The 57,671-nt window shown below is 73.3% G+C and carries 34 protein-coding genes, 1 tRNA gene and 4 pseudogenes (1 of these 39 running past the window's edge); 19 read left to right on the top strand and 20 right to left on the bottom strand.

The features are described 5' to 3' along the window. The 7 genes from ACFWUY_RS28515 to ACFWUY_RS28485 all read right to left on the bottom strand — a co-directional run. On the bottom strand, positions 1–1,549 hold the 5' portion of the coding sequence (locus ACFWUY_RS28515) for an AAA family ATPase (protein ID WP_384115654.1). 1,355 nt of this gene lie to the left of the window's left edge; the window shows 1,549 of its 2,904 coding nt (coding positions 1–1,549); the start codon lies at positions 1,547–1,549; its stop codon lies off the left edge, out of view. A gap of 226 nt (positions 1,550–1,775) precedes the next feature. Beyond that, positions 1,776–3,476, bottom strand: a complete 1,701-nt coding sequence (locus ACFWUY_RS28510) for a S8 family serine peptidase (RefSeq protein ID WP_384115689.1) — start codon at positions 3,474–3,476, stop codon at positions 1,776–1,778. A 704-nt stretch (positions 3,477–4,180) separates the two neighbouring features. Next, positions 4,181–5,047, bottom strand: a complete 867-nt coding sequence (locus tag ACFWUY_RS28505; protein ID WP_384115651.1) for a GNAT family N-acetyltransferase — start codon at positions 5,045–5,047, stop codon at positions 4,181–4,183. Positions 5,048–5,198: 151 nt separating this feature from the next. Next, positions 5,199–6,098, bottom strand: a complete 900-nt coding sequence (locus tag ACFWUY_RS28500; RefSeq protein WP_384115647.1) for a hypothetical protein — start codon at positions 6,096–6,098, stop codon at positions 5,199–5,201. After that, complete coding sequence (locus ACFWUY_RS28495) at positions 6,095–7,102, bottom strand: SPFH domain-containing protein (RefSeq protein WP_384115642.1); 1,008 nt, start codon at positions 7,100–7,102, stop codon at positions 6,095–6,097. The genes ACFWUY_RS28500 and ACFWUY_RS28495 overlap by 4 nt, the downstream gene beginning before the upstream one ends. A 351-nt stretch (positions 7,103–7,453) precedes the next feature. Next, positions 7,454–8,698, bottom strand: a complete 1,245-nt coding sequence (locus ACFWUY_RS28490; RefSeq protein ID WP_384115638.1) for a DMT family transporter — start codon at positions 8,696–8,698, stop codon at positions 7,454–7,456. Continuing rightward, positions 8,695–9,546, bottom strand: a complete 852-nt coding sequence (locus ACFWUY_RS28485; RefSeq protein WP_384115686.1) for a phosphatase PAP2 family protein — start codon at positions 9,544–9,546, stop codon at positions 8,695–8,697. The genes ACFWUY_RS28490 and ACFWUY_RS28485 overlap by 4 nt, the downstream gene beginning before the upstream one ends. A 207-nt stretch (positions 9,547–9,753) precedes the next feature. Here ACFWUY_RS28485 and ACFWUY_RS28480 point away from each other — a divergent pair, with 207 nt between their 5' ends. Both ACFWUY_RS28480 and ACFWUY_RS28475 read left to right on the top strand, forming a co-directional pair. Next, positions 9,754–10,356 (top strand): TetR/AcrR family transcriptional regulator, encoded by a 603-nt coding sequence (locus ACFWUY_RS28480; protein ID WP_384115631.1) that lies wholly within the window; start codon positions 9,754–9,756, stop codon positions 10,354–10,356. 195 nt (positions 10,357–10,551) lie between these two features. Next, positions 10,552–10,926, top strand: a complete 375-nt coding sequence (locus ACFWUY_RS28475) for a DUF488 domain-containing protein (protein ID WP_384115622.1) — start codon at positions 10,552–10,554, stop codon at positions 10,924–10,926. A gap of 11 nt (positions 10,927–10,937) precedes the next feature. On the opposite strand, the gene ACFWUY_RS28470 is transcribed toward ACFWUY_RS28475, so the two are convergent. Next, positions 10,938–11,489 carry a DUF309 domain-containing protein gene (locus ACFWUY_RS28470; RefSeq protein WP_384115613.1) on the bottom strand — a complete coding sequence of 184 codons (552 nt, stop codon included), beginning with the start codon at positions 11,487–11,489 and terminating at the stop codon, positions 10,938–10,940. 161 nt (positions 11,490–11,650) lie between these two features. Between ACFWUY_RS28470 and ACFWUY_RS28465 the strand changes: the two genes are divergently transcribed. Beyond that, positions 11,651–14,389: an ATP-binding protein gene (locus ACFWUY_RS28465; protein ID WP_384115607.1), complete on the top strand. Its 2,739-nt coding sequence runs from the start codon at positions 11,651–11,653 to the stop codon at positions 14,387–14,389. 53 nt (positions 14,390–14,442) lie between these two features. Then, a tRNA-Pro gene (locus ACFWUY_RS28460) sits at positions 14,443–14,516 on the top strand. Positions 14,517–14,722: 206 nt separating this feature from the next. Here the strand turns inward: ACFWUY_RS28460 and ACFWUY_RS28455 are convergent. The 3 genes from ACFWUY_RS28455 to ACFWUY_RS28445 all read right to left on the bottom strand — a co-directional run bounded on the left by ACFWUY_RS28455 (position 14,723) and on the right by ACFWUY_RS28445 (position 15,806). After that, positions 14,723–14,863, bottom strand: coding sequence for a hypothetical protein (locus ACFWUY_RS28455; protein WP_384115604.1), 141 nt, complete (start codon positions 14,861–14,863; stop codon positions 14,723–14,725). Positions 14,864–14,874: 11 nt separating this feature from the next. Next, positions 14,875–15,342, bottom strand: coding sequence for a DUF6003 family protein (locus tag ACFWUY_RS28450; protein ID WP_384115601.1), 468 nt, complete (start codon positions 15,340–15,342; stop codon positions 14,875–14,877). A gap of 77 nt (positions 15,343–15,419) precedes the next feature. Then, on the bottom strand, positions 15,420–15,806 hold the full coding sequence (locus ACFWUY_RS28445) for a thiol-disulfide oxidoreductase DCC family protein (RefSeq protein ID WP_384115598.1): 387 nt from the start codon (positions 15,804–15,806) through the stop codon (positions 15,420–15,422). A 191-nt stretch (positions 15,807–15,997) separates the two neighbouring features. Here ACFWUY_RS28445 and ACFWUY_RS28440 point away from each other — a divergent pair, with 191 nt between their 5' ends. The 3 genes and pseudogenes from ACFWUY_RS28440 to ACFWUY_RS28430 all read left to right on the top strand — a co-directional run. Continuing rightward, on the top strand, positions 15,998–17,440 hold the full coding sequence (locus tag ACFWUY_RS28440; protein ID WP_384115595.1) for a serine/threonine-protein kinase: 1,443 nt from the start codon (positions 15,998–16,000) through the stop codon (positions 17,438–17,440). Between the two features lie 117 nt (positions 17,441–17,557). Further along, complete coding sequence (locus ACFWUY_RS28435) at positions 17,558–17,998, top strand: hypothetical protein (RefSeq protein WP_384115592.1); 441 nt, start codon at positions 17,558–17,560, stop codon at positions 17,996–17,998. A 306-nt stretch (positions 17,999–18,304) separates the two neighbouring features. Further along, positions 18,305–18,388, top strand: a pseudogene (locus ACFWUY_RS28430) (oxidoreductase); the annotation flags it as partial. A gap of 44 nt (positions 18,389–18,432) precedes the next feature. On the opposite strand, the gene ACFWUY_RS28425 reads toward ACFWUY_RS28430, so the two are convergent. The 3 genes and pseudogenes from ACFWUY_RS28425 to ACFWUY_RS28415 all read right to left on the bottom strand — a co-directional run bounded on the left by ACFWUY_RS28425 (position 18,433) and on the right by ACFWUY_RS28415 (position 20,808). Beyond that, positions 18,433–18,861 carry an SMI1/KNR4 family protein gene (locus ACFWUY_RS28425; protein ID WP_384115589.1) on the bottom strand — a complete coding sequence of 143 codons (429 nt, stop codon included), beginning with the start codon at positions 18,859–18,861 and terminating at the stop codon, positions 18,433–18,435. A 203-nt stretch (positions 18,862–19,064) separates the two neighbouring features. Further along, positions 19,065–19,639 (bottom strand): annotated as a pseudogene (locus tag ACFWUY_RS28420) (transposase family protein); the annotation flags it as partial. A gap of 218 nt (positions 19,640–19,857) precedes the next feature. Continuing rightward, positions 19,858–20,808, bottom strand: coding sequence for a glycoside hydrolase family 16 protein (locus ACFWUY_RS28415; RefSeq protein ID WP_384115585.1), 951 nt, complete (start codon positions 20,806–20,808; stop codon positions 19,858–19,860). A gap of 351 nt (positions 20,809–21,159) precedes the next feature. Here ACFWUY_RS28415 and ACFWUY_RS28410 point away from each other — a divergent pair, with 351 nt between their 5' ends. The 3 genes from ACFWUY_RS28410 (at position 21,160) to ACFWUY_RS28400 (ending at position 24,967) form a co-directional block, all read left to right on the top strand. After that, entirely contained in the window at positions 21,160–21,396 is a 237-nt protein-coding gene (locus ACFWUY_RS28410) for a hypothetical protein (protein ID WP_384115582.1), read from the top strand. A gap of 158 nt (positions 21,397–21,554) precedes the next feature. After that, complete coding sequence (locus ACFWUY_RS28405; RefSeq protein ID WP_384115579.1) at positions 21,555–23,705, top strand: bifunctional polysaccharide deacetylase/glycosyltransferase family 2 protein; 2,151 nt, start codon at positions 21,555–21,557, stop codon at positions 23,703–23,705. A 2-nt stretch (positions 23,706–23,707) separates the two neighbouring features. Then, entirely contained in the window at positions 23,708–24,967 is a 1,260-nt protein-coding gene (locus tag ACFWUY_RS28400; protein ID WP_384115576.1) for an acyltransferase, read from the top strand. A 296-nt stretch (positions 24,968–25,263) separates the two neighbouring features. Here ACFWUY_RS28400 and ACFWUY_RS28395 read toward each other — a convergent pair. Beyond that, positions 25,264–25,839: pseudogene (locus ACFWUY_RS28395) on the bottom strand (MFS transporter); the annotation flags it as partial. Between the two features lie 26 nt (positions 25,840–25,865). After that, positions 25,866–26,398, bottom strand: a pseudogene (locus tag ACFWUY_RS28390) (Chromate resistance protein ChrB). A gap of 161 nt (positions 26,399–26,559) precedes the next feature. Between ACFWUY_RS28390 and ACFWUY_RS28385 the strand changes: the two are divergent. Next, positions 26,560–27,927 (top strand): lysine N(6)-hydroxylase/L-ornithine N(5)-oxygenase family protein, encoded by a 1,368-nt coding sequence (locus ACFWUY_RS28385; protein WP_384115573.1) that lies wholly within the window; start codon positions 26,560–26,562, stop codon positions 27,925–27,927. 75 nt (positions 27,928–28,002) lie between these two features. Here ACFWUY_RS28385 and ACFWUY_RS28380 read toward each other — a convergent pair whose 3' ends face one another. Beyond that, positions 28,003–34,986, bottom strand: coding sequence for an amino acid adenylation domain-containing protein (locus ACFWUY_RS28380; protein ID WP_384115570.1), 6,984 nt, complete (start codon positions 34,984–34,986; stop codon positions 28,003–28,005). Continuing rightward, positions 34,983–42,878 carry an amino acid adenylation domain-containing protein gene (locus tag ACFWUY_RS28375; protein ID WP_384115568.1) on the bottom strand — a complete coding sequence of 2,632 codons (7,896 nt, stop codon included), beginning with the start codon at positions 42,876–42,878 and terminating at the stop codon, positions 34,983–34,985. Before ACFWUY_RS28375 ends, ACFWUY_RS28380 begins: the two co-directional genes overlap by 4 nt. Before the next feature lie 125 nt (positions 42,879–43,003). Between ACFWUY_RS28375 and ACFWUY_RS28370 the strand changes: the two genes are divergently transcribed. The 5 genes from ACFWUY_RS28370 to ACFWUY_RS28350 all read left to right on the top strand — a co-directional run bounded on the left by ACFWUY_RS28370 (position 43,004) and on the right by ACFWUY_RS28350 (position 48,590). After that, the gene (locus ACFWUY_RS28370) at positions 43,004–44,377 is read left to right on the top strand and encodes an MFS transporter (protein WP_384115565.1); all 1,374 of its coding nucleotides are present in this window, start codon (positions 43,004–43,006) and stop codon (positions 44,375–44,377) included. 116 nt (positions 44,378–44,493) lie between these two features. After that, positions 44,494–45,480, top strand: a complete 987-nt coding sequence (locus ACFWUY_RS28365; RefSeq protein WP_384115562.1) for a FecCD family ABC transporter permease — start codon at positions 44,494–44,496, stop codon at positions 45,478–45,480. Positions 45,481–45,483: 3 nt separating this feature from the next. Then, complete coding sequence (locus tag ACFWUY_RS28360; protein WP_384115559.1) at positions 45,484–46,575, top strand: FecCD family ABC transporter permease; 1,092 nt, start codon at positions 45,484–45,486, stop codon at positions 46,573–46,575. 2 nt (positions 46,576–46,577) lie between these two features. After that, a complete protein-coding gene (locus tag ACFWUY_RS28355) occupies positions 46,578–47,414 on the top strand; it encodes an ABC transporter ATP-binding protein (protein ID WP_384115556.1) in 837 nt (278 codons plus the stop codon). Positions 47,415–47,531: 117 nt separating this feature from the next. Next, positions 47,532–48,590, top strand: a complete 1,059-nt coding sequence (locus tag ACFWUY_RS28350) for an ABC transporter substrate-binding protein (protein WP_384115553.1) — start codon at positions 47,532–47,534, stop codon at positions 48,588–48,590. Positions 48,591–48,659: 69 nt separating this feature from the next. Here the strand turns inward: ACFWUY_RS28350 and ACFWUY_RS28345 are convergent, their stop codons facing one another. Both ACFWUY_RS28345 and ACFWUY_RS28340 read right to left on the bottom strand, forming a co-directional pair. Next, positions 48,660–48,863, bottom strand: a complete 204-nt coding sequence (locus ACFWUY_RS28345; RefSeq protein ID WP_384115550.1) for an MbtH family protein — start codon at positions 48,861–48,863, stop codon at positions 48,660–48,662. Between the two features lie 61 nt (positions 48,864–48,924). Next, positions 48,925–50,661, bottom strand: coding sequence for a (2,3-dihydroxybenzoyl)adenylate synthase (locus ACFWUY_RS28340; protein WP_384115547.1), 1,737 nt, complete (start codon positions 50,659–50,661; stop codon positions 48,925–48,927). Positions 50,662–50,865: 204 nt separating this feature from the next. Here ACFWUY_RS28340 and ACFWUY_RS28335 point away from each other — a divergent pair, with 204 nt between their 5' ends. From ACFWUY_RS28335 to ACFWUY_RS28325, 3 genes are all read left to right on the top strand, one after another. Next, positions 50,866–54,384, top strand: a complete 3,519-nt coding sequence (locus tag ACFWUY_RS28335) for an amino acid adenylation domain-containing protein (RefSeq protein WP_384115544.1) — start codon at positions 50,866–50,868, stop codon at positions 54,382–54,384. Further along, on the top strand, positions 54,377–56,656 hold the full coding sequence (locus ACFWUY_RS28330) for a salicylate synthase (protein ID WP_384115541.1): 2,280 nt from the start codon (positions 54,377–54,379) through the stop codon (positions 56,654–56,656). The genes ACFWUY_RS28335 and ACFWUY_RS28330 overlap by 8 nt, the downstream gene beginning before the upstream one ends. A 176-nt stretch (positions 56,657–56,832) precedes the next feature. After that, positions 56,833–57,537, top strand: a complete 705-nt coding sequence (locus ACFWUY_RS28325) for a 4'-phosphopantetheinyl transferase family protein (protein WP_384115538.1) — start codon at positions 56,833–56,835, stop codon at positions 57,535–57,537. Positions 57,538–57,671: the final 134 nt, after the last annotated feature.

Here is a 57,671-nt window from a genome sequence, read left to right as displayed (position 1 = left end):
CGCCCTCCGAGTCCTCCATGGCGTGGACGTACATCTCGTCGAGCCCGGTCAGCCCCTGGCCGGCCGTGTCGAGTACGGCGAGCCGCGCCCTGACCCGGTCGGAGGGCGCCGCGTCCCGGGCGAGCAGGTCGGTGGCGGCCCGCATGGCGAGGTCGGCGCGGGCGGCGCGGGCGGCCTCCTCGGCGGCGTCGACGAGCCGAGCGATCCGCCGGTTGCCGTGCCGACCGGGTGTCGACTCGGCCGCGAGCAGGGCGAGTTCGGCCGCGAGCGCGCTGTTGCCGCGCCGCCGGGCGAGCACGGCGGCGGCCGCGACCTCGGCGGCGAGGTCCTCGTCCGGGCTGTCGGTGGCGAGCGCCCGGTGGCGTACCGCCTCCACGGGGTCGTCCACGACCTCCGCGAGCGCCGCGTGCCCCGTGCTGCGCTCGGCCCAGCAGGCGTCGTGCACCAGGGTGGAGGGCAGCAGTCCGGCGGTGAAGGACACCGAGCCGTCCTCGGTGAGCGACACGAGCCCGGCCCGCTCGGCGGCCGCGAGGTCGGCCTCGGCGTTGGGCCGCCCGGCCCGCCGTACCAGCGTCGACGAGGGGCGCAGCGCCAGGGCGGCGAGCAGCAGCGTCTCGCGTACGGCGAGGGGCGCGGCGCCCAGGAGCTGGCGGGCGAGGTCGCGGGCCCGCCCGGAGAGCGTCAGCGCCTCCGCGTGGTGCACGGGGGTCCGCGCGTCCGCGAGCGAGCGGCCCACGGCGAGGGCGAGCCTCGGGTTGCCGCCGCTGGCGCGGTGGATGCGCCCGGCCATCCGGGAGGGCAGCCGGTGGTGGATGAGCAGCTCGGCGATCTCGTCGGCGTGCAGCGGGGGCACGAGCAGCACGTCCGCCTCGGACGGCACCCAGAGGTGGGTGGCGTGCGGGTCCTCGGGGCGGTGGCCCTCCTTGGCCTCGCCGTACGGTTCCGGGGTCTCGACGGCCACCACCCGTAGCGCGGGCGGGGCCAGGTGGAGGGCGAACCGCAACAGGTCCGCGCTGTCCGCGTCGACGTGCTGGACGCCGTCGACGACGAGGAGGACGGGGCCGCGGCCGGCCAGCGTGCGCAGGATCTGGGCGAGGCCGAGCCGGAGCGCGATCGGGTCCCAGCCGCCCGCGTCGAGCGGTGCCTCGCGGCAGAGCATGGCGACGGCGGTGCGCTGGGGGCCGGGCAGTTCGTCGAAGACGCCGGAGGCCTCGGGCCGGGTGGCGCCGAGATCCGGCCAGGCCGCCGAGGCCGCCGCGGCGGCCTCGGCCGCCACCGAGGCGACGAGCGCGGCGGCCGAGGCCCCGGGTATCTCGCGGTCGGACGGCAGGGTCGCCAGCCACAGCACGGTCTCGCCGCGCGCCTCGGCGCGGGACGCCTCGGCCAGCGCGAGTTCGGTCTTGCCGACACCGGCGGGTCCGGTGAGCAGGGCGCGGCCCCGGGTGTGCAGGGCGCGTTCCAGCCGGCCGAGGAGTTCCTCGCGGCCCACCGGCGCCGAGTGTCCTCCCGCGCCCGCAGGGCGCAGGGCGAGGTACGGAGCTGTCGCCACTGTCCACCACCTCCGCCGCTCGGGCCCCCCGGCCCAAGAGCCCCGTGCGCAGAGAATACGGAGCCGGGGGGCGGAGTCCAGGCCCCGTGTCCGGCATACGGACAGCGCACCCGGTGGAGAGGTGCGGACGAGCACCAGGACGCGCCCGTGGTATAGACCACGAGCGCGCCGCTGACCAGCAATGATGCTGTTGTGGGGGGTGGTTCAGAGGTGGAGCGGTGGCACCTTAGAAGGTGAGGCTCCACGAGTTGATGTAGCCGGTGTCACCCGAGGCCACATCGCGGACCCGCAGCTGCCAGGTGCCGTTGGCGACCTCGCTCGACGCGTCGACCGTGTACGTGGTCAGTACGTTGTCGGCGCTGTCCGAGGAGGAGGACGCCTTGAGGTTGCGCACCGTGCCGTCGGGGGCGATCAGGTCGATGACCAGGTCCCCGCGGTAGGTGTGCTTGATGTCCACGCCGACCTTGAGGGCGGCGGGGGCGTTGCCGGTGCGGCCGGTGACGGCGATCGAGGACGACACGGTGGTGTTGTCGGAGATCGTGACGTCGGTCCCGTTGGTGAAGACGGTGCCGGTCGGCGGCGTGGTGGTGCCGAGGACGGCGTCGACCGTCTTCGCCGTGTCGGCGATGCCGGTGCCGCAGCCGCCGGTGCAGGTGCCGGGCAGCGGGCGGGCGTTGGTCTTGATCGCGGACTCGATCTCGGCCGGGGTGAGGGTGCTCTTGGCCGACTTGAGCAGCGCGGCGAGGCCGGCGATGTGCGGCGCGGCCATCGAGGTGCCCTGGTAGGGCTCGTAGTTCTCGGTCGACTGGGTCGTCGCGCCCGAGTTCAGCGTGGAGTAGATGCCGTTCTCGGGGGTGGTGACGGTACCCGGCGTGTCGGTGCCGCGGCGGGTCTCGCCGCCGGGCGCGGCCACGTCCACGATGGTGCCGTAGTTGGAGTAGAACGACCGGTTGCCCTCACGGCTGGTCGACGCCACGGTGATGACGTTCGAGCAGTTCGCGGGCGTGAAGCCGGAGGTGTTGGCGTTGCTGTTGCCCGCGGCGACGACGACGGTGGAACCGCGCTGGACGGCGCCGTTGATCGCGGTCTGGTAGACGCTCGGGCAGGTGGAGCTGGCGCCGCCCAGGCTCAGGTTGATGACCTTCGCCGGGTTCGCGTTGGCCGGGACGCCCGGCACGGTGCCGCCGGAGGCCCAGGTGATGGCGTCGGCGATGTCGGAGGACGAGCCACCGCACTTGCCGAGCACCCGCACGGGCTGGATCTTCGCGTTGTACGCGATGCCCGCGATGCCCTTGGTGTTGTTCGTGACGGCGCCGATGGTGCCGGCCACGTGGGTGCCGTGCCAGGAGGAGTCGGAGGCGCGGGAGCCGGTGCCGCACTCGCCGTCGGTGGCGTTCCAGTCGCCCTGGTCCTTGGCGTCCGCGTCACGGCCGTTGCCGTCGCGGGCGTCGGCCGAGGACGAGATGAAGTCGTAACCCGCGACGACGTTGGTCGCCAGGTCCGAGTGGGCGGCGTAGCCGGTGTCGATGACGGCGACGGTGACGCCGGAGCCGGTCGTCTTGTCCCAGGCCGCGGGAACGTTCATGCCGCCGGTGGGCTCGAAGAGGTCCCACTGCTTGGCGTAGTCGGTGTCGTTCGGCGTGACCGCCATCGCGTAGGCGCGGATGTCGGGCTCGACGGAGGCGACGGACGGGTCGGCGCGGAACGCGTCCATGACCTCCGTCAGGTCCTGCTTGGTGGCGCTGTCGCCCAGGTCGACCAGGGCGCCACCGCCGGCGAGGCGACGCTCGAAGGAGAGCTTCTCGCCCGTCTTCGCGGCCTTCTCGGCCGTGTCGCTCTTCGCGGCGGTGTTGGAACCGGCCTCGGCGGCCTGGCTCTTGTAGGTGACGATGACCTTCTCGACCGGGGCGCTGGGGAGCGTCCGCATCGTCTGCGAAGCCGGCGCGGGCTTCGGGGTGGCAGCGCCCGGGGCGGCGGCGAACGCCCCGGAGGTGGTGGCAGCGGCGCCGAGGATGGCGGCGCTCGCGACCACGGATATGACTCTCCGCCTGGAACCGTTCAAGGTGTGGCCCTTTCAAGTACGACGTAACTGCGGAGCAGTGGCGGCGGCGCGGGACACACGGGGCGAAGTGGGGTCGCTGTCCGTCGGTCCCTGGGCTTGGGGAGCCCGTGCGCCGCCACCGGCGCGACGGCCCGGGTCAAGGCCGCCCCCGGCGGACACCACCCTCCTCATGCACCTGTCAGGGTGCGCTCGGGGGATGATATCTGCCGGTGCGGAGGACAGTAGGGAACGGGAGAGTGAACCCGATACGGGGAAAACCCTTGTCACCCCTCAGGGGGTGGCGGGGGGTCGGTGAGGGGAGGGCCCGGAGGGACCGGGCCGGGCAGGGGCGGACTGGATGGAGCCGGATTGGACCGGACCAGGACGGGGCCTGACCAGGACGGACGGGTCCTGGCCAGGACGGGGCCGGGACCGAGCCGGACGACCGGACCGAGCCGAGCCGGACTGAACGGAGGCGGACCGGACCGAGCCGGACGACCGGACCGAGCCGAGCCGGACCAGGCCGGGCCGGACCAGGCCGGGCCGGACCAGGCCGGGCCGGGTAGGGGGCGGCGGGTCGGGCGGGCTCCTCAGCCGAGTTCCAGCGTCGTGACACCGTAGACGCGCTCGCGCGCCACGGGGCGCACCGGGCCCGTGTACATCCTGGCCGTCTCGAACGTCGGCCGGAGCCCCCGCTCCTCGGCCAGCCGCGCCGCCGCCGGGTTCGACTCCGGCATGTCGACCGCGATCCCGGCCGAGCCGAAGTCCCTTGCCTCGGCGGCGAGGGCGTCGAGCAGGGCCGCCGCGTCGGCCGGGGTGTCCGCGAACAGCGGCCCCACCCGCGCCTCGTCCTGGGCGGGACGAACCACCCCGTACCCGGTCACCCGTCCGTCGGCGATCCGCGCCAGCGCGCGATGGCCGGGCGTCGTCAGCCAGGCGGCGAGGAACCGCGGCCGGTCGGCGTGGTGGCAGGCGCCGTCGTACGCGGCGAGGGCGGCCGGATCGACCCGCGAGGCGGCCACGACACCGGTCACCGGGCCCTCGGGGGCCGGAACCTCACCCACGTAACGTGCCGTGCGGTACGCGGTGGAGAAGCCCGAACGCCGGTAGTTGTCCTGCTGCGCCGGGACCCCGTCGAGGCCCACGGACCGGTCGCCCGCGCGGGTCAGCGCGGCCCGCCAGGTCGCCAGACCGTGACCGAGGCCACGAAACCCGGGACGTACCAGATAGAAGCCGAGGAAGGCGTACGCGTCGTCGTAGGTGACGACGGAGACGGCGGACACCGGCTCCCCGTCGATCCGCCCGAGGAAGAAGCCCCCGGGGTCCTGCGCGAAGAACGCCCGGGCGTCGGAACGCCCGGGATTCCACCCCTCCTCGGCCGCCCAGGAACGTACGAGCTCCCAGTCCCGCGCCGTGGCGGGGGAGACGGACAGCGAGCCGGAGGAGACGGAGTCCATGGGGGTTCCTTCAACGGCCGGGAGCGGGCGGGCGGGTGTCCGGCCGACCGGGGGACCGGACAAAGCGCGCCGAGCATAGCGCCGGCCGGGACCGGTCCCGCCGACGGCCGATCGATTCCGGCCGCGGGATCCCGGACCGCGCCGGCGTCCCTCAGTGGACGAGGCGCAGGCGCGGTCCGGCGAGTGAGAGGCGGACGGTCTGGCCCCAAGTCAGTTCCAGCGCGTCCGATTCGACACCGTCGCCGAACGCCACGAGCCGGTCCGACTCGACGGTGAGGCGCAGGCCCTCGCCCGGGTCGAGGAGGCCCTCGACCCGGGTCGTGCCGGTCGTCGGCGACGGCCAGGCCTCGCGGACGAACCAGGCGAGCCGGGCGTCCGCGGGCGAGGGCAGCGCGAGCGTGCTGGAGCGCTGCTCCCACAGGGACCGCAGCCAGCCCGTGGCCCCCGTGCCGGTGCCGACCAGGACACCCGAGGAGGCCTGCGGCTCGGGCGGCGCCTCCGTCGCGTCCAGGCCCAGGGTGTAACGCGCCGTCTGGTGGCCGCGGGGACCGACGTAGATCTCGTTCAGGGCGAGCAGCCGCTGGGCGTCGTCCGTGACGGCCTCGACCATGGTCAGCTCGTCGACCGCGGCCCCGGCCCCCGCCGCGTACGGCAGCAGCCGCCGTGCCCGGTCCGCGCGGTGGCGGACCAGGACGCCGGCGTTGCGCCCGGGGTCGGCGTCGATCCCGATCACGGGCTGCCCGTTCAGGTACTTCGCCGCGTTGGCGACCAGACCGTCCTGCCCGACCACGACGACCACGTCCTCGGGTCCGAACAGGAACCGGTCCAGGTCGGCGCGCTCCACCCGGGTCTGCCGCCACGTCAGCGGTACCGCGCCCGCCACCTCGGCGAGCGCCCGGTGCGCGCGCTCGTGCCGCTCGCGCACGGCATCGACCGAGCGGCCGCGCGCGGAGAGGAAGAACGCCGCCTGGCCGTGCGTACCGTGCCGGGCGAGCAGCTCCTCGTACTCCGTGGTCCGGTGCACGAGCACCGCGCGCGGCGCGAGGCTCACGACCGCGCACCGCCCTCGCCCAGCTTGGCGAGCAGCCCCGTCAGCACGTCGGGCGAGAGCGTCAGGTGCTCGATCCGGGGCAGGTTCTCGGCGGCCGTGGTCACGGCGAGGGCGTGCAGGGTGGCGGGATCCACCTCCGTGTGCGCCCGCAGCCACGCGGACTGCGCACCGGCGCGCGCCGTGCCGACCTCGCGCGCCGCCTCGGCCTCTGCCCGTGCGAGGCGGACCTTCCGTACGGCCTCGGCCTCGGCCCGTACCGCGTCGGCGGCGGCGTTCTCCTCGGCCTCGCGGCGCGCGTTGGTGCCGCGCTGCTCGACGAGCCGCTCCTCCTGCCTGGCCAGCTCGATCTTGCTGGCGAGCTCGTTCTCCGCGATGGCGCGTTCGCGTTCGACGGCGACGGCGCGGCGCTCGTACGTGGCCCGGTCGGCCTCCTGCTGGATCTGTTCGCGGGCGGGGGTGCGCAGGGCGCGTTCCACCTCGGGCTCGGGCCGGATCGCCACCACCCGGACGGCGACGACCTCGATGCCGGTGGCCGGCAGGCGGGGTTCGGCGGCGAGTCCGGCCGTGACGCGGTCCCGTACCGCCGCCACGCCGTCGACGAGCGCCTCGGCGAGCGCGGTGCGGGCGAGGACGTCGAGGGCGTGCTGCTGGGCGGTCTCGGTGAGGAGGGTGGCGATCTGCTCCAGCGGGGCGCCGCGCCACGCGCCCGTGTCGGGGTCGATGGAGAAGTCGAGCCGGGTGGCGGCGGCCGCCGGGTCCCCGATCCGGTACGTGACGGTGGACTGGACGCTGACGTCCTGGAAGTCGGCGGTACGGGCGTGGAAGGCCATCGCCAGTTCGCGGTCGTTCACCGGAACCTCGGAGAGGGCGGCGGTGCGCGGCCGGAACCAGAAGCTGAGTCCCTCGCCGTCGTGGACGAGCCGGCCGCGGCGCTGGTGACGGATGTGCGCGGTGGGCGCGGAGCGCAGATGGCGCCAGCCGGCCCGCCGGGTGATGTCTGCCATGGTGGCGTACCCCCTTGTCGTCAGGTTGACGATAGGAGGTGCGGCTGGTTGTCGTCAAGGTGACGAATTCAAGATCGCTCGGCGGGCGCGGGCCCGTGGGTGGGGTGGAGGGGGGCGCCGAGCGGTCGGACGGTCGAGCGGGCGGTCGGACGGAAGCGGACCGGGTCGCCGCCGTGTCGACTTCACCGTGCGGGCCGTTGGCCTGCCGTGCCGTGCCGTGCCGTGCCGTGCCGTGCCGTGCCGTGCCGTGCCGTGCCGTGCCGTGGGGGCTGCCGCCGTGCCGGGCCCCGCCCGGGCCGTCGCCGTGCCGGCTTCGCCGTGCGGAACCGTCGCCGCACGGGCCTCCCGTCCTCAGCACCCGACCGGCGCGGGCACCGCCTCGGCCTTCGGCTCGGCCAGGCCGGGGAGGGGCGGGCCGGCGGCGCCCTGATCGGCGGCTACCCGGCCGGTCGGGGCCGGTTCCGCGTGAACCGGGTCGATGGCGCCCGACTCGGCTGCGGTGACGGGGGTGGCTGCGGTGACGGCGACGGCCGTGGCGGCTGCTCGGCCGGAGGCGGGCGCGTCCGTCACGGCGAGCTCCGCGACCGCCACGTCGGTGAGGCGCGGCGACGGGACCGCCCGCGTCTCCCGGGGTTCACGCGCGCGCGTGAACCCCGCCGTCCCCGTCCCCCGCTCCGGTGCCGGGGCGGGTTCGGGGGCGCCCTTCGTCAGCAGGACCACGCCCCGTGCCGCGACCAGCGAGGCGCCGGCCGCGACCAGCCAGCCCCACGCGCCCGCGCGGAACGTCTCTCCGAGCAGCGCCACCCCGATCACGGCGGCGGCCGCGGGGTTGGAGAGGTTGACCACGGCGAGCGGCGCGGCGAGTCCGCCCCGGTAGGCGGCCTGCGAGAGCAGCAGTCCGCCGGTCGCGAAGGCCGAGATGAGGAGTGCGAGCAGCGCGGTCTGCCACCAGGCGGGGCCGCCGCCGGGCAGTTCCCGCGCGAGCGCGGCCGTCAGTGTCTGGGTGAGGGCCGAGGCGACGCCGGAGGCTATGCCGGAGGCCGTGGCGTGGCCGAGCCCGCGAGCGCCCCGGCCTCCCGCCGCGTCCGGACCCGCCCCGCGCGCGCCGCCGTGCTCGCGCCCGTGCGGCCGGCCGGAGGCGAGCGCGGCGATCAGGAGCGCCGTCGCCACCGCGACGACCAGGGCCTCGCGCAGGCTGAGCGCCTCGCCGGGTGCCGCAGGCCCGGTCACGGCGACCAGTCCGACGAGCCCGCCGAGGGTCCACAGGGCCCCGCGCCATTCGGTACGGGTCACCCGGCGTCGTGCGTGGTGGGCGCCCAACGGCAGTGCCGCCACGAGCGTCAGCGCGCCGAGCGGCTGGACCAGGGTCAGCGGCCCGTAGTGCAGGGCGGCCACGTGGGCGAGGGCTCCGGCGGCGTTCAGGCCGACCGCCGACCACCACTGCCCACGGGTGAACAGCGAGCGCAGTGCCCCTCGCCCGTCCTGGACGGGGGAGGCGGCGGCGAGCCGGGACTGGGAGACGGCGGCGAGCGCGTATCCGGCGGCGGAGAGGAGGGAGAGCAGCACCGCGACGGCGGTGCCGGTGGCGGGGTTCATCGGTGGGCTCCGACCGGGAGGGAAGGGGCTTTGAGCGCGCGGGGCAGGGGCGGAGGCGGGGGCGCCGTCCGATGGCCGGGGGCGCGGACGGCGAGCAGCGCGAGGCCGAGGAGTGCGGCGGCGGCGAGCGCGTCGAACCAGTAGTGGTTGGCGGTGCCGATGATGACGAGCAGGGTCAGCAGTGGATGGAGCAGCCACAGGGCCCGCCAGCGGGACCGGGTGGCGGCGATGAGGCCGATCGCGACCATGAGGGCCCAGCCGAAGTGCAGCGAGGGCATGGCCGCGAACTGGTTCGCCATCGAGTCCGTCTCCGGTGTCGCCCCGTACACCGAGGGGCCGTAGATCCGGGCGGTGTCGACGAGTCCGGCGGCGGCGAGCATCCGTGGCGGCGCGAGCGGCATCAGCAGGTGCAGGGCGAGCGCGGCGGCGGTGACGAGCGCGAGCACGCGGCGCGACCACACGTAGTGGGCGGGGCGCCGCCAGTAGAGCCAGACGAGGAAGGCGAGGGTGGCCGGGAAGTGCACGGCCGCGTAGTACGTGTTCGCCGCCCGGACGATCGGTTCGCCGTGCAGGAGCAGCTGCTGGATCGTTCCCTCGTCCGGCAGGCGGACCGCGCGCTCGGCGTCCCAGACGAGGTCGGCGTTCCGGAAGGCGCGGGTCTCATGGCCGTTGGCGAAGAGCCGGCCGAGCTTGTAGACGAGGAAGAGCGCGGTCACGAGCATGAGCTCGCGCAGGAGCGGCGGTCTGGCGGACTCGCCGGAGCGCTCGCCGTCCGCTCCTTCCTCCGGCCCCTCCTCCGGTGCGCCCCCGGCCCCGCCGTGCCCGGCGGGGCCGGGGGCAGGCGTCAGCCCCGGTCCTGCAGGACGTGGTCCTCGTATCCCGCGTATCCCGGCAGCCATCGCGCCGCCCTTCTCGTCAGCAATCAGTCAAATCAGCAACAAACCGGGGAAGCCTAGATCCGATTTCATCGAGACGCAAGCGTATCGATACGTTTGCGTCTCGATTGTGCACCCCCTACTCTCGTATGTGCAGACCCAGGTGTCCGGGAGGGATCGATGTCCACAGAGGCCGCGACCGCCGCAGCCCGCCGCAGCAAGATCACGCCGGAGCGCGAGACGGAGCTGTACGACGCCGTCCTCCGCCTCCTGCGCGAGGGCGGCTACGACTCGGTGACCATGGAGGGCGTCGCGGCCCGCACCAAGTGCGGCAAGGCCACCCTCTACCGCCAGTGGGGCACCAAACCGCGGCTCGTCACCGCGGCGCTCGCCCAGCGGCGCTGCACCGTGTTCACCGGCATCGACACCGGCACTCTCGCCGGCGACCTGCGCGAGGCGGCCCGCATCGCCGCCTCCCGCCGGGAGCACGACGCCGAACTCATGGAGGCCGTCGCCCAGGCCTTCATCCAGCACCCCGACCTGCGCGCCGCACTCCGCGAGACCGTCATCGCCCCCGAGGTCGCCGCCATCGACGGGGTGGTGGCGCGCGCGGTCGAGCGCGGCGAGATCGACGCCGACAACCCGGCGATCGGCTTCGTCGCCCCCTGCTTCCTGGGCATGCTCCGCATCGAGCGGCTCTTCGAGGAACGCTTCGCGGACGCGTCGACCATGCGGACCTTCGTCGACGCCGTCCTCCTCCCGGCCCTGCACGCCGAGGGCTGAGCCCCGGGCCCGCCCGACGTGGATCCGTGCCCGTCCGACCTGGTCCCCGGGCCGCCGTCCACCCCGCCGGCGTCTCGCCCGTCCCCGTCCTCGGTCCGTCCCCGTCCTCGGTCCGTCCCCGTCCCCGGTCCGTCCCCGTCCCCGGTCCGGCCCCGGCGACAGGACGCCCCCCGCCCGCTCCGGCACCCTGGAGCCATGCCCGCGCGCAGCCACGACGTCCGCGTCCGCCGGATCTACGAGGCCCCGTCGCCCGACGACGGCGTCCGGGTCCTCGTCGACCGGCTCTGGCCGCGCGGGCTCGCCAAGACCGACGCCCACGTCGACGAATGGCCCAAGGCCCTCACCCCGTCGACCGAACTCCGCCGCTGGTACCACGGCCCGGAGGGCGAGTACGAGGAGTTCTGCCGGCGGTACGAGGCCGAACTCGCCGCCCCCGAGGCCGCCGCCGCCCTCGACCGGCTACGGGACCTCGCGACCGAGAGGACGATCACCCTCCTCACGGCCGCCAAGGACCCGGACGCCGGCCACACCTCGGTACTGCGACGCGAACTGGCCCCGCCCGGCAGGTGACCCTCCGCCCCTCAGGGCGTGTCCCGGCACAATCTGGGCGCCTCGCCGGCGGCGTCGACCGGCGCCGCGTCCACTCCGCGCGTACCCATGGCCTCCGTACCCATCGTCTCCGTACGGTCGGCCAACTCCCGCGCCCACGACACGAGTCCGTCCACGTCGATCCCGTACGCGGCCCCTGCGGCAGGGCTTCCGGGCCGCCCGCCCGCGAGGCGGTCGGCGCCGCGGCGCAACAGCCGCGCCCCGCCCGCCGCGTTGCCGCGGGCGGCGTGCGTCAGACCCACGGCGAGCTGCGCGAGGCCCTGCCACAGCTCCCGCTCCGACTCCGGGCCGGACTTCCAGGCGTCCTCGAAGACCTCGTGCGCGTGGAAGGGCATCCCGGCGTCGAGCAGCCGCTGCGCCTCGCGCAGGGTCTCGGCGGGGCCGCGTGCGACCCCCTCGGGCTGCCGGGGCACGCCCTCCGCGCCGTACGGCAGCGGTCGGCCGAGTCCGTCCCGGGGCCGGGCGCTGCGGGCCCGTCCCTCGTCGTCCCGGTCCCTGCCGTGGTCATTCGCCGTCCGTTTCACCCGCTCATTGTCGCCCTTTGGACGATCAGGGGCGCTAGGCTCAACGGTCCAGTGAATCACTGGTCCGCGTGGGTCGCGCGGGTCACGTCATGGCAGTTGCTCGTGTGGGGAGTGAGTCACCGGTGCCGTCGGAATCCGAACAGTCGCCGCCCGTCAGGCCCTTGGAGACCCCCGCCGGTCCCACCCGGGCGGCGGGCTCCGTCGCCACGCGCCACGACGGGCTGCTCGAACGCGGTCCTGAGCTCGCCGCCGCCGTCCACGCCGTCGACGAACTGGTCGCCGCCGCCGTGGCGGGCGGACCCGCGCACGGCGGCATCCTCGTCTACCGGGGAGAGCCCGGAATCGGCAAGACCGCCCTGCTCGCCGAGATACGCCGTGCCGCCCAGGACCGGTGCACCGTCCTGACCGCCCGAGGCGGCGAGACCCTCACCTCGGTCCCCTTCCACCTCACCCGCCAACTCCTCCAGCCCGCCCTCGACGGCTTCGACTCCGAGGACGTCCGCCTCCTCTTCGGCGACCACTTCGACTTCCTGGCCCCCGCGCTGGGGCTCGCGCCGCCACCCCCGCCGTCGGCCGCGCCCGCCGACCCCCAGGGCGTACGGCACGGGCTCGCCAGGCTCCTGGACCGCCTCGCGGAACGGCTGGGGGACCGGCCGCCGGTGCTGCTCGTGGACGACGCCCAATGGGCCGACGCCGAGACCCTGGCCTGGCTCGACACCTTCACCCGGCTCCGGCCGGACGGGCGTCTGCCCGCCCTCGTCGTCCTCGCCCACCGGCCCCTGCCGCCGGAACCGAACGGCGACGGCGTGCCCGCCATCCTCACCGGGCTCGGCGACCGCGCCGTCCTGACGCTCGGCCTGCACGCCCTCACGCCCGCCGCCACCGCCGTACTGGCCCGGGACACGCTCGGCGGGAACGTCGACGAGCCGTTCTGCCACGAACTGTGGACCGTGACCTCCGGGAACCCGTACGAGACGGTCGAACTGCTCGCCAAGGTCCGCGACCGGATGCTCGAACCCGTCGCCGGATCGGCCGGACAGCTCCGCGACCTCGGCGCGGCCGCGCGCGGCGGAGGACTCGTCTCCCGCCTGGAAGAGCTCGGCTCCGGTCCGACCCGGCTCGCCTGGGCGATCGCCGTCCTCGACTCGGACAGCACGCCGAAGCTCCTCGCGGAGCTCACGGGCATGCGGCCGGCCGAGGTGGCCGAGTACACCGAGCAGCTCCGCCACGCCAGGATCGTGCGGACGAGGCCGTCGGTCACGGCCTCCGACACGGACCGTCTGGAGTTCACGCACCCGCTCATCGCGACCGCCGTCCACGGATCGGTACCGCCCGCCGTCCGGACCGCCCTGCACGGGCGCGCCGCCTGGGCGCTCACCGCGGCCGGCCACGGCCCCGCCGAAGTCTCGCGGCACCTCCTCGAAGTGCACCCGGACGACGACGAGGACGTCGTCAGCCAGCTGCGGGCCGCCGCCGTCGAACACCTCGCCGTCGGAGCCCCCGATGCGGCCCGACGGTGCCTGGGGCGCGCCCTCGCCGAACCGCCCCGCCCGGAGACGTACGCCAGGGTCCTCTACGAACTCGGCTGCGCGTCCCTGCTCACCGCGCCCGCCGCCACCGTCCGCCACCTGCGCTCCGCGCTCGACCTGCCGGGCCTGGACGACGCCCTCCGCATCGACGCGACCCACCGGCTCGCCCAGGCCCTCGCCCACGACAACCAGCTCCAGGAGGCCGCGAGGACCGCCGCCGCCGCCGCGGCCCGGACCCCGTCCGGTATCGGCCGTCGGCGCCTCCAGGCCGCGCACTTCATGTTCGAGGGGTTCCAGGCCGCCGAGGAGGACGGCATCGGCCGCTCCCGCCGCCTCGCCGAGCTCACCGCGCACTTCACCTGCGCCGACAACTCCGAGCGCGCCCTCGTCGCCGTACGGGCCTTCGACGGGATGATGCGGGGCGAACCCGCCGACGAGATCGTACGGCTCTGCGACCGCACCCTCGTCGACGGCGCACCCGCCCGGGGCCTCGGCTGGACCGACACCACCTGGGGCTTCGAGATCCCGGCGCTCACGGGCATCGCGTACGCGTTCTCCGACCGTCCCGACCGGGCGCAGGCCCTGTTCGGCGAGGCGGTCCGGGCCTTCGAGATCTCCGGCTGGAGCGGCGCCCACCTCGCCTTCGCCCACACCCTCCTCGGCCTGGTCCACCGGCGGCGCGGCAACCTGCCCCGGGCGCAGCACCACCTGGAGGAGGGCCTCAGGCTCGCGGACCGGGTCGGCACCGGGCTGCCCGTCCACTGGGACACCGCCTGCCTCCTCGTCGACACCCTGGTCGCCCGTGGCCGTACGGCCGAGGCCCGGAGCGTCGCCGACCACTACGCCTTCGGCCCGCCCTGGCCGGGCGCGATCGTCCTGCCCGACGGCCCCAGCGTGCTCGGCCGGCTGCTGCTCGCCGAGGGCCGGCGCGAGGAGGCGGTCGCCACCCTCGAAGCGGCGGCCGAGTCCCTGACCGGGCGTGGCAGGCACCACGGCCTCTGGGCCCCCTGGCCCTTCGAACTGGCCCGCGCCCTCGCCACCACCGACCCGGACCGCGCGGCCCGCGTCGCCACCGAGGCGCACGTCCACGCCGAACGCCTCGGCACCCCCACCGTCCTGGGCGAAGCCCTGCGCTGCCTGGCCCTCTTCGCCGAACCCGACGAGTCCCGGCGGCTCCTCGCCCAGGCCGTCGAGCACCTGGCCGCCTCCCCCTCCCGCTACGAGGAGGCCCGCGCCCGCCTGGACCTCGCCCACGCGACGGGCTCCGCGGCCGCTCTGGCCGAAGCGACCTCCCTGGCCGCCACCTGCGGCGCGGACACCGCCACCCCGGACCCGGTGACAGCCCGTGCGTCATCCCACCCTCCGGAGTGAGGTAATGTTTCCCCTGCACGCCGACGCGGGAGAAACCCCACGAAGACGTGCGCCGGGACGTGGCGCAGCTTGGTAGCGCACTTGACTGGGGGTCAAGGGGTCGCAGGTTCAAATCCTGTCGTCCCGACTGTGCGGAAACGCAGGTCGGAGGCCGTTCTCTCATCCATGAGAGGGCGGCCTTTCGTGCGTTCCGGGGTGTGGTGGTCGCAGTGTGGTCGCACGCCCGCGCCGGCGCTGGAGCGCAGGGCGGGCTGGTCCGTGCACTGTCTGAGCCTGACTACGTCTGCTGTATCCAGAAAATACCCTTGACCCTCGCTCCTCCGAGCCCGGCTTTCACGCCCTCTCGTCCTCGTCGTCCGCCCGGGCGGGTCGGGGGAGGGGGATGCGGGTCTGCCCCTCGATCGGTGCCGGGGTGCGCTCGCCGAGCCGGCCCTCCAACTGTCGGAGCTTCGTACGCGTCTCCTCGGTCGTCATGTTTTCCCCCATCACCGCTGTCGCGGACCGGGATCCGACGGACGGCCCTGTCCCTGTCCCTGCGCCGCCGATGCCACGGTCCGGGCGTCCTCGCCGGTGAGTTCGACGATGCGGTGCGGTGGAACCCCGGCGGCCGTGGCCCGCGCCAGCAGGGCGTCCCGCTCGCCCGCGCAGTCGCGGTAGGCCAGCAGCTCTTCCTCCACGCGGGCGAGGGCTCCCGGCACCAGCGCGTGGCGCAGCCGGTTCAGCTCCTCGTCGCTCAACGGGACGGGCAGCTTCTCCGCCCCGTCGGGGGTGGCGCCCGCCTCCTCCGGCGGCAGCAGCCGGACGCCCGGGGAGGCGACGGTGACACCGTGCGCGTCGAGCCAAGCCCGTACGGCGGGCGTCTCCAGGCACGCCAGTTCTCCCACAGCGGTGATGGGGGCGCCCAGCGGGGTCGCCGGGTCGTCCACGAGGAACAGGTAGGCGTCGTCGGTCATGTTCGTCTCCTTCGCAGACGCGATGGTCGTGTGCCGTCCTCACCTACCCCCTCCGGCGCAATCCATCGCGGCTCCGGTCACCCTCGCCCACGGCGCGTCGGTGCCGCGCACGCCGCCGTCCCGCCCGGCATCCGGTGCCGGTTGTCAGCCACCAGCCGGTAGACGGCGTGGGCGACCCACCGCACCGGGGGCAGCATGAGCAGTGCCCCCAGCGGCGCCCATCCCCGGCCCGTGCGCAGCAGGATCTTCGCCACTGCCCGGGCGCCGCCGTACACCTGACCGGACGGGGTCACCCAGAGCGCCTCGTGTGCGGCGCGCTCCGAGGTCACGCCCAGCGCGGCCAGATCCGCGAACTGTCGGGGAACGATCTCGCAGTCGGGGCGCAGGCGGCGTTCGACGAACGAGACGGACGCCGTACAGAAGCCGCAGTCACCGTCGAAGACGAGCACCGATCGAGTGCGCATGACTCCATCATGCCGAAACGGCGCCCAACCCTCCTTCCACGAGACCGTGTGCGGGACCGGGGGATGTCCGGCGGCTGAGGGGGCACACGTGCACACGGTGCTCGCAACCACGCGACCGGGCATGCCATCGGCAGCGCATACGTGGGCGGGCGGACGACGGCAGGTAACACCAGGACGCAGGGAGCGCAGTGATGAAAGTCCGCTCGTGGCCGATCCGACCGGACCTCCGGCTCACCGCCCACGTGGTGGCCGGACGCTACCGGCTCGACGACCTGCTGGGCCGCGGCGGCGCCGCCGACGTGTACGAGGGCATGGACCTGCGCCTGCGGCGACCGGTCGCCGTGAAAGTCTTCCGCCCGGACGGTGCCGCCGACACGGAGGAGCGGTTCGACGGCGAGGGCCGGCTGCTGGCCCAGCTGCAGCACCCCGGCCTGATCACCGTGTACGACTGCGGCCGGGACGACGGAACGCCCTACCTGGTGATGGAGCTGGTCAGGGGCACCACGCTGCGCCGGCGGATCGCGGCGGCTGCGCTGGCGCCCGCCGAGGCGTGCCGCATCGGAGCCGCGCTGGCCTCGGCGCTGGCCCATGTGCACGAGGCCGGAGTCGTCCACCGCGACGTCAAACCCGCCAACATCCTGCTGGACGAGGCGGGCGCCCCCCGCCTGACGGACTTCGGCATCTCCCGGCTGCTCGGCACCACGGCTCAGACCGTGACGGGCGCCCTGGTGGGAACCGCCGCGTACATGGCCCCGGAGCAGGTGCTGGGCCGGGGCGCCGGGCCGGCAGCGGACATCTACAGCCTGGGACTGGTGCTCATCGAGTCGATCAAGGGTGAACTGGAGTACGACGGGGCGCCGCTGGAGGCTGCGATCGCCCGTCTGAACCGTCCCCCGGTCATTCCGCCGGACATACCGGCGGCCGTCGTCGAACTACTGGAAGCCATGACCGACGCGGACGAGAGCCACCGGCCGGACGCCCGGGCCTGTGGGCGCGCCCTGGCCGCCTTGGCATCGGAGGATCTCGCGAGAGCGGCCGACGTGCCCGTGGGATCCTCCGTGCTCGCGGCTCCGCCCCTGAGGGGCGAGGACGGCGCCGGCGAGCGGAACCCGGACACGCTGAGGTCGAACGGGGCGGGCGCGGCAGTGGGGGGCGCCGGCGTCGAGGCCGCCGTCCCTGCGCACGACGAGCCGGTGCCCGCACGATCCTCTTCCGACCGGCCCGCCTCACGCCGGGCCGGTCGGATCCTGGTGACCGCCGGTGCGGCACTGACCGTCTTCGGTGTCGGACTGACCGGTTCGGTGGGCGGGCCGTCCGCCGAGGCGGAGAACGTCGCGCCCGTTCCGTCGCGCCCCGCCACGACCGAGCCGACCTCCCCGACCACCTCGCCCGCTCCGCCAGCCGGAGCCGCCGCCGTCTCCGCGTCCGCGCCGCGGTCCCCCTCGTACACCGGGGACCGGCGGGCCGCCGGCTCCGAGGGCGCGGCGGTCGACGGCTGGACGCCGTCGGCTCCTGGCGTCTCGGAGCGGCAGCGCGGCCGTGCGTCCGGTCCGGGAGCAGCCGGGCCAGCCCCCCGGAAGGGCGAGGCGCGGCAGGGGAAGCCGAAGCCGGCCAAGGGCAGGCACGCGCGGTGACACCGCCGCGGCTCCCGGCGTTCACGCCGCCTGGCGGAACACCAGACAGTCGACTCGCCGACTGCCCGGCCGGGGCGGTGGCGGCCGGGTGGCGGCAGGCACTGAACCGCGCACGCGTTGTACGCGGGGCTCGCCGCGTCACTGGACCCGGAGCCCGAGCGGTTCCTGTTCCGCACCTACTGTGCGCGCTACGGCGCAGCGGGAGGCCATGAACTCCCTGCCCTCATAGCGCAGTTCTACCTTCACTACGACCCCTACACGCGCAGGAGTCCGGAGCACACCTCAACGCTCGCGCGGCAGCGCATTGACTTCCTCCTCACGCCGGACCGGTCACGCCTCGTCATCGAAGTCGATGGCGTTCAGCACTACGCCGACGCAACCGGGAAGGCGTCGCCCAGGCTCTACTCCGAGATGGCCGCCGAGGATCGAAGGCTCCGCCTCATGGGCTACGACATCTACCGCTTCGGCGGCCATGAGCTTGCTCGTCCGGGTGCTTCCACCATGCTGCACTCGTTCTTCAGCAAGCTGCTCTCCCGACACAAACGGCCCGGCGCGTGAGGCGGTCCTGCTGCGCAGGCAGTGAGCCTTTTCCAACCTGAAGCACCTGCCAGTCGGAGGACTCTGCGGCAGCTCCCCGGAGGCGCCGGTCAACTGGTGAAGACCTGGCCAGGAGCCCGTGCCGGACTCGGGTAGCCGATCAACGACAGTTCGCTGACCAGTGCGGATGCCAGATTGGAAAGGGCTCATGGTTGATCTCGACCCGTTCGACTACGCCGCCTTGGCCGGCATCACCGCCTTCCTCGACCACCTGGCCGGGCGTCGAGGACCAGGTGCCGCCGACACCGCCAGGAGGACTGGGACCGCATCCTCGGCGTCAGCCTCACCGGAGCGTTCCTGCGCACCCGCACCCAGATCCGGCAGGTGCTCGGCCAGATCGGCGGCGGCGCGATCGTCAACGTCTCCTCCGGCACGGGTCTCTACGCCGTCGCCGGTCAGATCGTCTCCGGCGCCGGGAGGCGGAGCCACTCGTCGCGGGCCCAGTGCCACACCGACTCCCAGCGGTCTTCCGTGAGACCGCCCGTCCCGCTGCACGACCAGAAGACGACCACGTTGTCGGGGCCGACGAGGTAGAAGTCGCCTTCGTCCTCGCACAGGACGATCAAATCGCGCGGGACGCCCTGGTCCCAGGCGATGGCCATGAGCTCCGGCAGGTACGTGTGCGCGCCCTCGTCCGTGACAGTGACGGGCTCCAGGCGGGCACGCTCAACATCACCGACATGGAGCAGGAATTCCCGGAGCCCGGCCGGCAGTCGGACGCCCTGTTCCTCCTCGATCCGCGCGAGGAGCTGCTCGTCAGGGAACTCCGGCGGGGCCTCTTCCGGCCCGTGGGTCTCCCGGATGTACTGGATGACGTCTTTCACGAATCTCCTCACGCCTGCTGCCTCGGACCCGCGACCACGGACCCGATGATCATTCTGGGGCAAGAACGGTCCCGGGGTGGGCGCCGGACGAACTCGTCGACACCTCCGGCGGCACCACTGACGCCCTGCGCCACCAGATCACCGGCCACGCTGCCGAAGGGGCGCTGCTGGCCGGGGTGTGTCGGGGCGGTTCGGCGCTTCCTCCGTCCCCGGAACGGCACCCGGACCGGGCGGCCGGCACCCTGATAGGCCCGGTCCGCCCAGCACTTCAGGTCGGCCGCGGCGAGTACGTCGACCATGCCGTGCTTACGCGCCGCTGTCAGGTCGTGAGTCGAGCCGGGCAGTGCGGGCGAGGCCCACGGCAGCCGCCCGAACGGATCGGTCAGGACCTGGATGTTCATGCCACGGCGCTTGTGCTCGCCGGAGTAGTACGGGGTGTCGGCGGCGATCCTGTCGATCGGCAGCAGCGTCCCGTCGAGGATGACGAAGGCCGGGCGGCGAGCTTGCAGGACCTCGGCGAGGCTGGGGGCGAGTGTGGCCAGGACCTCGACGGCTTCGCGGACATACCGGTACACGGTCGCGATCCCGATGGGGAATCCGGCCGCGAGGCGGGCGTAGGTGTCACCACATCGCAGGTGCGCCAGGACGAGCAAGCCTGCCGTCCCGGCGCCAGGCGCCGCCAGCGCGAACCGATCTTCCGGCGGTGTGCGGGCAGCTGGCCGGCAGGGTGCTGCAGGTGAGCGTTGGACAGGTCGATCGCCGACGGGTAGACAAGCAAGCGAAGCTCCTGGTGAGCGGTGGATCTTGGTCGTGACACCGTCTACCAGGAGCTTCGTCGTTCAGCGCAGCCGGGATGCCTCAACCCGACCAGCCCGCCAGCAGGTTGGAAAAGGCTCAATCTGAAACGGTCCCTGATCGTTTTTGGGGACCACTCGGGAACCAGCGCACTTGACCGACCGGAGCGCACCTTGACCGGGTCAAGGTGCGCTCCGGGGGTCAGGGCTTCGGGACGGTGTTGATGTAGTCGGTGCCGGTGCTGTGGAAGCCGTCCACCGTCTTCTGGACGTCCGCCCGGGAGACGGCCTCGTCGGCCTTGTAGTAGACCCAGTCGACCTGCATGTCCCAGGTGCGCGGGCCGCCGGTGAAGGGGAGGTCGATGAGCCAGTTGCTGAAGTGGATGTCCATCTGCTCGCGCGGGACGTACTTGCCGGAGCTGGTGAACAGCTCCTTGCCGTCCAGGGAGTAGGTGACCTTTCCGTCCATGGCGGTGATCATCATGGTGTGCCAGCCCTCGAGGCGCCGCTCGAGGGTGTTGTGGACCCGGTCCGGCGGGTCGGCCCTGTACCAGCTGACGTTGTCGAGCTGCGGACCCACCGAACCCCAGCCGCCGTTCGGCAGGTACTCGAAGTCGAGTTCGCTGTAGTTCTCCGAGGACTCCGCGGAGGAGATCGGGAAGAAGGTCTGGACGACGTGGTCGCCGTCGCGTCCGCTCGTGGGCTTGTCGCTGAGGTGGACCCGGGCGGCGAAGGTTCCCGTGAAGAAGTTCCGGCTCGTGGTCTGCACCTCGACCTGCGTGGTGCCCTGCTCGGTGCCGTCGGTGGAGGAGCGCAGTCGTAGGACCTTGCCCCCCTCGGCCGTCGGGTCGGAGGGGAAGGCGGCGCCGTCGGCGCTCCAGGTGCCCTTGATCCCCGGGCCGCCCCCGCCGGTGCGGATCTCCCAGCCGTGCGCGGCGAGAGAAGGGTCGTCGGCGCCGGTGTAGTTGAAGCTGTCGAACAGGGTTCCCGGCGGTCCGGTGGGCGTCGGCGAGGCGTCCCGCGCGGGCCCGGCGGCGTCGGTGCTCCCGCCGGCCGCGGGGTCGGTGGAACACGCGGCGAGTACGCACAGGAGGGCGGGCAGCGTGAGCGCGGTCCACGCGCGGCGACGAGAGGTGCGGCGGGGCTGGCTCACACAGGCTCCTTGGGGCGTAGAGGCGGTGACTGGACACGCCCGTTGCATGCGGATCGATCGCTGATCGCATGAATCGAGCGGTCATCCTAGCGAAGGATTCAAGCCATCCCGCCTCATGTTCGCGATCCGGCCGCCGAAGGGTCGGGAGGCGCCCGTTGACATACCGATCCGGTCACGACATCCGATCGGGATATTCCCAATACGCATATTGCGCACCAAACGATTCAGGTCATGCGCTACGGTCCGCTCTACGCTTCAGCGATCTCCAGACCCTGCACAAAAAGGCCACGAACAATGCGCCAAGTCGTCACATTCTCCGGGCGCGCATCGGTCCACTCGGCACAGCCCGGCGTGGCCGAATCGCATCAGGAGGAGCCTGCTCCGGCACCGGTGTTCGTCGACCAGTCGGGTCTGCGCAGCCGTCTGTTCCGGCGCTTCGGCTGGCCGGTCTCCGTGGTCGGCGCGATCCTGGCGGCCGCCATGGGCGGCAGTCTGATCGGTACGCAGTCGGACGCCCCGGCGATGGAGATACCGCCGAAGCCCTCGTACGCGCCCACCAGGGGCCCCTTGTCACCCGCCTGGTCCTAGAGGGCGCGGTCCGCGACGCCTCACCCGAAAAGTCCGGCCATCACGCCGGACATCGCGACATTCCATGACATACCGCGATCATCGTGCCGCCCGGAGCAACGCCTGCGGGCCGGCCGAGCGGGCCTGATCGTCCGCACCACCCATCTCCAGGAGCGCCCTTGTCCCGCCACCAGCGTCGTCGGCAGTCCCGGCTGAGACCGCGCCGACTGGCTGCGCCGCCGCTGCGCTTCTTCATGCCGCTGTCCCTGCTGGCCTGCTTGCTCGCGCTCCTCGTCCTGCGCGGCCTCGCCACCAATGAGGCGTTCCACGACACCCGGATCGCGACCTCGGTCGACAAGACGACCGTGCCGGAGAACCTGCTCAAGGGCGGCCCGATCATCGACGCGCGCGGCGCCAGGAACGAGCGCCCGGTGAGTTATCGGATCCCCAACCACACCGTGGTCCTGACCTTCGACGACGGCCCCTCGCCGGAGTGGACCCCGAAGATCCTGGACGTGCTCGCGGCCCACGACGTCCGCGCGGACTTCTTCGTGACCGGCGCGATGACCACGCGCCACCCGGAGCTGATCCGGCAGATCGTCGCGGGCGGCCACGAGATCGGCGTGCACACCTACACCCACCCCGATCTGGCGTACCAGTCCGAAGCCCGGATCAGCTGGGAGCTGGCGCAGACGCAACTGGCGCTGGCCGGCGTCGCGGGCGTCCACACCGCGCTGTTCCGCCCGCCGTACTCCTCCGACGCCTCGGCGCTCGACGACTGGAACTACCCGGTGATCAAGTACGTGGGTTCCCACGGCTACCTCACCGCGTTCATCGACCGCGACACCGAAGACTGGAAGCGTCCCGGCGTCGACGAGATCGTCAAGGCGGCGATGCCGCGCAAGCCCGGCGCGGGCGAGGTGATCCTGTTGCACGACGCGGGTGGCGACCGTACCGAGACCCTCGCCGCGCTCGAGAAGATCATCGTGAAGCTGAAGGGCGAGGGATACCGCTTCGCCACCGTCTCCGAGGCGCTCGGTGCCACCGACGCCACCGTGCCGGTGCACGGCTACCAGCTGTGGGCGGGCAAGGGCTTCGTCTGGGCCAGCGAGGCCGCCGTGCTCACCCTGCCGGTGCTGGTCGCGCTGCTGGCCGTCGTCGGCTTCCTCAACTTCGGCCGGTTCGCGCTGATGCTCGTCCTCGCACCGCTCCACGCCCGGCGCTCCCGGCGGCGGGACGCGTGGGGACCACCCGTCACCGAGCCGGTCACCGTCCTCGTCCCGGCCTACAACGAGCGCGAGTGCATCGCGAACACCCTCAACTCCCTGATCGCCAGTGACCATCCGATCGAAGTGATCGTCATCGACGACGGCTCCACGGACGGCACCGCGGACATCGTCGAGGCGATGAATCTGCCGTTCGTCCGGCTGATCCGCAAGGTCAACGGCGGCAAGTCCAGCGCGCTCAACACCGGTATCGCGGCCGCGTCGCACGACATCATCGTGATGATGGACGGCGACACCGTCTTTGAGCCGTCCACCGTGCGCGAGCTGGTCCAGCCCTTCGGCGACCGGGGGATCGGCGCGGTCGCGGGCAACGCCAAGGTCGGCAACCGCGACAGCCTGATCGGCGCCTGGCAGCACATCGAGTACGTCCTCGGCCACAACCTGGACCGCCGGATGTACGACATGCTCAACGTCATCCCGACCATCCCCGGCGCGGTCGGCGCCTTCCGCAAGGAGGCCCTGCGGCGGGTCGGCGGGATGAGCGACGACACCCTCGCCGAGGACACCGACATCACCATGGCGGTGCTCTGCGACGGCTGGCGGATCGTCTACGCCGAGCGCGCCCGCGCCTGGACCGAGGCCCCCGCCAGCATCCAGCAGCTCTGGTCCCAGCGGTACCGCTGGAGCTACGGCAGCATGCAGGCGATGTGGAAGCACCGGCGCGCCGTGATCTCCCGGGGTCCGGCCGGGCGCTTCGGCCGGCTCGGGCTGCCCCTCGTCGTGCTGTTCGGCGTGGTCGCCCCGCTGCTCGCGCCGCTGGTCGACATGTTCCTGCTGTACGGCGTGCTGTTCGCGGACGCCCCGATCACCCTCGCCAGCTGGGGCGGCTTCATCCTGCTCCAGGCCGTGCTGTCCTGGTACGCCTTCCGGCTCGACGGCGAGAAGCCCCTGCATCTGATCAGCCTGCCGATCCAGCAAGTGGTCTACCGGCAGCTGATGTACATCGTCCTGTTGCAGTCCACGATCACGGCGCTGACCGGTGGTCGACTGCGCTGGCAGAAGCTTCGGCGCACCGGCGAGGTCGCCGCACCGGTGGAGGCCTGACCATGACCGCATCCTTCGAGTTCGGGGGAACCCAGGACACCGTCCGGCTGAGGATCCCCGCCGCACTGCGACGGGAGTCCCAGCCGGTGCCGGAGCCGTCGACACCGTCCCCGCGCAAGGGCGGCCGAGACCGCTATTTCGACCTGCTGCGCGCGCTGGCGCTGGTCCGTGTGGTGATCTACCACAACTTCGGCTGGTTCTGGCTGCCCGTGGTCTTCCCGTCGATGGGCGTGATGTTCGCGCTGGCCGGGACGCTGATGGCACGCTCGCTCAGCCGTCCCGCCCTGGGCGTCGTCCGGGGCCGTCTGCGTCGGCTGCTGCCGCCGATGTGGCTGTTCGGCGCGGTCGTCCTCGCCCTCGAGATCGTCGACGGCTGGGGGCCCGACGCCGAGGGGCATCCCAACTGGTGGTGGGGCAAGCTGCTGTTCTGGCTCGTGCCGCTGAGCACTCCGCCGTACGCCGAATCACTGAACGGTTTCGACCATCTCGTGGGGCAGGGCTGGGCGATGCAGGTCGTCGTCCCGCTCTGGTACCTCCGCGCGTACCTCTGGTACGTCCTGCTCTCACCGTTGATGCTGTGGGCGCTGCGGCGGATGCCGGTGGTGACGCTGTCCGTGCCGCTCGCGCTGACGATCGTGATGCACACGTTCCTCATCGACCAGGAGTTCCTCTACGGCCGGGTCTGGGAGAACGTCAGCGACTTCGCCATGTTCGGCTCCTGCTGGATCCTCGGCATGGCTCACCAGGAGGGCCTGCTCAAGAAGATCCCCCAGTACGTCGTGCCGTCCGTCGCGCCGCTGATCATGGTGGCCGGCTGGTGGTACCTCCAGACCCGGCCGGTCGATCCGACCGTGCACACCGACATCGAGAGCTGGCCGATAGCCCAGGCCCTGTGGTCCTTCGGCTTCGTCGCCATCCTGCTCCACGTCAGTCCCTCCTGGGAACAGTGGCCCCGACCGCTGGAACGCTGGAACGGCCTGATCAGCCTGCTCAACACACGCGCTGTCAGCGTCTACCTCTGGCACCAGGTCGCGTTGGTGGCCGCCATCCCGCTGATCGACCCCCTCTGGTCCGTCGGCTTCTTCTACGAGCACTTCCGGTGGCTGCTGGCCAGCCAGTGGTTTCCGCTGATGGTGGCGATCCCCCTGACCGGACTGCTGGTGCTGACCTTCGGCTGGGTCGAGGACGTGGCCGCGAAGCGCTCTCCGCGGCTCTTCCCGTACCCGCGCCGCGTGCGGGGCAGGCGCCGGGCCGGCGCCTGACGCGGGCCGTCCGAACCGCGGACGCGCAGGGACGGCAGTGACCCGCGCCACCGATTCCGCTCGGCGAGCGCTTCCCGGCCGGGGAGGGCCAGTGCTCGCGGGTCGAGGAGCTCGTCTTCGGCCTGCTTGCAGAGCTTCCGCCACCCGGTCACGCGGGCTGGACCGACCTTGATGATGTCGTCCCGGACCGCCTGTTCCATGGTGTGTTGTGTCAGGGGCCGTACGGGCTCCGGTGCCCGAGAAAGGGCCTGGGGGCGTCGGCTCGCGGTCCGGGGATGCCGGGCAGCCGGGGCGGTGCCGATGAGTGCGGTGGCGAGCAGGGCGCCGGTGAGGCCGGGCAGGGTGGCCGCCGCGAGTCCGGCGGCGGTGGCGGCGAGGACGGACACCGCGGCTCCCGTGGCGATGGTTCCGAGTCCGGCGGCGGCGGAGACGGGCAGGAAGCCGACACCGACCGAGAGCGCGGCGGTGGCGGCGGCGAGCGCGGCGGGAGGGGCGAGGAAGGAGCGGTCGGCCAGGCGGCGGGCGAGGTCGGCGACGGTCTGCCGCTTGCGGGGGAGCGGCGGCACGGTGGGTACGGCGAGGGCGGCCCCCAGGGCGACGACGGCTCCGCACAGGGCCATCACCGTGAACAGCGGACGCAGGCCGCCGACCCGGACCAGGAGCCCGCCGAGGAGCACCGGCTTGCCGCCGATCCGGTCGGCGAGCGACCCGAAGACCGGCTTGGGCAGCACTTCGGCACCGTCGTGGAGGGCGAGCAGCCCGCCGAGGACGAGAAGCGAGGTGACGGCGTCCTCGGAGAAGCCGCCGAGATTGGCGGCGATGCCGTGGGCACCGAACGCGGTGGTGCACCCGGCCGCGTACAACGGCCACATGGCCCGCTTCGAGGCTATGACGGTGCTCACGGGGTGGGCTCCTCGTCGGTGCCGTGGAGGACGGCGAAGACGCGCTCGGCGTACTCCTCGCACACCTCGGTACAGTGCTTCAGCCGCGCTGCGGCCTCCGCGGCCTCGGGGCGCCGAAGACGTCACGCGCGGTCGGGTCCCGGTGCCGGCGTCGCAGCCGCTCCAAGCCCTGCTCCTCTTCCTCCAGCTCGGCCAGGGTGAACTCGGCGATGCGGATCTCCTTGGCGAGCTCTTCCTCGAACTTCCCGCAGTCGGCGAGGAACTCGGACCAGTCCGCCGATCGTGCGGCGGTGGACATCGCCTGGAAGCGCGCTGCGTCGTCGACGCCCCAGCCGGCAGCTTCCAGCGTGATGGCCTCGCCGTGGGCGACGCCCCGGGTCGGCTCCACCGCTCTGGCGATCCCGTCGGCGAAGACCGGTGGCCGGGCGTCGCGTTTCCGGTGAGGGCCGCACGCCGCTGCTTCCTGCCGCAAGCCGGCGGTCCCGGTCGGTCCGAACCCAAGTGCTGCGTATGCGGCATCGGTAGACATGGGGGCGTGGTTGCCGTGGCGGGAACGCGGGCGGTACGCGTGGACTTGACACCTCGTGCACACTAGGGGAATTTAGGCACGCCTTACCTTAGTAGCTAGTCTTTGATGGCGGCCGTGCGGTGCGCGGCCGCTCAGTCGTGCAATCGAATGGAAGGACCAGCATGTCGGGACGTCGCGAGGACAGCGGCCAGGCCGAGGGCGGCGCCGCTCGGGACCTGGTCGGCATAGGTTTCGGTCCGTCGAATCTGGCTCTGGCCATCGCCGTCGCCGACCACAACCGCCGCGACCCCGAGCGAGCGCTGCAGGCACGCTTCGTGGAGCAGCAGGAGCGTTTCGGCTGGCACCGCGGCATGCTCCTGGAGGGGGCGACCATGCAGGTCTCCTTCCTGAAGGACCTGGTCACCATGCGTGACCCCAGCAGCCGCTTCTCCTTTCTGATGTACCTTCAGGACCGTGGGCGCCTCGCCGACTTCATCAACCAGAAGACGTTCTTCCCCACCCGGATCGAGTTCCACGACTACTTCGAGTGGTGCGCCGCCGAGTTCGGCGACGGCGTCGAGTACGGGCGACGGGTCGTCGAGATCCGCCCCGTGCGCGACGGAGACCGTGTCGGGGCCGTCGACGTCGTCTCGGAGAGCGTCTCCGACCCGGCCGACCGGGAGGTGCTCAGAGCCCTCAACGTCGTCGTCGGTACCGGTCTCAGGCCCCGCCTCCCCGAAGGCGTCACCCAGGGCGAACACGTCTGGCACACCCGTGACCTGCTCTTCCGCGCACCGCAGCTGAAGAACCTCAAGCACCGCCGGTTCGCCGTGGTGGGTGCGGGGCAGTCCGCCGCCGAAGCCGTCGACTACCTGCACCGGACCTTCCCGGACGCGGAGATCAACGCGGTCTTCACCCGGTACGGCTACAGCCCCGCCGACGACAGCCCCTTCGCCAACCGCATCTTCGACCCCTCGGCGGTCGACGACTTCTTCACCGCGCCGGAGAACGTCAAGCAGGACATCGACGGCTACCACCGCAACACCAACTACTCCGTGGTGGACGGCGACCTCATCACGCAGTTGTACCGCACGCACTACCAGGAGAGGGTCAGCGGCCGGGAACGGCTGCGGTTCCTCAACACCACCGAGCTCGGCGGCGTCGAGACCCTGCCCGACGGTGCCCGCGTCCAGGTCCGCTCGCTGACCACGGGCCGGCAGGAGACCCTGGACTGCGACGCCGTGGTCATGGCCACCGGTTACCGTCCGGTCGACCCGCGCGACCTTCTCGGCGATCTCGCCGCCGACTGCCTCACCGACGACCGGGGCCGTGTGCGGGTGGACCGGGACCACCGCGTGCTGATGAGTGACCATGTGGACGTCGGCGTCTACCTCCAGGGCGGCACCGAGCACACCCACGGTGTCACGTCCTCGCTGCTGTCCACCCTCGCCGTCCGCTCCGGCGAGATCACCGACTCCCTCCTGCTGCGCCGTACGGCCCAGGCCCTGCGCGCCGACCGCGGCCGGGGGATCGACGCCGTGATCGGCTGATCGAGCCGCACCCCTGACGCAACGAGGCCGCCCTCCCGCCCCTTTCGGACGGGAGGGCGGCCTCCTTGCCTCTTCCTACTGCCAGTTACCGGTGCGCTCGGACAGCACCGCCGCGATCCGCCGCAGCGCCGACGGGTCCAGCAGACCGTCGTGGTCGTCCGCGACGGTCTGCACGACGACCTCGCCGTCCGTGTACGCCGCCCAGTCCTCACCGGGCCGGGGAGCGTCGGACGCGCGGAAGTGGAGCAGCGTGCCCCGGTACCGACCGGGGGAGTGGGCCGCCAACAGGCTCGTGGCGTGCGCGTAGTTGGCGTGCATCGCCGCCACGATCGTCTCCTCCGGACCCGGCCCGTCCACCGCCGCCTCGACGTCGGCCGCCTCCGCGTCCCCGTCCACCCCCGGGTACGCGTCGAGCAGCGCCAGCAGCTCCACGCGCTCCCCGCGTTCCTGGAGACGGCACGCCAGGGCGTGGGCCACGACACCGCCCAGTGACCAGCCGAGCAGCCGGTACGGGCCGTGCGGCTGGACCCGGGTCAGCTCGGCCAGATACGCGTCGACCAGCTGTTCCAGCGACTCCACGGCCGGTCCGCCCGCCAGGTTCGGGGCCTGCAGGGCGTGGATCGGCACCTCCTCCGGAACGTGCGCCCGCAGCGCCGCGTACCGCCAGCCGAGTCCCGTCGCGGGCGCCGGGCACCACAGCGGCGCCCGGTCGCCCGAGGACCGCAGAGTGAACAGCACGTCGAGGCCCGGCTCGGTGTCCGACGCCGCGGACCGCAGCAGGCCCGCGAGCGCCGCCGCCGTCGGATGACGGAACAGGTCCGCCACCGCCAACTGCCGTCCGGTGACCCGCTGCAACCGGTCCCGCAGCCGTACCAACAGCATGGAGTGGCCGCCGAGGTCGAAGAAGTCGTCGTCGATCCCGACCTCGGTCAGGTCGAGCACCTCGGCGTAGATCTCGCAGACCAGGGCCTCGGTGAGGTCGCGCGGTCCCCGGCCGGTCCGTGCCTCCACCGCCTGGGGGGCGGGCAGCGCGCGCCGGTCGAGCTTGCCGTGGTCGGTCAGCGGCAGCGCGTCAAGCTCCACGAACATCGACGGCACCATGTAGTCCGGCAGCATCCGGGTCAACTGCGCCCGCAGCACGGACGGGTCGAACTCGGCGCCCGCCGCCGGGACGACGTACGCGACGATGTGCTTGCCGCGCGGGCCGTCCTCGCGTACGTCGACCGCCGCCTGGAGCACGGACGGACCGGCCGCCAGAGCCGCCGTGATCTCGCCGAGTTCGATGCGGAAGCCGCGTATCTTCACCTGGTCGTCGGTGCGGCCGAGGTAGTCGACGGTGCCGTCCGGCATCCAGCGCACCAGGTCGCCCGTGCGGTACATCCGCGTGCCGGGCGGGCCGAAGGGGTCCGCCACGAAACGCTCGGCCGTCAGCGAGCGCCGGTCGAGGTAGCCGCGGGCGAGACCGGCCCCGGCCAGGTACAACTCACCGATGACACCGGCCGGCACCGGCTGGAGACGGCCGTCGAGGACGTACGCCGTCGTGTTCGCCGTCGGTCGCCCCACCAGGGGGCGCTCGCTGTCGGCCACACTGGCGGCCAGCGCGTCGACCGTGCACTCGGTCGGCCCGTACAGGTTGAACCCGGCGGTGCCCTCCAGCTCGCGCATCTCCCGCCAGAGCGGGGACGGCACGGCCTCACCGCCCACGCCGAGCGCGAGGAGCGGGGAGCGGCCGTCCCTGATCAGACCGGCGCCGGCGAGCTGCATCGCGTGCGAGGGCGTGACCTCGATGAAGTCGATCCGGTTCGTCTCGATGAACGACACCAGCTGGTCGGGGTCGCGGAGCGTGTCCTCGGTGACGATGTGCAGCGCGTGCCCGTCCAGCATCCACAGCTGCGGCTGCCACGCGGCGTCGAAGGCGAACGACCAGCCGTGCGCCACCCGCAGGCTCCGCCCGCCCGCGGCCTCGACGGTCGGCCGGTAGAGCAGCTCGCGATGGCTGTGGAAGAGGTTGGCGATGGAGCGTTGCTCGACGACGACACCCTTGGGCAGGCCCGTGGAACCGGAGGTGTAGATGACGTACGCCGGGTGCTGCGGCAGCGGGTGCGGCAGCGCGCCCGGTTCCGGAGCGGCGCTCTCGTCGGAGAGCAGCGCCTGCGTTTCCGTCGCGTCCAGGATCAGGGTCTCCGGGCCGCCGTCGCCCGCGAGACCCGCCAGCGTCCCGGTGGTGATCAGCAGCCTCGGCGCGGAGTCCCGGAGGATGTGCTCGATCCGCCCCGCCGGATAGCCCGGATCGATGGGGACGTACGCACCACCGGCCCGCATGACCGCGAGCAGCGCGACCACCGTGTCGGCCCGCCGGGGCAGCAGCATGGCCACCATCCCCTCCGGCCCGACGCCCCGGTCCCTCAACAGCCGGGCCAGGCGTGCCGTACGCCGCTCCAACTCGGAGAAGGTGTACGCGATGTCGCCGCACACCAGCGCCGTGGCGTCCGGCGTGCGCTCCACCTGACGGGCGAACAGCTCGGTCAGCGTCGTCACCGGCGCCTCGACGAGATCGCCCTTCCAGTCGACGAGCACCTGGCGGCGCTCGTCGGCGGAGAGCAGCTCCAGGCTGCCGAGCGGCCGGTCGGGGTTCTCGGTGACGGCCTGGAGCACCCGCAGGAAGCGGGTCGCCATGTTCGCCACGGTGTCGTGGTCGAACAGGTCCGTGCTGTACTCCACGCCCAGCCGCATCCCGTCCCGGCCGTGCTCCTCGGTGATCTCGAAGGCCAGGTCGAACTTGGCCGTTCCCATGTCCACCGGCTCCTGCCGGACCGCGACCTCGCCGAGCGCCAGGTCCATCGGCGGCCTCGCCTGGTGGCTCAGCATCACCTGGAACAGCGGGTGCCGGGCCATGGACCGCGCCGGGTTGAGCAGCTCCACCAGCCGCTCGAACGGGATGTCCTGGTGCGCGTACGCCGCGAGGTCGGTCTCCCGGACCCGGGCCACCAGCTCCCGGAACCCGGGATCGCCGGAGGTGTCCGTACGCAGCACCAGCGTGTTGGCGAAGAAGCCCACGACATCGTCGACGGCGTCGTCGCTCCGGCCCGCGATCGGCGTTCCGACGGGGATGTCGGAGCCCGCGCCGAGCCGGGTGAGGAGGGTGCCGAGCGCCGCGTGCAGCACCATGAAGACGCTGGCGTCGCAGCGGCGGGCCAGTGCCCGCACGGCCCGGTGCAGGGAGGCCGGCACGTCCAGATCGACGGTCGCGCCGCGCAGGCTCGGTGCGGCGGGCCGCGGCCGGTCCGTCGGCAGCGGAAGCTCCTCCGGCAGCCCCTCCAGCGTCTTGCGCCAGAACTCCGCCTGCCGGTGCAGCAGCCCTTCCGGGTCCGACTCGTCCCCGAGCAGCGCGCGCTGCCACACCGCGTGGTCCGCGTATCCCACCGGAAGCGGGACGAACGAGGGGCGCTCGCCCCGGCCTCGCGCGGTGTACGCGTCCGCCAGGTCCCGCAGCAGCGGCAGCGCGGACCAGCCGTCGGCGGCGATGTGGTGCAGCACCAGGATCAGTACGTGGTCCTCGGAGCCGAGGGTGAACAGCTCGGCGGCGAAGGGCGCTTCCTCGTCGATGCGGAACGGGCGTGAGGCCGCGTCCGCGAGCCGGCCGGACAGCTCCGCCTCGGTGACCGGCGTGACCGGAAGCTCCGGCCGCGCCGACTCCGCGTCGAGGATCACCTGCCGGGGCGTGCCCGCCTCGTCCGGCAGCACCGTCCGCAGCGCCTCGTGCCGATCCGTCAGGTCACCGAGCGCGGCCCGCAGCGCTTCGGCGTCGAGGGCGCCGGTGAGCCGTGCCGCGAACGCCATGTTGTACGCCGGGTTCGGCCCTTCCAACCGGTACAGGAACCACATGCGCTGCTGCGCGAACGACAGCGGCAGCGGATCCGGGCGCTCCCCGGCCCGCAGCGGCGGCCGGGTGCTGCGCGTGCCCAGGCGCTGCGCGAGCGCGGTGACCGTCGGTGCGTCGAAGACCGTCCGCAGCGGCAGTTCCACCCCCATGGTGGAGCGGACCCTGCTGGCGAGCCGGGTCGCGAGCAGCGAGTGCCCGCCGAGAGCGAAGAAGTCGTCGTCGATGCCGACCTCGGGCACCCCGAGGACCTCCGCGAACAGGTCGCAGAGGATCTCCTCCGAGGGGTTGCGGGGGCGCCGGCCCGCCACGGCCGGACCGAGCTCGGGCGCGGGCAGGGCCCGGCGGTCGAGCTTGCCGCTGGGTGTCAGCGGAAGCGCGTCCAGTGCGACGAACGCGGACGGCACCATGTGCTCCGGCAGCGCCGCCGACAGATGGCGGCGCAGTTCCGCGGGATCGGTCGCGCCGGTCGTGTAGGCGACCAGCACCGGGTCGCCGTCCGTGCCGAGGTCGCGGCGGGCCACCACGGCGGCCTCCCGGACACCGGGGTGCCGCGCGAGCACGCCCTCGACCTCACCGGGTTCGATGCGGAAGCCGCGTATCTTCACCTGGTCGTCGGTCCGGCCCAGGTACTCGATCACCCCGTCCGCGCCGCGCCGGGCGAGGTCGCCCGTGCGGTACATGCGCGTGCCGGGCGGGCCGTACGGGTCGGCGACGAAGCGTTCGGCGGTGAGCGCGGAACGTCCCAGGTATCCGTGGGCCAGCTGAGGGCCCGCCAGGTACAGCTCGCCGGGCACGCCGGCCGGGACCGGGCGCAGGGCCGCGTCCAGGACGTACGCCGAGGTGTTCCACACCGGGCGGCCGATCGGCACGCCGTCGCGGTCCCCACCGTCGGCCGGGCACGGCCAGGCGGTGACGTCCACGGCGGCCTCGGTGGGCCCGTACAGGTTGTGCAGCTCCACAGTGCCGCCGAAGAGGCCGTGGAAGCCGCGTACGAGGTCGGGGGTGAGCGCCTCACCGCTGCACAGCACCCGGGTGAGGACCGTGCAGGCGGCCGCCTCCGGCTCGGCGAGGAAGGCGCGGAGCATCGACGGGACGAAGTGCGCCGTCGTGACGGCCTGCTCCTGGATCAGCCGCGCCAGGTACTGCGGGTCCAGATGGCCCTGCGGGCGGGCGACCACCAGCGTCGCGCCGGTGATCAGCGGCCAGAAGAACTCCCACACCGACACGTCGAAGCTGGACGGCGTCTTCTGGAGCACCCGGTCGGCGGAGGTGAGGCCGTACTCGCCCTGTGCCCACAGCAGCCGGTTGACGACGGCCGAGTGCGGCACGACGACGCCCTTGGGGCGGCCCGTCGAGCCGGAGGTGTAGATGACGTACGCGGGATCGGCCGGGCGGACGGCGCAGGGCGGGGTGCCCTCCGCGGGCGGAAGGGCCTCCGAGTCGTCCAGGGTGAGGACAGGGGCCGCCTCGGGCAGCAGGCCGCGTGTCGCCGTGTCCGTCAGGACCGCGACCGGCCGGGCGTCGTCCAGCATGAAGGCGATGCGGTCCGCCGGATATCCCGGGTCCAGCGGCAGGTACGCGGCACCGGCACGCAACACGGCCGCCAGGGCCACGACCAGGTCGGCGGAGCGCGGGAGCGCGACCGCGACGACCGCGCCCGGGCCCGCGCCCAGCCGGGTCAGCCGGCCGGCGACCCGCTCGGCCCGCGCGTCCAGCTCGGCGTAGCTCAGCCGGTCGTCCTCGAAGACCACGGCGGTGGCCTCGGGGGTGCGGGCCACCTGCTCGGCGAGGAGCGCCGTGAGGGTGGTGTCCGGTACGGGGCGGGTGGTGCCGGGCGAGGTCAGCAGTCGCGTCTCGTTCTCGCCCAGCAGGTCGACGCGGCCCAGCGGTTCGTCCGGCGTGGCGGCGAACGCCTCGAACGCGCGGCGCAGCCGGTCCGCGACGGATCGCACCTCGTCCTCGTCCAGCGCGTCGGGCCGGTAGCCCAGTTCGAGGCGCAGGCGGGTGCCGGGCAGCACGGTCAGCGCGAGCGGGTAGTGCACGCCCTCGTCGCCACCGGCGTCCTCCAGGCGCAGCCCCGGCGCGAGTTCGGCCAGCGACTCGGGATCGAACGGATAGTTCTCCACCACGGCGAGGGTGTCGAACAGCTCCCGCCCGCCCGCCAGGCGCTGCACCTCGGCCAGGCCCAGGTGCTGGTGCGGGACCAGTGCGGACTGCTCCTCCTGGAGCCGGGCCAGGGCCTCGGCGAACGACTCCGCCGGAGGCAGGACGGCCCGTACCGGGACGGTGTTGACGAAGACGCCCACCATCGACTCGACGCCCGGCAGGTCGGCCGGCCGGCCGGACACCGTCGTGCCGAAGACGACGTCACCGCGGCCGAGCGACCGGGCCAGCGTGAGCGCCCAGGCGCCCTGGACGACCGTGCCCAGGGTCAGCCCGCGCGAGCGCGCGACGGCGGTCACCGAGGAGGTCAGCGCGGGGTCGAGCTCGACGACGACCTTCCGCGGCGGCTCGGTCACCGACTCCGACGCGCCGGGCGCGACCAGCGTCGGGCCGTCCAGGTCCGCCAGCGCGGTCCGCCACGCGGCCTCGGCGGCGCCCCGGTCCTGCGCGGCGAGCCAGTCCAGGTACACGCGCGGGGAGGTGGCGGGCGCGGGACGGACCCCTGCGTAGTGGGCGAACAGCTCCTGCACGAGGAGCGGCTGCGACCAGCCGTCAAGGATGATGTGGTGGTTCGTCAGGACCAGCCGGTGCAGCTCGGCGCCCAGCCGCAGCAGCGTGAACCGGACCAGGGGCGGCTGCCCGAGGTCGAACCCGCGCTCCGCGTCCAGGACGGTGAGGCGCTCGGTCTCCCGTGCCCGTTCGGCGTCGGGCAGCGCGGACAGGTCGGTGAAGCTCCACGGCACGTCCACCCGCGAGGGGATCAGCGCGGCCGCCTTGCCCTGCCGGTTGCGGCGGAACCCGGCCCGCAGGCCCGGCTGCCGGTCCAGCAGTGCCTGGGCGGCGGCTCGCAGCCGCGGCTCGTCGACGGGCCCCCGCAGCGTCAGCGTCAGATGGCCCGCGTACACGTCGTGGCCGTCGTCGTCGAGCTCCGTCCGGAAGAGCAGGCCCTCTTGGAGCGGCGTCAGCGGGAGGATGTCCTCCAGCTTGGAGCGGGCGGCGGTGCGGCCAGTCACGAAAGCCTCCAGTCGGCTTCGAAGTCGTCGATCTCGTCCTGGGTGAGGGAGATCAGGGAGAGGTCGGAAGGCGTCCAGCCGCCCGCGTCGGGCTCGTCGGTGTGTGCGGCCAGAGCCGTCAGGTACGCCAGCCAGCCGTCGGCCAGCGACCGTACGAGAGCGGTGTCCAGGGCCTCGCCCGCGTACGACCAGGTGGCACTCAGCCGGGGGCCGCCGGGCGTGGCGGCCACATGGACGTCGATCTCCAGGGCGTGCGCGAGCGGCAGCGCCGGGTCGACGCCGTGGAACAGGCCCTCGTCACCGGCGACCGGCTGCCACGGGGCCTCCGCGTCGCCGGACCCGAACCGCCCCAGGTAGTTGAAGCAGATCTCGGGCACGGGCAGCGCGGCCAGACGCTTTGAGGCCTCAGGGTCGAGGTGGCGCAGCGCGCCGAACCCGAGACCGCCGTCACCCACGGCCCGCAGCCGCTCCTTGACCGCCTTCAGCGCCAGGCCCGCCGCGGGACCGCCCGCACGCGCCTCGGTGAGGTCGACGGGCCCGGGGTCGAGGCGTACCGGGTGGACGTTGGTGAACCATCCGACGGTCTGCGTCAGGTCGACGCCTTCAGCGATCGTCTCCTCGCGGCCGTGGCCCTCCAGCTGCACGCTCACGCCCGCGTCCGCGACTCCTGACCGGCGCCGGTGGTCGGCGACGGCAAGGGCGAGCGCGGTCAGCAGGACGTCCTCGACGTTCGCGTGGAACGCCGCGGGCACCCGGGTCAGCAGAGCCTCCGTGTCCTCGAGGCCCACGGACACGGTGTGCCTGCGGGAGGTCGCGGAGGTGTCACGGGCCGGGTCGAGCGCGCGGCCGGTCAGCGGCGCCCCGCCGTCGCCGAGGGCCCGGGCCCAGTCGTCGGCCTGCCGGACCGTTTCCTCACGACGGGCGTACGCGCGCAACAGCTCGCTCCAGGCACGCAGCGAGGTACCGGTGGGCGTGGCCTGCTCGCCGCGCCACGCGGCGTCGAGGTCCGTGCACAGGACGCGCCAGGACACACCGTCGACCACCAGATGGTGGATGACCAGGACGAGCCGGTTCTCCGGCTCCCACCACACCGCCTGCACCATGACGCCGGACTCGGGGCGCAGCCGGTCCCGGGCGGCGGCGGCCTCGGTCGCGGGGTCCGCCTCGGCGCGCCGCAGCACGTCCCCGGCCCGTACCGAACCGGGCGCCGGGGCGTCCAGCTCCCAGCTGCCGTCGGCGGCGCGCACGAGGCGGGCCCGCAGCGCCGGGTGGCGGTCGAGCACCGACTGGAGGACGGCGGTGAGCCGTTCGTACGTCAGCCCCGCCGGGGTGCGCAGCGTCATGCCCTGGCTGTAGCCGTCGACGGAGGCGGCTGTGGGAGCCGAGTCGGCGAGCTCCCGCAGCCACGCCGTGATCGGCGTCTCCAACACCCGGCCCACACCGTCGTCGGACGGACGGTCCGTCGCGGCCTTCTCCGGCCGGGCGACGGCGGCCAGGGCGGCCGGCGTCTGGTGGCGGAAGACGTCACGGGGGCCCAGCTTCCAGCCCGCCGCGCGGGCGCGGCTCACCAGCTGGAGGGAGATGATGCTGTCCCCGCCCAGTTCGAAGAAGTTGCCGTCGGCGTCCACCGTCTCCTGACCGAGCAGGGCGGCGAACAGCTCGCAGAACAGCTGTTCCGCCTCGGTGACGGGCGCGCGTCCACTGCCCTGTTCGGGCAGTTCGGGCACCGGCAGCGCGGCACGGTCCACCTTGCGGTTGGCCGACTGCGGCAGCCGCTCCATGGGCACCCACAGCGAGGGCACCATGTGCTCCGGCAGCAGGGCCGCCGCATGGGCGCGCCACAGGTCGGTGTCGGCCGCGTGGCCAGGGGCGGGCACCACGTAGGCGACCAGGCGTCGCGATCCCGGCAGGTCGTCGCGGGCGATCACCGCGACCTCCGCGACGCCCTCGTGCCGTCCGAGGACGGCCTCGATCTCGCCCGGTTCGATGCGGAAACCGCGGATCTTCACCTGGTGGTCGGCCCGGCCCAGGCACTCGAGCTCGCCGTCGGCGGTCCAGCGCGCCAGGTCGCCCGTGCGGTACATCCGCGCCCCCGGCGTGCCGAAGGGGTCGGCGGTGAACCGCTCCGCGGTCAGCGCCGGACGGCCCAGGTAGCCACGGGCCAGACCGGCACCCGCGAGGTACAGCTCACCGGTCACACCGGGTGGCGCGGGCCGGAGCCGGTCGTCCAGCACGTACGCCGTCGCGCCCCTGATGGGCCGTCCGATACGGGGAGCTCCCTCTCCGGTGACCCGGGCGACGACCGAATCCACGGTGCACTCGGTGGGACCGTAGAAGTTGTACGCCGTCGTCGCCGGGTGCGCGCCGAGGTCCCGCCACAGGGAGTCCGGCATGGCGTCCGCGCCGGGCCCCAGGAGGGCGGGCCGATGCCTGCCCTCGTCGAGGAGGCCGTGCTTGACGAGCTGCTGGAGGTGGGACGGGGTCAGGTCGAGGTAGTCGATCCGTTCCTCGGCGACGTACGCGGCCACGGCCTCGGCGTCCGGGTACGTCGACTCGTCCAGGACGTGCAGCTCGTGCCCGCCCACCATCAGCAGCAGCGGGTCGAGGGACGCGTCGAAGGCGAACGAGGCGATGTGCCCGACCCGCAGCCGGCGCCCGCCGACCTCGGGCACTTCGGGCGGGAACAGCGTCGAGGTGTGCGCCGCGTACAGGTTGGCGAGGTTGGCGTGGGTCACCACCACGCCCTTGGGGCGACCGGTGGAGCCCGAGGTGTAGATGACGTACGCGGCGTCGCCGGGCCTGGCCCGTACCGGAGGGACCGGCGCCGCCGGCACCTGGGCGTCGATGAGGACGACGGGGAGGTCGGGCCGACGGGGGAGGGACCGGGCCAGCTCACGGGTGGTGAGCAGGCACACGGGCCGCGCGTCGTCCAGGGTCCGCGCCAGCCGCTCCTCCGGGTAGTTCGGGTCCAGCGGCAGGAACGCGGCCCCCGACCGCAGCACGCCGAGCAGCGCGGCGACCGTCTCGTGACGGGGCAGAGCCAGGGCCACGAACCGTTCCGGAGCCGCGCCGTGCGCGGCCACCAGCCGGGCGATCCGCTCCACGCGCGCGTCGAGGTCGGCGTACGTGATCCGCTCGACGGCACCCGTCCGCGAGCCGAGGACCAGCGCGACCGCGTCCGGCGTCCTGCGGACCTGCCGCGCGAACGCCTCGTGCAGCGGCGGCGCCTCGGGTGCGGCCACGGGCGGCGCCACCAGCGTGCCCCGCTCGCCCTCCGTCAGGATGTCGTGGTCGCCGATCGGCAGCTCGGGCCGGGCGACGGCGGAGGACAGCAGCCGTACCAGGCGCTGGGCGAGGACCTCGACCGTGTCCGGGTCGAACAGGTCCGCGCTGTACTCGGCGAAGCCGCTGACCTGTTCCGCGTCACCGTCCGGGTCGAACCGCTCGATGAACGTCAGGCTCAGGTCGAACGTCGCCGTGCCGGTGGCCACCACGTGCGGCCGGGTCCGCAGACCCTCCACGGGCAACTCGGAGGCCGTGCCGCTCTGGTGCACCGCCATCACCTGGAACAGCGGGTGACGGGCCGTGGACCGAGGTGGGTTGAGGATCTCCACCAGCCGCTCGAACGGCAGGTCCTGGTGCTCGAACGCCGCCACGGCCGTCTCCCGTACCCGCCGCAGCAGGGTCTCGAAGGACGGCGCGCCTGAGGTGTCGGTGCGCAGCACGAGGGTGTTGACGAAGAAGCCGACGAGGTCGTCGAGCGCTTCCTCGCCGCGCCCGGCCACGGGCGTGCCGACCGGGATGTCCTCCCCGGCGCCGAGCCGGGTCAGCAGGGCCGCCACGGCTGCCTGGTACACCATGAACGGGGTGACGCCGAGCGAGGCCGCGAGCGTCCGTACGGCTCGGGCGAGCTCGGCCTCGACCGTGAACCGGACCATGCCGCCCCGGTTGGACGACTCGGCGGGACGCGGCCGGTCGGTGGGCAGCCGCAGCTCGTCGGGGGCGCCGCCGAGGGCCTCCTTCCAGTACGCGGCCTGGCGCGCGGTGAGACTGCCCGGGTCGCCGGCGTCGCCGAGGAGCTGTCGCTGCCAGACGGCGAAGTCGGCGTACCGCACGGGCAGCGGCGACCAGGCGGGGTCCTTGCCGGACAACCGTGCCCGGTAGGCGTCGGCGAGGTCACGGACCAGGACGGGCAGGGACTGACCGTCTCCGGCGATGTGGTGCAGCAGGAGAAGCAGTACGTGCTCCTCGGGACCGGTCTCGAACAGGACGACACGCAGCGGCGGTTCCTCCGCCAGGGCGAACACATGCGCCGCCGCGGCGGCCAGTTCGGCCTCCACGGTCTCGGGCGTCGTACGGCGCACCTCGAGCCGCGGTCCCTGCTCCGGCTCCAGCACGACCTGGCACGGAGACCCGTCGCGCTCGGGGAAGACCGTCCGCAGGCTCTCGTGGCGTACGGCGACGTCGGCGACGGCGTCGGCGAGGGCGGCCGTGTCCAGCGGCCCGCTGACGCGCAGCGCGGTGGGGATGTTGTAGGCCGGGCCCGGCTCCTCCAGACGGTGCAGCAGCCACAGCCGCTGCTGCGCGAACGACAGGGGGGCGGGGGCACCGGCCGTTCCGGCGGTGAGCGCCGGGCGCTCGGCGGCTCGGCCTTCGGAGCCGTCCAGCACCCGGGCCAGCGCGGCGGGCGTCGGCGCGTCGAACAGAGCCCGCAGGGCGGGCCGTACGCCGCACTCCGCCTCGACGCGGGTGATCAGCCGGGCGGCGAGCATGGAGTGACCGCCGAGCAGGAAGAAGTCGTCGTCCGGCCCGACCTCCGGAAGCTCGAGGACCGCGGCGAACAGGGCGCACAGCGTCGCCTCGCGCGCCGTGGCCGGCTCCCGGCCGGCGGCGCGCCCGTACACCGGGGCGGGCAGCGCCCGGCGGTCCAGCTTGCCGTTGCTGGTCAGCGGCAGCCGCTCCAGCGTGACGACCGCCGCGGGCACCATGTGCGCGGGCAGCGTGGCGGCCAGCCCCTTCCGCAGCCGGTCGGTGTCGGGGGCGGGCGCTCCCCCGGCGGGCACCACATAGGCGACGAGGCGCGGGTCGCCCGGCTGGTCCTCGCGGGCGATGACGGCCGCCTGCGCGATCCCCGGGTCCCGGCGCAGGAGCTGCTCGATCTCGCCGGGTTCGATGCGGAAGCCCCGGATCTTGAGCTGGTGGTCGACCCGGCCCAGGTACTCGAGGACACCATCGGCGGTCCAGCGCGCGAGGTCGCCGGTGCGGTACATCCGGCTGCCGGGGGCGCCGAACGGGTCGGCGACGAACCGCTCCGAGGTCAGCTCCGGGCGGCCGAGGTAGCCGCGGGCGAGCCCGTCACCGGCGACGTACAGCTCACCGGGCGAGCCCGGCGGCACCGGGTGGAGACGGCCGTCCAGGAGGCGGACGGCCGTGTTGTGCACCGGGGTGCCGATCGGCACGACCGGGCCCGCGTGGTCCGGACGGCAGGTCCAGAGCGTGGCGTCGACCGTGGTCTCGGTGGGACCGTACGAGTTGAACATCCGGGTGGTGGCCGACCAGCGCCGCATCAGCTCGGCCGGGCACGCCTCGCCCGCCACGATCAGCGTGGCTCCGGCGGGCAGCGACCGCTCGTGCGGCAGCGTCGCGAGGACGCCCGGGGGCAGCGTCAGATGGGTGACCGCGTGCCGCGCGCAGAACTCGGCGAGCGGCGGCCCCAGCCGCTTGTCGGTGGGGACGACGACCAGGGTGGCGCCGGTGAGCAGGGCCATCGTCCACTCCCACACCGAGGTGTCGAAGCTGAACGAGGCGAACTGCAGCACCCGGCTGCCCGGTCCGGCCCCCAGCTCCTCCGCCATGGTGGAGACCAGGCTCGGTATGCCCTCGTGGGTGACCACGACGCCCTTGGGGCGCCCGGTGGAGCCCGAGGTGTAGATCAGGTAGGCGGCGTGGCCCGGTGCCGAGGGGCGCAGAGGGGCCTGAGTGCCCCGGGTGGGGCGTGCCGCGTCGTCGATGAGGACGGCCGGGATCTCGCCGTGCGGAAGTCGGCCGGTGGACCGGGAGTCGGTGACCAGCAGGCCGGGCCGGGCGTCCTGGAGCATCAGGGCGATGCGGTCGGCCGGGTACGCGGGGTCGACCGGCAGGTACGCGGCTCCGGCCTTCATGACGGCGAGTGCCGCCACCAGGAAGTCGCCCGAGCGGGGGAGGGCCACGGCGACGACCTGCTCCGGTCCGGTGCCCAGCGCGGCCAGTTCGCCGGCCAGCAGGTCGGACCGCCCGTCCAGTTCGGCGTAGCCGAGCCGGTGTTCACGGCCGCCCTCATCCTCCCAGACCAGGGCGGTGGCGTCGGGGTCCTCGCGCACCCGGTCCCGGAAGAGGTCCGGGATGGTGGCGCGTTCCGGCGCGCGCCGGTCGCTGCCCCACGTCGTCAGGACCCGCTCGCGCTCCTCCTCGCCGAGCAGGTCGAGATCGCCGAGCGGGGTGTCCGGGGCGTCCAGAGCCGCCGCGAGCAGCCGCTCGAAACGGCCGAGCAGGTGCCCGACCGTCTCCTCCCGGTACAGGTCGCGGCGGTAGGTCGTGTCCAGGGTGAGCGTCCCGGCTGCGTCGAGCACCGCGGAGACGGCCAGGTCGAACGCGGCGGTGTTGCCCGGTACCGGCCGTTCGGCGATCTCTACTCCGGGCAGCTGGAAGCCCTCCCAGACGTCACTGCGCAGCGAGAACATGACGTCGAAGAAGACGTGGTGCCCGGCCGTGCGCTCCGGGCGCAGCTCCTGGACCAGGGTGTCGAAGGGCACGCTCTGGTGCGCGTACGCCCCCAGGCAGACCTCCCGTACCTGCTGGAGGAACGAGCGGAACGTGGTGTCCGGCGTGGCCCGGGTACGCAGCACGAGGGTGTTGCCGAAGTTGCCCACGAGCCGCTCGGCACCGGAGTCCGTGCGCAGCACGGCCGGTGACCCGACGAGGAGGTCGGGCGCGTCGGCGGCCCGGTGGAGCAGTGCGTTGAACGACGCGAGCAGGGCCATGAAGGGGCTGACGCCCTCGGTCCGGCACAGGGCGTGCACGCGGTCGCGCAGCGCGGCGGGCAGCGTACGGACCAGCCGCCCGCCCTCCTCGGCGCGCTCCGGCGAGCGGGGGAGGTCGGTGGGCAGGGGCAGCGGCGCGGGAGGGTCCGCGAGCAGCTCGCGCCAGTGGGCGAGGTCGGCGTCCGTCCAGGGCGCGCGCTGCTGTTCGCGTACGGCCACGTCGGCGTACTGGAGGGGGAGTCCGGGCAGGAGCTGCCCGGTATAGGCGGCGGCGACCTCCTGGAGCAGGACCTGCCAGCTGCCGTCGTCCCAGGCGATGTGCTGGGCGACGAGCACGAGGACGTGCTCCTCCTCGGCGAGCCGCAGGATCTCCAGGCGGACGGGCGGGTCCGCCGACAGGTCGAAGGGGCGCGCCGCGAGCCGGGCCGCGGTCTCGTCCACCGCCGCTTCGCGGTCCGCGGGTGGGACCGCCGCCAGGTCGGTCTCGCCGATGACGGGCTCGGCGTCCGGGACGAGTACCTGAACCGGCTCGCCGTCCTCACCGGGCCGGTAGACGGTACGCAGGACATGGTGGCGCTCGATGACCTTCCGCAGCGCCCGCCGCAGTCCGGATACGGACAACTCGCCGGAAAGGCGCACCGCCACGGCTATGTTGTAGGCCGTGCTGTGCGGCTCCAGCTGATGCAGCAGCCACATCCGGCGCTGCGCCGAGGACAGCGGAGCCGGTCCCTCTGCCCGGGCCGGGGGAGTCGGCGGGGACGCGTCCCCGCCTCCGGGCCGCCTCGCTATTCCTCGGGCGGCCAGTTGACGGCGCAGCAGCTCGCGGCGTCGTTCGTTCGCGTCTGCGCTGTGGCCGATGTTCGCACCCGACAAGAAGGTTCACGTCCCCTCAACCTGACTGATGGGCCGAACCATAACTTAGGATAGCCTTATCTTGCTATCGTGGGCCCGCTCGCCGGGCCACCGCCTCGGCGGGGGAAACCCAGAGGTGGAGGATCGTGTTGCGCATCAGAGAACTGGCTCTGGACCTCTCGCCGTTGCGGGCCGGCGGCCCCCTCGGCCTGGTCCTCGCCACCCGCGTGCTCGCCCTCCTCTGCATCGGACTCACCTCGGTCGGTGTGGTCGTACAGGTCTACGAGCAGACCGGATCGTCGGTCCAGGTGGGCGCCGTCAGTCTGGTGCTGGGCGCGGGACTCCTGCTCGGCTTCCTGGTCGGCGGAGTCCTCGCCGACCGCAGGGATCGCAGGGCGCTGATCCTCGTCGGCAGCGGCTGGGCCGTCGTCACCTTCGTCGCCCTCTCGGTGAACGCGGCGGCCGACAGCCCCGCGCTGTGGGTCGTCTACGTCTCCGGCACCCTGTTCGGTTTCACCGAAGGCGTCGCGGAGACAGCGCTCACCGCGGTCGTGCCCACCTTCGTGAGCGAGGAGCACATACCCGCCACGGGCGCGCTCGTCACGGTCACCACCACCCTCGGATCGATCGCCGGTCCCATGCTCGGCGGTGTACTCATCGCCGGACCCGGCCTCGCCACCACCTTCGGTCTCGCGGCTGCCGGCACGGCGATCACCACGCTGCTGCTCACCCGCCTCGGGCCCATGCCGCCGACGGACGCGGAGCCGACGGGTGCGGAACCCGCGGGCGCGGATGTGCCGAAGGCCGCCGCGGCCGCGGAACGGCCCGGGGCGCTGGAGTCCCTGCGGGAAGGGTTCGCCTTCATCAAGGGCAGCCGCGTCGTCGCCGCCGTGCTCGTCGTGGACCTGTGCGCCGCGCTCTTCGCCACGCCGACCGCTCTCTATCCGGAGTTCGCGGAAGAACGGTTCGGAGGCGGCCCCGAGTTGGTCGGCGTGCTCACCACCGCTCCGGTGATCGGCGCGACCGTGGCCTCGCTCGTCTCCGGCTGGACGGGCCGTACGCGCCATCAGTGGCGGGTGCTGTGTGCGGCGGTGGCCGTATGGGGTCTGGCCTGTGTCGGGTTCGGCCTCAGCCCGCTGCTCGGCTTCGGCCTGTTCTTCCTCGCCCTCGGTGGCATGGCCGACACCTTCTCGGAGATCATGCGCCGTACGCTGCTGATGCGGCACACCCCGGATCCCCTCCAGGGCCGGGTGAGCAGCCTCTGGCTCGCCCAGGCCATGACCGCGCCGGCGCTGGGCGGCGTCCTGGCCGGCCTCGCGGCCTCGGCCGTCGGGCCGTCCACAGCCGTCGCCGCGGGTGGCGCCCTGTGCGTCGCGGCCCTGTGCCTCGTCGCACTGCTCTACCGCCGACTCTGGCGGGAAAGCGGCGAGTCGACCGTACGGGAGGACGACGACACGCAGGACGTTCCGGCAGGTGGTGGCGGGCCGGGGAGTAACAGTGACGCAACGGCGGCCACCTGAGCCTTGATGGCTGGTACTTAGGTATGGCTATCCTTTGCTTCGTGCTTCCGTATTCGCAGAACCGGTCCGCGGCGTCGCCCGTTCGACCACCCGCGACGGTTCCGCGACGGACCTCCGTGCACCTCGTCGCCGTCCCCGTGTGCCTGGTCGTGCTCGGGCTGCTCTGCCTGTGCTCCATCGCCCTCGGCACCAAGTCGATCGCGCCGGAACGCGTCCTCGAACTCCTGTGGAGCCCGGACGGCTCCGAGGAGTCCGGCATCGTCCATCAGATGCGGGTGCCCCGCACCGAGTTCGGCCTCGTCGTCGGCGCCGCGCTGGGCGTGGCGGGAGCCCTGATGCAGGGTCTGACCCGCAACCCGCTCGCCGACCCGGGCATCCTCGGCGTCAGTGCCGGAGCCTCCCTCGGGGTCGTCCTCACCACCGGCCTGCTCGGCATCACCGCTCCCCAGGGCTATGTGTGGTTCGCCTTCGCCGGGGCCCTGGCCGCGATCGCACTCGTCTACGCCCTCGGCAGCGCCGGAAAGGGCGGGGCGACACCGGCGAAACTCGCGCTCGCCGGCGCCGCCGTCACGGCGCTGCTCCAGTCCCTCGTCAACGCCGTCCTCCTGTTCGACGCCGCGGCGCTCGGCGACTTCCGCTTCTGGGTCGTGGGTTCACTGACCGGACAGCCGGCCGGGGTCCTCGTCGACGTGCTGCCCTTCATCGCCGCCGGAGCCGTGCTCGCCGCCACCACCGCCCCCGCGCTCAACAGCCTCGCCCTCGGTGAGGGCGTCGCCACGGCCCTGGGCCGGAACGTCGGCCTGGTGCGGCTGCGCGGCGCCGCCGCCGCCACGCTCCTCGCCGGAGGCGCGGTGGCCCTGTGCGGGCCGATCGCCTTCGTCGGCCTGGTCATCCCGCACATGGCCCGCTCCTTCACCGGTCCCGACCACCGCTGGATCATGCTGTACTCCGCGTTGCTCGGACCCAGTCTGCTGCTCGCCGCCGACATCGCCGGACGCCTCGTCGCCCGGCCCGACGAACTCCACGTCGGCATCGTCGTCACGGTGATCGGAGCGCCGTTCTTCATCGCGCTGGTGCGCCGCCGCCGACTTCGGGAGCTGTGAGCCGTGACCGTCACCGTCACCGACACCACGCCCGGCGCCGCCGCCGTCCGCAAGGCGGGCGGGGTGGTGATACGTCTGCCCCGGATCGGGGCCTCCTGGATCGTCCGGCCGCGCAGCGTCCTCGTGAGCCTGCTGCTGGCCGCCGCGGTGGCCGCGGCGTTCGTCGTCGAGGTCGCCTTCGGCGAACTCGACCTGCCGCTCCCCGACGTGGTCCGCAGCCTCGCGGGTGGCGGCGACCCGACGACCGCCCTGGTCGTCCACAGCCTGCGCCTGCCGCGCGCCCTGGTGGGCCTGCTCTGCGGCGCGGCGTTCGGCGTCGCGGGAGCCGTCTTCCAGACGCTGACCCGCAATCCGCTGGCCAGCCCCGACATCATCGGCGTCTCCGCCGGAGCCGGTACCGTCGCCACCGCGGGGCTGCTGATGGGCATCGGCTCCGGGCTCGGCCTCCAGACCCTGGCGCTCATCGGGGGCCTCGGCGCTTCGGCGCTCATCTACGTGCTCGCCTGGAAGTCCGGCACCACCGGGTACCGCATCGTGCTCGTGGGCGTCGGCATCGCCGCACTGTGCACCAGCGCCACCAGCTACCTGCTTCTCAAGGCGGGCGTCTACCAGGCCCAGCAGGCCCTGATGTGGCTGACCGGAAGCCTCAACGCGCGCGACTGGGAACACGTCGGCCCGCTGGCCGTCGCCCTGGCCGTGCTCCTGCCGTGCGTGGTGCTGCTCGCGCCGTGGCTGGGCGGGCTGCAGTTCGGCGACGAGATGGCGAAAGCCCTGGGGCTGCCGGTGCAGACCGCGCGGATCGCGCTGCTCGCCGTCGCCGCCGCCCTGGTGTCGTTCGCGACGGCCGCCGCCGGCCCCATCGCCTTCGTCGCTCTCATCGCGCCCCAGATCGCCGTACGCCTCGTCGGTGTGCCGGGCCCCGCGCTGCTGCCGTCCGCCCTGGTCGGCTCCTTCGTGGTCCTGGCGGGCGATGTGGCGGGACGACAGCTCCTGCCGGGCACCGAACTTCCCGTCGGCGTCGTCACCGGTGTACTCGGCGCCCCCTGCCTGCTCTGGCTGCTCGGCAGGTCCAACCGCACCGGCTCAGGAGGGTGACCGTGGAGAAGCGATCGCAGGGGCTCGCCGCCGAGGGCCTGACCCTGGCGTACGACGGCCGCAGCGTGGTGAACGCCCTCGACGTGACCATCCCCGCCGGGCGGGTGACCGCGGTGGTCGGCGCGAACGCCTGCGGCAAGTCGACGCTGTTGCGCGGGCTGTCGCGGCTGCTCACGCCGAAGGAGGGCGCCGTCTACCTGGACGGCCGGCTCATCCACACCATGCGCGGCAAAGAACTCGCCCGCCGCCTCGGCATGCTGCCGCAGTCGCCCGTCGCGCCGGACGGCATCACCGTACTCGACCTGGTCAAGCGCGGACGCAGCCCGCACCAGTCGTGGTGGCGCCAGTGGTCGCCCGACGACGAGCAGGCGGTGTACGAGGCCCTCGAGGCCACCGGCCTGCTGGAGCAGGCCGAACGCAGCGTGGACGAACTCTCCGGCGGCCAGCGCCAACGCGCCTGGATCGCCATGGCGCTGGCGCAGGGCACACCGGTCCTGCTGCTCGACGAACCCACCAACCACCTCGACCTCGCGCACCAGATCGACATCCTCGACCTGGTCGTCGACCTCAACCGTGAGCAGGGACGGACCGTCGTCCTGGTGCTCCACGACCTCAACCACGCCTGTCGGTACGCCGACCACGTCATCGCCATGAAGGACGGACGGGTCGTCGCCGAGGGTGCCCCGGCCGAGGTGATCGACCGGGAGCTCATCGCCGAGGTCTTCGGTCTGAGCTGCACGGTCATCGAGGACCCGGCAGGAGGCGGCCCGCACATCATCCCGTTCGGCCGTCACCACGGCGGGCGGGCCGGGCACGAGCCGGCCGTCACCGCCCGCTGAATCCGCTCGCTCGATCCGCTCGTCACAACCGCTCGCACGACCGCGCCATCCCCCAGCACGAACACCCGCACCGCTCACCCTGCACGACCTGCGGCACGCCCGCTCGGAAGGACAGTCATGCCCCTCTTCAGAACTCCCGCCATCCAGTCCGGTCAGGCGGCCCCGCTGGACCGCCGCCGTTTCCTCGCCCTCGGCGGGGCGGTCGCCGCCACGGGACTGCTGGCCGCCTGCGGCGACTCGGACAAGGGCAAGGAACCCGGCAAGAACGGTTCCGACAAGTCCGCCTCCGGCCCGTGGACCTTCACCGACGACCGGGGCAAGAAGATCTCGCTGCCCAAGCGGCCCGAGCGGATCGTCGCGCAGTCCCACCCGGCCGCCGCCCTGTGGGACTTCGGCATCCAGCCGGTCGGCCTCTTCGGCCCGCAGAAGACCGCTGACGGCAAGCCCAGCCCGCAGATCGGCAACATCGACCTGTCGAAGACCACCTCGGTCGGCACGGCGTTCGGCGAGTTCCAGATGGAGAAGCTGATCTCCCTCAAGCCGGACCTGATCGTCACCATCGCCTACGGCCCGATGGTCTGGTACATCCCGGACGAGGTCTACAAGAAGGTCGAGGAGGTCGCCCCGGTCGCCGTCATCCAGCTGATGGGCGTCGCCGTGCCGGACGCCGTCAAGCGCTTCGGCGAGCTGGCCGCGGCGCTCGGCGCGGATCCGAAGAGCGCCGAGGTCGAGAAGGCCAAGGCCGACTTCGAGAAGGCCGCGGCGGGCGTCACCGCGGCCGCCCAGGCGAAGAAGGGCCTGTCGGTCGCGGTGGTCTCGGGCACGAAGGAGAACTTCTTCGTCGCCGACCCGACCTTCCACGGCGACGTGAAGTACTTCCAGCAGCTGGGCCTCGACATCGTCAAGCCGGCGAAGCCCGAGGCCGGCTTCGAGGCGCTCAGCTGGGAGGAGGCCGGCCGCTACAAGGCCGACCTGGTACTGGAGGACGCCCGCCCCGAAGGCGGTCTGACGCACCAGCAGCTCGGCGCCTATCCGACGTGGAAGGGCAGCCCGGCGGTCAAGGCCGGCCAGGTGTCGGACTGGCAGACGGAGACGCCGTTCACGTACCAGCGTTTCACCAAGGTGCTGAACGACCTCGCCACCACCGTGAGCAACGCCCGCACCAACGTGGTGTGACGCTCGCCCCGGTCGAACACAGCGGCCCCTGCCACGCGCGCGTGGCAGGGGCCGCTGTGCTTTTCCGGTCTACTGAGCGTCGATCAGGCTCTTCGGGCGCAGGTCGGTCCAGTTGGCCTCGACGTGAGCCAGCGCCTCGGAGCGGCTCACCGGACCGAGGACCGTCCGCCAGCCCTCGGGCGCGGTCCGGAAGGACGGCCACAGCGAGTGCTGGCCCTCGTCGTTGACCAGCACCAGGAAGGAGCCGTTCTCGTCGTCGAAGGGGTTGGTCATGGGGTGACGCCTTTCTCGGGGGTGGGGCCGTACGAGGAGAGGAAGCCGGTGCGCGGTGGGGTCAGGCCCCGTCGCGCTCGGCGAGCATGCGGCGCAGGGCCTTCTTGTCGATCTTCCCGATCGCGGTGAGCGGCAGGTCCGCGACCGTCTCCACCCGGTCGGGCAGCTTGAAGGCGGCCACACCGCGCTCCAGCAGGAAGGCCCGCAGCGCCTGGACCGTCGGCGTCGAGCCGCTGGGGACCACCACAGCGCAGATCCGCTCGCCCTCCCCGGCCGGGTCGGGCAGACCGACGGCGGCGCAGCGCCGGACCTGCGGATGGGCCGTGACATGGCCTTCGACCTCTTCGGCGGAGACGCTCTCGCCGTTGCGGTCGATGGTGTCCTTGACCCGCCCCTCCACGATCAGGTGTCCGGACGGGAGTCGGCGGACCAGGTCGCCGGAGCAGTAGAAACCGTCGGGGGTGAAGGCGGTGGCGTTGACCTCGGGGGCGCGGTAGTAGCCGCGCAGCGTGTACGGGCCGCGCACCAGCAGCTCTCCGGGCTCGCCGGGTGCGACGGGCCGGCCGTCCGCGTCCACGATGCGCAGCTCGTCGTCGGCGCTGAGCGGTCGGCCCTGGGTGAGGGCCACCGTCTCCGCGTCGTCGTCCGGGCGGGTGTAGTTGAGCAGGCCCTCGGCCATGCCGAACACCTGCTGCACCGAGCAGCCGAGCGCGTCGGGGATGGCGCGGGCCAGGTCGGCCGAGAGCTTCGATCCGCCGGCCTGGAGGACGCGGAGACTGGAGATGTCCGCGGGGTCCCACTCCGCCGCGTCGATCCACAGCGGGATCAGCGGCGGCACGAGCGCGGTGTGCGTGACGCGTTCCGCCTCGATCAGCGGGAACACGTCGCCGGGCGCCGGGGAGGGGGAGAGCACGACACGCCCGCCCACCGACAGGGTCCCCAGCATGCCGGGGCAGGCCAGCGGGAAGTTGTGCGCGATGGGCAGACAGGCGAGGTAGACCGTCTCGTCCGACAGCTCGCACGCCTCGGCGCTGGCGCGGGCGTTGTACCCGTAGTCGTTGTGGGTGCGGGGGATCAGCTTCGGGACGCCGGTGGTCCCGCCGGACACGAGGAGCAGGGCGACGTCCGCCGGGTCGGGTTCGGGGAAGTCGCGCGGCTCCGCGTCGATCTTCGCGAGCGCGGTGTACGGGCCCGGGTCGCCGGCCACCAGGACGTGCCGCAGCTCGGGCGCCTCGGCCTGTACGGCGGCGGCGAGTTCCCGGTAGTCGAAGGCGGCGTACTCGTCGGCGATGACGTACGCCACGGCCCCGGAGAGCCGGGCCAGGTGGCCGATCTCGGTGAGGCGGTGCGCGGGCAGGGTGAGGGCCGGGATCGCGCCGAGGCGGGCCAGCGCGAAGAACAGGACCGGGAACGCTCCGGTGTTGGGCAGCTGCACCAGGACGCGGTCGCCGGCGCGTATGCCGAGGTCCGCCAGACCGGCGGCCATCCGGTCGGCCCGCTCGTCCAGCTGACGGTAGGTGAGCCGTTCCCGCCCGGCCGCGATCGCGAGGCGGTCGCCGTACCGGGCCGTCCAGTCGCGGAGCAGGGCCCCGAGGGTCCGGCCGTCCCAGTGTCCGGAGGCCGCATAGCGGGCCGCGGTCTCCGCGGGCCACGGTGTCAACCCCGAAGGCAGGGGCGAGGGAGGCTCGGTGGCGATAGGGGTCACGTTCGGCTCGACTCTCGTGGCCGGAGGGCGGCTGGCGCTCCTCGCTGGTTTCCGCTCGTCATGGGGCGCGGAGACCGGGGGTATTCCCGGCATCCACAAACAGGTGTGGTTAGGTTAACCTAAGTCCCGTCGTTGCACACCTCCAGCCGCAAAGGGTGCTCCTGGTGTCCATTCCTGTCTGCTTCAGGGTGATTTGAGGACGGTTCACCGATCCTCGCGCCGAACGGTCCGGATGCCCACAACCGCCCGGAACGCGACTCTCATCACGACACGACGTCCCTAGGAAGAAGCCGCTTCATGCTGTCGATCGACGACCTCCGGCGTGTGGTCACCGAGTTGCTCGGCTCCGGTGCCGAAACCCCCGGCGACCAGGACAACCTCATCGAACTCGGCCTGGACTCGCTCAAGCTGATGAGGATCGCGGACCGCTGCCGACGGACAGGACTGGACATCGGTTTCGCCGACCTGGCACGGCGTCCCACGCTGGCCGGCTGGAGCGACCTGCTCACCGAGGCGGAGGGCGCGGCCGCGGCCGCTGCCCCGGCGTCCGACGACACCCTCTCGGCCGCCACCCCGGCGCCGACCGCCGTCTCCCCGGAGCCCAGGGACGGAGAACCGTTTCCGCTGGCGCTCATGCAGCACGCGTACTGGGTCGGCCGCGGCGGCTCCCAGGCCCTCGGAGCGGTGGCCGCCCACCTCTACACGGAGTTCGACGGCTCCGGCGTCGACCCCGCCCGCCTCGGTGCCGCCGTCGCGGCGCTGGCGGAGCGCCACCCCATGCTCCGCGCCCGCGTCCTCGACGACGGCCGCCAGGTCATCGGAGCGTGGACCGGTGGTACCGCGCTCCCCGTCCTCGACCTGCGCGACGCCTCCCGGCACGAGGTCGAGGAGCAGACCACCCGCCTCCGCGAACAGCTGTCGCACCAGCTGCTCGACGTCGAGGCCGGGCAGGTCTTCGACATCCGCGTCACCCTGCTGCCCGAAGGCCGCACCCGCGTCCACGTCGACGTCGACATGCTCGCCGCCGACGCCCGCAGCTACCGCACTCTCCTCGCCGACCTCGTCCACCTCTACGAGCGCCCCGAGCGGCCCCTGCCGCCCCTGGACTACACCTACGCCCAGTACCTGGCCGAGCGCCGCGCCCAGCCGCCGCGCGACCAGGACGTGCGCTGGTGGCGCGAGCGTCTCGGCGAGCTGCCCGGCGCCCCCACCCTGCCCGCCCGCCCCGAGGCCGAGCGCGGCGCCGTGCACCGGGTGACCCGCCTCCACCACTGGCTCAGCCCCGAACAGCGAGCCCGGCTCACGGACCAGGCACGGCATCACGCCGTCACCCCGGCGGTCGCCGCCGCCACCGCCTTCGCCGAGGTCCTCGGTGCGTGGAGCGGCGAGCCCAGGTTCCTGCTCAACGTCCCGATGTTCGACCGCCGTCCGCTCCACGCCGACGTGGACCGCCTCGTCGGCGACTTCACCAGCTCGATCATGCTCGACGTCGACCTGACCGAGACCCGTACCTTCGCCGAACGGGCCGGGGACGCCCAGGACCGGATGCACCGCGCCGCCGCCCACTCCTCGTACTCGGGCGTAGAGGTACTGCGCGACCTCTCCCGCGAACAGGGCTCCCAGGTCCTCGCCCCCGTCGTCTTCACCAGCGCGCTCGACCTCGGCGAGTTGTTCGGGCAGGACGTCGAGCGCTGCCTCGGTGAACCCGCGTGGATCGTCTCCCAGGGCCCGCAGGTCCTCCTCGACGCCCAGATCACCGAGCTGCACGACGGCCTCCTCGTCAACTGGGACGTCCGCGCGGACGCCTTCCCGGACGGCACCGCCGAGGCCATGTTCGCCGCGTTCACCGACCTGATGGGCAGGGTGGCCGACGGCACCGCCTGGGACGTCCCCGTGGGGCCGCTCGCCACCGAAGCCCAGCTCGCCGTGCGCGCCGAGACGAACCGCACCGACGGGCCCATGCCCGAACAGCCGCTCCACCAGGCGTTCTTCGCCCGCGCCGCCACCACCCCGGACGCCCCGGCCGTCCTCGCCGCCGATTCGACCACCCTGACCTACGGTCAACTCGCCGACCGTGCTCTGCGGGTGGCTGGGGCCCTGCGGGCACGCGGCGTCGATCTCGGTGACGCGGTGGCGATCCGCCTGCCCAAGGGGCCCGACCAGCTCGTCGCCGTCCTCGGCGTCCACGCCGCCGGCGCGCACTACGTGCCGATCGGCGTCGAACAGCCCGCCGCCCGCGCCGAGTCCATCCGTGCCCGTGCCGGATTCGAGGTCGTCCTCGGCGCCGCCGACGGCGATGCCACCACCCTCCCGCTGGACGAGGCCGCCGCCTGGACCGAGCCCTTGGCCGCGCCGCTCTTCGCGGACGCCCGAGACGTCGCCTACGTGCTCTTCACCTCGGGCTCCACCGGCGAGCCCAAGGGCGTCGAGGTCTCCCACCGCGCCGCCGCCAACACCATCGACGACCTCGTCGAACGCCTCGGCCTCGGTCCTGCCGACCGCACCCTCGCGCTCTCCGCCCTCGACTTCGACCTGTCCGTCTTCGACGTCTTCGCCCCCCTGTCGGTCGGCGGGGCCGTCGTCACGGTCGACGAGCGGACCCGCAAGGACGCCACCGCGTGGACCGGGCTTGTCCGGCAGCACGCCGTCACCGTCCTCAACTGCGTGCCCAGCCTGCTCGACATGCTGCTCACCGCGGCCGAACACGACCCGATGGGCACCAGCCTGCGCGCGGTGCTGCTCGGCGGCGACTGGGTCGGCGTGGACCTTCCCGTACGCCTGCGCGCCCAGGTTCCCGGCTGCCGCTTCCTGGGCCTCGGAGGCACCACCGAGACCGCCATCCACTCCACGATCCAGGAGGTCGTGGGCGGCGAGGTGCCCGCGCGGTGGACGAGCGTCCCGTACGGCACCCCGCTGCGCAACGTCCGCTGCCGCGTGGTCGACGCCCAGGGCCGCGACTGCCCCGACTGGGTCGCGGGCGAGCTGTGGATCGGCGGTGCCGGGGTGGCCGACGGCTACCGGGGCGACGCCGAGCGGACCGCCGACCGCTTCGTCGAGATCGACGGCTACCGCTGGTACCGCACCGGCGACCGCGCGCGCTACTGGCCCGACGGGGCCCTGGAGTTCCTGGGGCGGGCCGACGACCAGGTGAAGATACGGGGCTTCCGCATCGAACTCGGCGAGGTCGAGGCCGCCCTGGCTCAGCACCCGGCCGTCCGCCAGGCCACCGCCCTGGTCCTCCGCACCGGGCCCGCGCCGCGCCTGTGCGCCGTCGTCGCCACCGGCGCGGGCGTGGGACTCGACGAGGACGACCTGAGGGCCGAGGCCGCCGAGCGGCTGCCCGTCCACATGCTGCCGGACACCATCGCCGTCCTGGACGAGCTGCCGCTGACCGCCAACGGCAAGACCGACCGCCGCGCACTGCGCGAACTGCTCGCCGCCCAGACCAAGGAAGGCGAGCGCGAAGCGGCGCGGTCCTCACTGGAGGAGGTCATCGCCCGGGTCTGGGCCGGTGTCCTCGGCGCGGACCGCGTCGGACGCCAGGACGACTACTTCCAGCTCGGCGGCGACTCCATCCTCGCCACCCGGATCACCGCACAGCTGCGCGAGGCCCTCGACACCGACGACGTGTCCGTCCACGACGTCCTCTCCTCCCTCACCGTCGCGGAACTCGCCCGGACCCTCGCGGTCCGCGACGCCGACGACCGGCTCGAACTCGTCGCCGAGATCTACCTGGAGATCGACTCCCTGTCGGACGAGGAGATCGACGCCCAACTGGCCGATGCCGAGGGCGATCCGGAACGCGCCGATGGCTGAGCCGCTCGCCGGCGCGGCGGCAGGCGCCGCGGCCGACGCCTGGTTCCGGCGGTACGCGCCCCGGCCGGACGCCCCGGCACGCATCGTGTGCTTCGGACCGGCCGGGGGCGCCCCCGCCTTCTACCGCGACTGGGCCCGGGCCGTGCCCGACGACGTCGAAGTGCTGTCCGTGGTCCTCCCCGGCCGCGAACGCCGCTTGGCGGAGCCCGCGCTGACCGACATGGCGGCGCTCGCGGACGCCGCCACCGCCGCACTGCTTCCGGTCCTCGACCGGCCGACCGTGCTCTTCGGCCACAGCATGGGCGCCTCGGTCGCCTTCGAGGTGACCCGCCGTCTGGAGGCGTCCGGCGGGCCCCGCCCCGCCGCCCTCGTCGTCTCCGGCAGGCCGAGCCCCCGTCGTCTGCTTGAGCGTCCCTCGCCCGTGGGGGACTACGACGACGACCAGATCGTCGCGTACCTGCGCGGCCTCGGAGGAACTCCGGACGAGCTGCTCGACGACCCGGAGGCGCGGGAGCTGATCCTGCCGCCCTGCCGGGCCGACTTCCAGGTCATCGGCCGGTACGCCCCCGAGCTCCGCCCCCGCGTCAGCACCCCGCTGCACGTCCTGCTCGGAGACCGGGACGAATCCGTCCCCACCTGGGACGCACCGCGCTGGGGCGAGGTCGCCACCCGGCTGAGCGGGACGCACGTCCTGCCCGGCGGCCACTTCTACCTGGTCCCCGAGCGGCCCGCCGTCATCGACCACGTGCTGCGGTCGCTCCACGGGGCCGGCGCGCCCGCCGCCGTACCCGCCGACCTGTCCCGCCCCACCGATCCCCACGAGGGAAACGCCCGCCACGCCGGACGATCCGACTCCGGGAAAGAGAGAGAAGCCGTGACCTTCGCCCCTGCCTACCACGAGCGCCGCATCACGCTGACCGGCGACGCGCTGAGCACCGCGGCGGCACTGTCGGAGACCTCGGCCGACGCCTACGTCCTCTACGAGAACCGGGGCGCCATCGGCTGGGCGGAAGGCGAGTACGGCACGGTCGTCGTCCGTTCCGGCGGGACCACCCTGCGCCTCGGCGACGCCGACCCGGTCGAGTTCCCCGCCGACCGCGGTGTGCTCCACGCGCTCGACCAGGCCCTGGCCGCCGTGCGGGTCGAAGGCTGGCGGGCTTACGGCTGGGCCGCGTTCGAGCTGAGCTACCCCCTGCACGGCCTGCCCGCCGCGCCCGGTGACACCCCGCTCGCCCACCTCGCCGTGCCCCGGCGCGAGGTCCGGATCGAGGACGGTGGCGCCCTGCTGCGCGTGCTGGACCCCGAGGACCTCGACGCGCTGGAGCGGCGGGTGCGCTCGGCGTCCGCCCTCGGCGGCGCGGTCGGCAGCGCCCGGCGGGTGACCGCCGACGTCGAGCAGCATGACGCCGACCTCTACCGGGCCTCCGTGGCGGCGGCCGTGGAGGAGATCCGCGCCGGCAACCTGACCAAGGTGATCCTCTCCCGCGTCGTGCCGGTCACCTCGCCCGTCGACCTGCCCGCCACCTACCTCGAAGGCCGCCGCGGCAACGACCCCGCCCGCTCGTTCCTGTTGCGTCTCGGCGACTGGGAGACGGCCGGCTTCAGCCCCGAGATCGTGGCCCGCGTCACGGGCGAGGACGGCCATGTCGTCGCCCAGCCCCTGGCGGGCACCCGCGCCCTGGAGGGTGACCCGGACGCGGATCGCGGCCGCCGCGCCGAGCTCTACCGCGACGAGAAGGAAGTCTTCGAACACGCGGTCTCCGTACGCCTGGTGGCGGAGGAACTGGAACAGGTCTGCACCAGGGAGTCCGTCGTCGTCGACGACTTCATGTCGATCAAGGAGCGAGGCAGCGTGCAGCACCTGGCTTCCCGTCTCTCCGGTTCCCTGGCCCGGGGCAGGACCGCGTGGGAGGCGTTCGGCGCCCTGTTCCCCGCGGTGACGGCCTCCGGCATACCCAAGGCCGAGGGCTGCGAGCTCATCCGCCGCGCCGAGCGCAGGCCCCGCGGGCTCTACAGTGGTGCCGTGCTCACGGTCGACGCGGACGGCACGGTCGACGCCGCCCTGGTGCTGCGCAGTGTCTACCGCCATGAGGGGCGGACCTGGATGCGGGCCGGCGCGGGCATCGTGGCGCACTCGACCCCGGAGCGTGAACTGGAGGAGACGCGCGAGAAGATGCGCAGCGTCTCGCGCTTCCTGGTCCCCGCGGCCGAGACCGAGGGAAGGTTCCTGACGTCCGCCCCGGACGAGCAGTCCGCAGCGTTGGCCCGCTGAGCTCGACGGGGAGGGACCGGGACGGTCGGTCGCGCGCGTCCGTGCGCGGTCGGCCGTCTCGTACGTCCGCACCCGATTCCCGACGGACGCGCGGTGACAGGAGAGTTGTGCAGTACGACGACAGTGGTGGCCCGCCCGGCTTTCCCCCGGGTCCTGGCCGACCGCACGCGGGAGCCGTGGAGATCTGGCGGTTTCACGCCGCCCCGGCCGAGGTGAATGCCGCCGAGCGCATGGCGGACCTCCTCGATCCTGAGGAGCGGCGGCGCGCGGCGGCCTTCCGGCGCCCCGCCGACCGCGGTCTGTACCTCGTCTCCCATGTGGGACTGCGGGTGCTCCTCGGAGCCCGGCTGGGTCTGACGCCCGAGTCCGTCCAACTGTGGCGCGCCGCCTGCCCGCTGTGCGGCGGCCCGCACGGACGGCCGGAGGCGGCCACCGCCCCCGACCTCCACTTCTCCCTCTCGCACGCCTGCGGAATCGCCCTGTGCGCCCTGGCCGGCACGCCCGTCGGCGTCGACCTGGAGGCAGCCGCCTCCGTACCGGACACGAGCCTGGTGCCGCATCTGCACCCGGCCGAGCGCGCCGCGATCGGCCGGGTGCCGGAGAACAGCCGCGCGGACGCCTTCCTGCGGTGCTGGGTCCGCAAGGAGGCGTATCTGAAGGGCATCGGCACGGGCCTGGGTGTCGACCCCGACACGGTCCACGTCGGCCTGGGCCCAGGGCATGGCGGCACGGAGTCTCCAGGGCCCGACGGCTGGAGGCTGGCCCCGGTGGCGGTGCCGCCCGGCTATGCCGCGGCCGTCGCGCTGCGCCATCCGGACGCACCCGCTGTCACGACCCACGTGGCCTCGCTCACCTCGCTCATCACGGCTTGCGCCGTGTAGAGGGACCAGGCGACGGGACAGCCGCGCGGGGGGGGCGCCCCCCCCCGCGGTGCCGCACGGCGCACGAGCGCCGGGTCTACCCGGCGCCCCCAACCCCCGCCCCCCGGGAGCGGTGTCTAATAAACCAAAACACA

It is taken from the genome of Streptomyces sp. NPDC058664, from assembly GCF_042716635.1.
In the GTDB taxonomy this organism is placed as follows: Bacteria; Actinomycetota; Actinomycetes; order Streptomycetales; family Streptomycetaceae; genus Streptomyces.
This window is presented reverse-complemented; position numbering and strand designations above follow the sequence as displayed.

Bases quoted from the DNA above. Each gene is read 5' to 3' on its own strand.
- ACFWUY_RS28510 (WP_384115689.1), bottom strand. From the start codon at position 3,476: ATGCGGACGCTCCCCAGCGCCCCGGTCGAGAAGGTCATCGTCACCTAC.
- ACFWUY_RS28505 (WP_384115651.1), bottom strand. From the start codon at position 5,047: ATGGACTCCGTCTCCTCCGGCTCGCTGTCCGTCTCCCCCGCCACGGCG.
- ACFWUY_RS28495 (WP_384115642.1), bottom strand. From the start codon at position 7,102: ATGGCAGACATCACCCGGCGGGCCGGCTGGCGCCATCTGCGCTCCGCG.
- ACFWUY_RS28490 (WP_384115638.1), bottom strand. From the start codon at position 8,698: ATGAACCCCGCCACCGGCACCGCCGTCGCGGTGCTGCTCTCCCTCCTC.
- ACFWUY_RS28480 (WP_384115631.1), top strand. From the start codon at position 9,754: ATGTCCACAGAGGCCGCGACCGCCGCAGCCCGCCGCAGCAAGATCACG.
- ACFWUY_RS28475 (WP_384115622.1), top strand. From the start codon at position 10,552: ATGCCCGCGCGCAGCCACGACGTCCGCGTCCGCCGGATCTACGAGGCC.
- ACFWUY_RS28455 (WP_384115604.1), bottom strand. From the start codon at position 14,863: ATGACGACCGAGGAGACGCGTACGAAGCTCCGACAGTTGGAGGGCCGG.
- ACFWUY_RS28450 (WP_384115601.1), bottom strand. From the start codon at position 15,342: ATGACCGACGACGCCTACCTGTTCCTCGTGGACGACCCGGCGACCCCG.
- ACFWUY_RS28445 (WP_384115598.1), bottom strand. From the start codon at position 15,806: ATGCGCACTCGATCGGTGCTCGTCTTCGACGGTGACTGCGGCTTCTGT.
- ACFWUY_RS28440 (WP_384115595.1), top strand. From the start codon at position 15,998: ATGAAAGTCCGCTCGTGGCCGATCCGACCGGACCTCCGGCTCACCGCC.
- ACFWUY_RS28400 (WP_384115576.1), top strand. From the start codon at position 23,708: ATGACCGCATCCTTCGAGTTCGGGGGAACCCAGGACACCGTCCGGCTG.
- ACFWUY_RS28385 (WP_384115573.1), top strand. From the start codon at position 26,560: ATGTCGGGACGTCGCGAGGACAGCGGCCAGGCCGAGGGCGGCGCCGCT.
- ACFWUY_RS28350 (WP_384115553.1), top strand. From the start codon at position 47,532: ATGCCCCTCTTCAGAACTCCCGCCATCCAGTCCGGTCAGGCGGCCCCG.
- ACFWUY_RS28345 (WP_384115550.1), bottom strand. From the start codon at position 48,863: ATGACCAACCCCTTCGACGACGAGAACGGCTCCTTCCTGGTGCTGGTC.
- ACFWUY_RS28340 (WP_384115547.1), bottom strand. From the start codon at position 50,661: ATGCCGGGAATACCCCCGGTCTCCGCGCCCCATGACGAGCGGAAACCA.
- ACFWUY_RS28335 (WP_384115544.1), top strand. From the start codon at position 50,866: ATGCTGTCGATCGACGACCTCCGGCGTGTGGTCACCGAGTTGCTCGGC.
- ACFWUY_RS28330 (WP_384115541.1), top strand. From the start codon at position 54,377: ATGGCTGAGCCGCTCGCCGGCGCGGCGGCAGGCGCCGCGGCCGACGCC.